At 48.4% G+C, this 57,671-nt stretch carries 53 protein-coding genes (2 of these 53 cut by a window edge); 17 read left to right on the forward strand and 36 right to left on the reverse strand.

Annotated elements, in window-relative coordinates; genetic code table 11:
- From IE094_RS12800 to IE094_RS12815, 4 genes are all read right to left on the reverse strand, one after another.
- Positions 1-835, reverse strand: the start of a protein-coding gene (locus IE094_RS12800) for an autotransporter assembly complex protein TamA (RefSeq protein ID WP_189641103.1). The gene continues 959 nt to the left of window position 1, outside the view; only the first 835 of its 1,794 coding nucleotides appear in the window; its start codon is at positions 833-835; its stop codon lies off the left edge, out of view.
- A 174-nt stretch (positions 836-1,009) separates the two neighbouring features.
- Complete coding sequence (locus tag IE094_RS12805) at positions 1,010-2,629, reverse strand: CRTAC1 family protein (RefSeq protein WP_189641104.1); 1,620 nt, start codon at positions 2,627-2,629, stop codon at positions 1,010-1,012.
- On the reverse strand, positions 2,626-4,044 hold the full coding sequence (locus tag IE094_RS12810) for a cytochrome c family protein (RefSeq protein WP_189641105.1): 1,419 nt from the start codon (positions 4,042-4,044) through the stop codon (positions 2,626-2,628). The genes IE094_RS12805 and IE094_RS12810 overlap by 4 nt, the downstream gene beginning before the upstream one ends.
- A complete protein-coding gene (locus IE094_RS12815) occupies positions 4,044-5,285 on the reverse strand; it encodes an ROK family transcriptional regulator (protein WP_189641106.1) in 1,242 nt (413 codons plus the stop codon). The genes IE094_RS12810 and IE094_RS12815 overlap by 1 nt, the downstream gene beginning before the upstream one ends.
- 202 nt (positions 5,286-5,487) lie before the next feature.
- Here IE094_RS12815 and IE094_RS12820 point away from each other — a divergent pair, with 202 nt between their 5' ends.
- The 3 genes from IE094_RS12820 to IE094_RS12830 all read left to right on the forward strand — a co-directional run bounded on the left by IE094_RS12820 (position 5,488) and on the right by IE094_RS12830 (position 8,728).
- A complete protein-coding gene (locus tag IE094_RS12820; RefSeq protein WP_189641107.1) occupies positions 5,488-6,519 on the forward strand; it encodes a substrate-binding domain-containing protein in 1,032 nt (343 codons plus the stop codon).
- Positions 6,520-6,603: 84 nt separating this feature from the next.
- The gene (locus IE094_RS12825; protein ID WP_373295880.1) at positions 6,604-7,926 is read left to right on the forward strand and encodes a sugar ABC transporter permease; all 1,323 of its coding nucleotides are present in this window, start codon (positions 6,604-6,606) and stop codon (positions 7,924-7,926) included.
- Between the two features lie 7 nt (positions 7,927-7,933).
- Entirely contained in the window at positions 7,934-8,728 is a 795-nt protein-coding gene (locus IE094_RS12830) for an ATP-binding cassette domain-containing protein (RefSeq protein ID WP_373295881.1), read from the forward strand.
- 23 nt (positions 8,729-8,751) lie between these two features.
- Here the strand turns inward: IE094_RS12830 and IE094_RS12835 are convergent, their stop codons facing one another.
- From IE094_RS12835 to xylB, 4 genes are read right to left on the reverse strand one after another with little or no spacing between them, the layout of a single operon-like run.
- Positions 8,752-9,720, reverse strand: coding sequence for a glucokinase (locus IE094_RS12835; protein ID WP_189641109.1), 969 nt, complete (start codon positions 9,718-9,720; stop codon positions 8,752-8,754).
- A 12-nt stretch (positions 9,721-9,732) separates the two neighbouring features.
- The gene (locus tag IE094_RS12840) at positions 9,733-10,659 is read right to left on the reverse strand and encodes an aldose epimerase family protein (protein WP_189641110.1); all 927 of its coding nucleotides are present in this window, start codon (positions 10,657-10,659) and stop codon (positions 9,733-9,735) included.
- On the reverse strand, positions 10,659-11,975 hold the full coding sequence (gene xylA, locus IE094_RS12845) for a xylose isomerase (protein WP_229802329.1): 1,317 nt from the start codon (positions 11,973-11,975) through the stop codon (positions 10,659-10,661). Before xylA ends, IE094_RS12840 begins: the two co-directional genes overlap by 1 nt.
- On the reverse strand, positions 11,972-13,420 hold the full coding sequence (xylB, locus tag IE094_RS12850; protein WP_189641111.1) for a xylulokinase: 1,449 nt from the start codon (positions 13,418-13,420) through the stop codon (positions 11,972-11,974). Before xylB ends, xylA begins: the two co-directional genes overlap by 4 nt.
- 113 nt (positions 13,421-13,533) lie before the next feature.
- Here xylB and IE094_RS12855 point away from each other — a divergent pair, with 113 nt between their 5' ends.
- On the forward strand, positions 13,534-14,520 hold the full coding sequence (locus IE094_RS12855) for a Gfo/Idh/MocA family protein (RefSeq protein ID WP_189641112.1): 987 nt from the start codon (positions 13,534-13,536) through the stop codon (positions 14,518-14,520).
- Here IE094_RS12855 and eda read toward each other — a convergent pair.
- The 4 genes from eda to gap are packed head-to-tail and all read right to left on the reverse strand — an operon-like array spanning position 14,517 to position 19,491.
- Positions 14,517-15,170, reverse strand: coding sequence for a bifunctional 4-hydroxy-2-oxoglutarate aldolase/2-dehydro-3-deoxy-phosphogluconate aldolase (gene eda / locus IE094_RS12860; RefSeq protein WP_189641113.1), 654 nt, complete (start codon positions 15,168-15,170; stop codon positions 14,517-14,519). The genes IE094_RS12855 and eda overlap by 4 nt on opposite strands.
- Before the next feature lie 11 nt (positions 15,171-15,181).
- Positions 15,182-16,990 carry a phosphogluconate dehydratase gene (gene edd, locus IE094_RS12865; protein ID WP_189641114.1) on the reverse strand — a complete coding sequence of 603 codons (1,809 nt, stop codon included), beginning with the start codon at positions 16,988-16,990 and terminating at the stop codon, positions 15,182-15,184.
- 29 nt (positions 16,991-17,019) lie between these two features.
- Positions 17,020-18,477: a glucose-6-phosphate dehydrogenase gene (zwf, locus tag IE094_RS12870; protein ID WP_189641115.1), complete on the reverse strand. Its 1,458-nt coding sequence runs from the start codon at positions 18,475-18,477 to the stop codon at positions 17,020-17,022.
- Between the two features lie 12 nt (positions 18,478-18,489).
- A complete protein-coding gene (gene gap / locus IE094_RS12875) occupies positions 18,490-19,491 on the reverse strand; it encodes a type I glyceraldehyde-3-phosphate dehydrogenase (RefSeq protein WP_189641116.1) in 1,002 nt (333 codons plus the stop codon).
- Between the two features lie 132 nt (positions 19,492-19,623).
- Between gap and IE094_RS12880 the strand changes: the two genes are divergently transcribed.
- Entirely contained in the window at positions 19,624-20,628 is a 1,005-nt protein-coding gene (locus IE094_RS12880; RefSeq protein WP_189641117.1) for a LacI family DNA-binding transcriptional regulator, read from the forward strand.
- Here IE094_RS12880 and IE094_RS12885 read toward each other — a convergent pair.
- The 5 genes from IE094_RS12885 to IE094_RS12905 form a co-directional block, all read right to left on the reverse strand.
- On the reverse strand, positions 20,625-21,323 hold the full coding sequence (locus IE094_RS12885; protein WP_189641118.1) for an alpha/beta fold hydrolase: 699 nt from the start codon (positions 21,321-21,323) through the stop codon (positions 20,625-20,627). The two genes, IE094_RS12880 and IE094_RS12885, sit on opposite strands and share 4 nt — an antisense overlap.
- A gap of 10 nt (positions 21,324-21,333) precedes the next feature.
- Positions 21,334-21,942 carry a trimeric intracellular cation channel family protein gene (locus IE094_RS12890; protein ID WP_189641119.1) on the reverse strand — a complete coding sequence of 203 codons (609 nt, stop codon included), beginning with the start codon at positions 21,940-21,942 and terminating at the stop codon, positions 21,334-21,336.
- A gap of 24 nt (positions 21,943-21,966) precedes the next feature.
- Positions 21,967-23,361 (reverse strand): TRAP transporter large permease, encoded by a 1,395-nt coding sequence (locus IE094_RS12895; protein WP_189641120.1) that lies wholly within the window; start codon positions 23,359-23,361, stop codon positions 21,967-21,969.
- Between the two features lie 2 nt (positions 23,362-23,363).
- Positions 23,364-24,038, reverse strand: coding sequence for a TRAP transporter small permease (locus IE094_RS12900; RefSeq protein ID WP_189641121.1), 675 nt, complete (start codon positions 24,036-24,038; stop codon positions 23,364-23,366).
- Between the two features lie 65 nt (positions 24,039-24,103).
- On the reverse strand, positions 24,104-25,108 hold the full coding sequence (locus IE094_RS12905; protein ID WP_189641122.1) for a DctP family TRAP transporter solute-binding subunit: 1,005 nt from the start codon (positions 25,106-25,108) through the stop codon (positions 24,104-24,106).
- 234 nt (positions 25,109-25,342) lie between these two features.
- Here IE094_RS12905 and IE094_RS12910 point away from each other — a divergent pair, with 234 nt between their 5' ends.
- The 4 genes from IE094_RS12910 to IE094_RS12925 are packed head-to-tail and all read left to right on the forward strand — an operon-like array spanning position 25,343 to position 30,515.
- Entirely contained in the window at positions 25,343-27,088 is a 1,746-nt protein-coding gene (locus IE094_RS12910; RefSeq protein WP_189641123.1) for a sensor histidine kinase, read from the forward strand.
- Positions 27,085-28,320 carry a sigma-54-dependent transcriptional regulator gene (locus IE094_RS12915; RefSeq protein ID WP_189641124.1) on the forward strand — a complete coding sequence of 412 codons (1,236 nt, stop codon included), beginning with the start codon at positions 27,085-27,087 and terminating at the stop codon, positions 28,318-28,320. The genes IE094_RS12910 and IE094_RS12915 overlap by 4 nt, the downstream gene beginning before the upstream one ends.
- Positions 28,321-28,380: 60 nt before the next feature.
- Positions 28,381-29,289, forward strand: coding sequence for a hypothetical protein (locus IE094_RS12920; protein WP_189641125.1), 909 nt, complete (start codon positions 28,381-28,383; stop codon positions 29,287-29,289).
- Positions 29,286-30,515, forward strand: a complete 1,230-nt coding sequence (locus IE094_RS12925; RefSeq protein WP_189641126.1) for a sugar-transfer associated ATP-grasp domain-containing protein — start codon at positions 29,286-29,288, stop codon at positions 30,513-30,515. Before IE094_RS12920 ends, IE094_RS12925 begins: the two co-directional genes overlap by 4 nt.
- On the opposite strand, the gene IE094_RS12930 is transcribed toward IE094_RS12925, so the two are convergent.
- Positions 30,512-32,389, reverse strand: a complete 1,878-nt coding sequence (locus IE094_RS12930; protein ID WP_189641127.1) for an asparagine synthase-related protein — start codon at positions 32,387-32,389, stop codon at positions 30,512-30,514. The two genes, IE094_RS12925 and IE094_RS12930, sit on opposite strands and share 4 nt — an antisense overlap.
- Positions 32,390-32,856: 467 nt before the next feature.
- Here IE094_RS12930 and IE094_RS12935 point away from each other — a divergent pair, with 467 nt between their 5' ends.
- From IE094_RS12935 to IE094_RS12950, 4 genes are read left to right on the forward strand one after another with little or no spacing between them, the layout of a single operon-like run.
- Positions 32,857-33,138, forward strand: a complete 282-nt coding sequence (locus IE094_RS12935; protein ID WP_189641128.1) for a PqqD family peptide modification chaperone — start codon at positions 32,857-32,859, stop codon at positions 33,136-33,138.
- A gap of 2 nt (positions 33,139-33,140) precedes the next feature.
- A complete protein-coding gene (locus tag IE094_RS12940) occupies positions 33,141-33,635 on the forward strand; it encodes a lasso peptide biosynthesis B2 protein (RefSeq protein WP_189641129.1) in 495 nt (164 codons plus the stop codon).
- Positions 33,596-35,395 carry an ABC transporter ATP-binding protein gene (locus tag IE094_RS12945; RefSeq protein ID WP_189641130.1) on the forward strand — a complete coding sequence of 600 codons (1,800 nt, stop codon included), beginning with the start codon at positions 33,596-33,598 and terminating at the stop codon, positions 35,393-35,395. The genes IE094_RS12940 and IE094_RS12945 overlap by 40 nt, the downstream gene beginning before the upstream one ends.
- Positions 35,392-36,795: a class I SAM-dependent methyltransferase gene (locus IE094_RS12950; RefSeq protein ID WP_189641131.1), complete on the forward strand. Its 1,404-nt coding sequence runs from the start codon at positions 35,392-35,394 to the stop codon at positions 36,793-36,795. Before IE094_RS12945 ends, IE094_RS12950 begins: the two co-directional genes overlap by 4 nt.
- Here IE094_RS12950 and IE094_RS12955 read toward each other — a convergent pair.
- Together IE094_RS12955 and IE094_RS12960 are read right to left on the reverse strand one after the other, a co-directional pair.
- Positions 36,792-37,547 (reverse strand): metallophosphoesterase family protein, encoded by a 756-nt coding sequence (locus tag IE094_RS12955; protein ID WP_189641132.1) that lies wholly within the window; start codon positions 37,545-37,547, stop codon positions 36,792-36,794. The two genes, IE094_RS12950 and IE094_RS12955, sit on opposite strands and share 4 nt — an antisense overlap.
- Before the next feature lie 18 nt (positions 37,548-37,565).
- Positions 37,566-39,737, reverse strand: coding sequence for a GumC family protein (locus IE094_RS12960; protein WP_189641133.1), 2,172 nt, complete (start codon positions 39,735-39,737; stop codon positions 37,566-37,568).
- A gap of 179 nt (positions 39,738-39,916) precedes the next feature.
- Between IE094_RS12960 and IE094_RS12965 the strand changes: the two genes are divergently transcribed.
- Positions 39,917-41,056 carry a nucleotidyltransferase family protein gene (locus IE094_RS12965; protein WP_189641134.1) on the forward strand — a complete coding sequence of 380 codons (1,140 nt, stop codon included), beginning with the start codon at positions 39,917-39,919 and terminating at the stop codon, positions 41,054-41,056.
- On the opposite strand, the gene IE094_RS12970 is transcribed toward IE094_RS12965, so the two are convergent.
- Positions 41,057-42,925 (reverse strand): polysaccharide biosynthesis protein, encoded by a 1,869-nt coding sequence (locus IE094_RS12970; RefSeq protein WP_189641135.1) that lies wholly within the window; start codon positions 42,923-42,925, stop codon positions 41,057-41,059.
- A gap of 124 nt (positions 42,926-43,049) precedes the next feature.
- Positions 43,050-44,384 carry a polysaccharide biosynthesis/export family protein gene (locus IE094_RS12975; RefSeq protein WP_189641136.1) on the reverse strand — a complete coding sequence of 445 codons (1,335 nt, stop codon included), beginning with the start codon at positions 44,382-44,384 and terminating at the stop codon, positions 43,050-43,052.
- A 274-nt stretch (positions 44,385-44,658) separates the two neighbouring features.
- Between IE094_RS12975 and IE094_RS12980 the strand changes: the two genes are divergently transcribed.
- Positions 44,659-44,940: a hypothetical protein gene (locus tag IE094_RS12980; RefSeq protein WP_189641137.1), complete on the forward strand. Its 282-nt coding sequence runs from the start codon at positions 44,659-44,661 to the stop codon at positions 44,938-44,940.
- 169 nt (positions 44,941-45,109) lie between these two features.
- Here IE094_RS12980 and IE094_RS12985 read toward each other — a convergent pair whose 3' ends face one another.
- The 8 genes from IE094_RS12985 to IE094_RS13020 form a co-directional block, all read right to left on the reverse strand.
- Positions 45,110-45,616, reverse strand: a complete 507-nt coding sequence (locus IE094_RS12985) for an SRPBCC family protein (RefSeq protein ID WP_189641138.1) — start codon at positions 45,614-45,616, stop codon at positions 45,110-45,112.
- Positions 45,617-45,651: 35 nt separating this feature from the next.
- Positions 45,652-46,119, reverse strand: a complete 468-nt coding sequence (locus IE094_RS12990) for an SRPBCC family protein (RefSeq protein ID WP_189641139.1) — start codon at positions 46,117-46,119, stop codon at positions 45,652-45,654.
- Complete coding sequence (locus IE094_RS12995; protein ID WP_189641140.1) at positions 46,109-46,456, reverse strand: ArsR/SmtB family transcription factor; 348 nt, start codon at positions 46,454-46,456, stop codon at positions 46,109-46,111. Before IE094_RS12995 ends, IE094_RS12990 begins: the two co-directional genes overlap by 11 nt.
- Before the next feature lie 181 nt (positions 46,457-46,637).
- Positions 46,638-47,015: a lipocalin-like domain-containing protein gene (locus tag IE094_RS13000; protein ID WP_189641141.1), complete on the reverse strand. Its 378-nt coding sequence runs from the start codon at positions 47,013-47,015 to the stop codon at positions 46,638-46,640.
- Between the two features lie 138 nt (positions 47,016-47,153).
- A complete protein-coding gene (locus IE094_RS13005) occupies positions 47,154-49,331 on the reverse strand; it encodes a TRAP transporter permease (RefSeq protein ID WP_229802332.1) in 2,178 nt (725 codons plus the stop codon).
- A gap of 72 nt (positions 49,332-49,403) precedes the next feature.
- Positions 49,404-50,411: a TAXI family TRAP transporter solute-binding subunit gene (locus tag IE094_RS13010; protein WP_189641142.1), complete on the reverse strand. Its 1,008-nt coding sequence runs from the start codon at positions 50,409-50,411 to the stop codon at positions 49,404-49,406.
- Positions 50,412-50,534: 123 nt separating this feature from the next.
- Positions 50,535-50,741, reverse strand: coding sequence for a LapA family protein (locus tag IE094_RS13015; RefSeq protein ID WP_189641143.1), 207 nt, complete (start codon positions 50,739-50,741; stop codon positions 50,535-50,537).
- Positions 50,734-51,168 (reverse strand): hypothetical protein, encoded by a 435-nt coding sequence (locus IE094_RS13020; protein WP_189641144.1) that lies wholly within the window; start codon positions 51,166-51,168, stop codon positions 50,734-50,736. Before IE094_RS13020 ends, IE094_RS13015 begins: the two co-directional genes overlap by 8 nt.
- A 177-nt stretch (positions 51,169-51,345) precedes the next feature.
- On the opposite strand from IE094_RS13020, the gene IE094_RS13025 reads away from it, so the two are divergent.
- Positions 51,346-52,518: a winged helix-turn-helix domain-containing protein gene (locus tag IE094_RS13025; protein WP_189641145.1), complete on the forward strand. Its 1,173-nt coding sequence runs from the start codon at positions 51,346-51,348 to the stop codon at positions 52,516-52,518.
- Positions 52,519-52,558: 40 nt separating this feature from the next.
- Here the strand turns inward: IE094_RS13025 and IE094_RS13030 are convergent, their stop codons facing one another.
- The 4 genes from IE094_RS13030 to IE094_RS13045 all read right to left on the reverse strand — a co-directional run bounded on the left by IE094_RS13030 (position 52,559) and on the right by IE094_RS13045 (position 55,718).
- Positions 52,559-52,843 carry a DUF6525 family protein gene (locus tag IE094_RS13030; protein WP_308429223.1) on the reverse strand — a complete coding sequence of 95 codons (285 nt, stop codon included), beginning with the start codon at positions 52,841-52,843 and terminating at the stop codon, positions 52,559-52,561.
- Positions 52,840-54,063: a zinc metallochaperone GTPase ZigA gene (zigA, locus tag IE094_RS13035; RefSeq protein ID WP_189641146.1), complete on the reverse strand. Its 1,224-nt coding sequence runs from the start codon at positions 54,061-54,063 to the stop codon at positions 52,840-52,842. The genes IE094_RS13030 and zigA overlap by 4 nt, the downstream gene beginning before the upstream one ends.
- Positions 54,064-54,131: 68 nt before the next feature.
- Positions 54,132-54,797, reverse strand: a complete 666-nt coding sequence (locus IE094_RS13040) for a ZinT family metal-binding protein (protein WP_189641147.1) — start codon at positions 54,795-54,797, stop codon at positions 54,132-54,134.
- 132 nt (positions 54,798-54,929) lie between these two features.
- Entirely contained in the window at positions 54,930-55,718 is a 789-nt protein-coding gene (locus IE094_RS13045; protein WP_189641148.1) for a class I SAM-dependent methyltransferase, read from the reverse strand.
- A 159-nt stretch (positions 55,719-55,877) separates the two neighbouring features.
- Between IE094_RS13045 and IE094_RS13050 the strand changes: the two genes are divergently transcribed.
- Positions 55,878-56,888 (forward strand): nucleotidyltransferase family protein, encoded by a 1,011-nt coding sequence (locus IE094_RS13050; RefSeq protein WP_189641149.1) that lies wholly within the window; start codon positions 55,878-55,880, stop codon positions 56,886-56,888.
- Between the two features lie 9 nt (positions 56,889-56,897).
- Here the strand turns inward: IE094_RS13050 and IE094_RS13055 are convergent, their stop codons facing one another.
- Positions 56,898-57,530 (reverse strand): YjbF family lipoprotein, encoded by a 633-nt coding sequence (locus tag IE094_RS13055; protein ID WP_189641150.1) that lies wholly within the window; start codon positions 57,528-57,530, stop codon positions 56,898-56,900.
- A protein-coding gene (locus IE094_RS13060; protein WP_189641151.1) for a YjbH domain-containing protein crosses the window boundary here: on the reverse strand, positions 57,527-57,671 show its 3' end. It continues 2,285 nt past the right edge of the window; the window shows 145 of its 2,430 coding nt (coding positions 2,286-2,430); the start codon falls outside the window, past its right edge; the stop codon is at positions 57,527-57,529. The genes IE094_RS13055 and IE094_RS13060 overlap by 4 nt, the downstream gene beginning before the upstream one ends.

Genomic DNA, 57,671 nt, shown 5'->3' on the forward strand with positions numbered 1-57,671 from the left:
CAATGCGGCGTGGTTTTGCCTCTGCCACGGTGGCGGTGATGGGGATGGTGCCGTCAGGGGAAACTTGATCCGCTTCTGTTATGGCGACGGTTGTGAATGCCCCGGTGTTGCGTAAACGACGGCCCGCTGCTTCTAACTCCAGCGGGTCAAAGTTTTCACCCGTTGGCAAACCCGCGATTTTACGAACGCGATTTTCGCGCATCCGTTGATTGCCACGGATTATCAAGCTACCAAATTTTGCGATGCGACCAGGCTGGATCGTAAATGATGCATCCAGTGTATTGCTGGTGTGATCGGCGGTGATGTTTTGATCGGTAACTTTCGCGGTGGGGCGGCTGGCATTTCGCCATGCATCAATTGAATCATCGACCGCTTCTTGGATCACGGATGATTTTGCGACTTCGCCTGTTGTGAATTCTGGTGCCAATTTTGTGTCAGAAGGCAGCGGGCGCACTTGGGCGGTGCCAAATTTAAATGCGTCACCCTGTTTGATCGACACAATAGCAGAAGTAATTTCACCAAGTGTTTCGAATGGCGAAAGGGTTGCAGCCTCTTTTCCGTTTAGGGTGATGCTGATTTCTGCGCCGTAATACCCATTTTCGTATAATACGCTTAAAAATCGCTGATAATCCGATTGCGCCGCTGCCAAAATTTCGGTGCTGGTTTTGTCTTGTTCCAACAAGGCTTGACGTAAAAGGGATGTAAAACGGATGCTTTTCGAAATTTCTTTGCTAACAACAAATTCCAACCGTTCGCTTTGGGCAACGCTAAATTGCGAATAACCAAATGAAAATAAGGCGATACCAGTGGTAATTAACGTCAATGACGCACGCATTTGTTGTCCCTTCCATTGTATCGTATCGCGCCTTGTCTATTGCAGACAATGATCTTTGGGATAGCTTGCCAAAATGGGCGGCATTGGGCAAATCACAATACAATACTGCTTATTTAGTTGGTCGCGAGACCACTGCAAGTATATTTATTGTGATCAGCGAAAAGAAGTGGGTTTTCAGCGCGCAGGATACCAATATTTGGCATCTGGATCATCGCGATCAAGCACCACAAAGTTATTGGCGAACACGCGATATGGTTGGCTCCAATCGCCATCCGGCCATTTTATGCGCACCTGCGCACGTTCGGCGACACCAAGTCCGAAATGGATAAAGCCCAAACGCCCTGATGCGTGACCCCCGCCAATTTGCACCGTGTGTGTTTGGGTCAAATTTCCTGTTTTCACGGAAATTTTTGCACCCACGGCATTTCGATTTACCCCAGTGTTGCGAAGCTCAACCGCGAGGAAATTTCCAAACGGGGCGTATCCCCACTCGGTTTTACGGCCAAGATTGCGAAACAGGCTCACGGGCTCTTCGCGGTTCACCACCAACAGATCCAGCATTCCATCCGCATTGAAATCCTCAATAACTGCCCCACGCCCACGCCGTGGTAATGCGATCCCAGCCGCCCCGCCTTGTTCGCTAAACTTTCCATTGGGCAATCCCATCAACATATTGTCGGGGTCTACTTCTGCAAAATCGGGCATACGTTCAACATTGCCCTTTGCAATGTATAAATCGGTGCGCGTGTCATTGTTGAAATCGGCAAATTCCGTGTGCCAACCCGTTGATGGTTTCAGATCATCACCTTGATAGGGGCGATGCGCAGTGGCCGCGCGTTCATATGCCATGTCGCGGTAAATTGGGCTGTCTTCCTCCGCGTCCTCGTCCAAGGTTTGAAGCATCGTATCGCCCATGGACGACAAAGCATAATCGGGGCGCCCATCGGCGTTTAGATCTGTTTGCGCTATGCCCATACCCCAGATAATTAACTTTTGCCAACCATCGCGCGCATCAAATTGTTCTGGACGCCCGCCATTGTTGAGATTCCACAGCTGTTCATAACCACCGCGATGATATTGGCGATCATTGGTGACGCGCAAATCAAACTGACCGCGGTTGTTCCAATCTGTGAACATAATCGACAAGGAACAAAAACTGGGTGAAAGCGATTGATTTTGATCGTATTCCCCGTTCGGATTTGGGCGCGCCAATACATTGTCCTCACAGGTGCCCCACGGTGAACCAGGTGCATCGCGATCAATGTAATTGGCAAATGCCAAGGTTGGGTTTGCCGCGTCTTGTTCCCAGATTGCCGAAAACCCGGTTGTCCAGGCATCGCCGCCATCAAAGACAAAATGATCGTTTGCTTTGGCAAAAGTGCAATCGCCAAGCCCGCGCAAGATCTGGTTTTGACCAACGCGCAAAACCATCAGATCCACATGCGCGTCATTGTCAAAATTGATTGGATATGCACCCGTTACTTTGGTAATTTCACCCGTTGCGGATATAGGTTGTTCTGAAAACGTGATGTCTTGGCCTGCCTTGGATGTATTGCGAAACAGCTTCGCCGGCATTTCGCCACCAGCGATAAACAAGTCATTCATACGGTCATTGTTGCAATCAAAACTGGCCGCACCACCGCCAACAAAATATTCGAACGGGCCGCGATATTGGTGATCGATGCCAGCGATTTCAGCTTGTTCAACAAATTGTGGAACATCGCCGAAAAATTCTGACTGGGCGAATGCTGGGTTTGTAATTGTCAATGAAACGAGCGCAACAATGGTTTTCATTCTGCCACCTCAATGCGCAGCGTTTTTAAAAATGCCACGATTTCACTTCGTTGTTTTTCGGGGGCATTTTCATAAGAATCTTTAGATGATTTTGCACTGCCACCATGTGCGCGTATTATGGCATCAAGCGTGGTGAAATCGTTGCGATGTCCATAGGGCGCGGTGGACCCAAGACCCCATAATTCTGCGGTCATGAAAATATCGCGCCCCACAAAGCGTTGCGAAAACAACTCGTTTCCAAGCAATTCATTTTCAGGGTCGGTGATTTTGTGCCGCTTCAAGTCACCAAACAATGGAACCATGACCTGCCCTTGTTCGTTACGTTCAAGTGACTTTACCCAATCCAGTTGCGACAAATCGTAGATTGCAGGCTTGGCGACATCATGTTGGTTTAATGTCCCAGCCGCATCAACGGGACCAGGGTCATAAAAGTGTAGTGAATTCAATGGCAGCGCTGTGCGGTGACAGGACGTACAGCCAAAATCATCAAAATGCTCTGCCCCTATTTGTGCAGCATCTTGCCATGCACCATCACTGGGTTGCCAAACGGTTGGCGCAGGCAGGCTTGCTTGCCAAGCGACAAGTGCGGATACATCTGCGGGCGAAAATTCATTCTCGTATCCATCCTCGTCAAAATCCTGTTCACCCGTCCAACGTACACCAAATCGTTCGCTGGCTTGCATCCCGTGATGATGGTTCGATGCATTTACGGTAAACTGTCGTAGTGATGTCATAACCCCTTTTTGGCTAAACGGACGAATGACCAAATCGGTATCGACACCATCTAATTCAGATAGATCAACCATGCCATCAGGCGTAGCGGTGATATGGCCAAATGATATGTCTTTGGTAATCAGCGCAACGCGGACAGCGCTGCCAGTATCGCGTGCGTTCGACAATGCCCGTGTGCGTTGTGACACCAAATCGACGGTCATTTCACGCGCTAATAATTCGATCAATCCCGACCCAAACAAATGGTTCGTACCCCGTTCGTTTGAAAATTCAGGGTCGGTGGTATCAAAATCGTGGTTGTTAAATCCCTCCGATAAAAACACATTGGCCACAAAATCACCTGCGCCACCGTCGAACGGTTGATTGTGGCATGATGAACAGGCGTTTGCATCCAATCCCGAAGTCCGCGCAAATGTTTGGCGTAATGCGCGCCGCGGTTTTGTTGGTATGATGGCCTGTGTCGCCATTGGACGACCTGCACCGTCTTTCTCTGTGAATTGTGCTGTGAACAACGCTTCGCCAATAGTACGAAGATGTTCCAATTGCGTTTTACTTTGCAATCCGTGTGGAATGTTTTCAATCGCGCCAATCGATGGTGTTTTCTCGGCCCAAGCGGTATCAGATTGCGCAACGCCTTGTTGCCCAAATAACATCAATATTAGTGAACAAATAACTGTTTTCATTATTTTTTACAGCGTTTGAATTTTCGTGTTGCGATTTCTGTTTTGTCAAATTCGCGCAATGTGACAAAGGAGTTACTTTCAAATGCCAGGCGATCTTCGTTTGGTTCAAAGCTTACATTCGGAGGCTGACCCATGCGGACAAGAAAGCTGTCTTGTAACTGTTCCTCTAATCCGGGTTTTAACAGGTCATAAAATTGTAACCCTGCACCAACAATTGTAAGTGGCATAGGCCCCAATACGTTAAACAAACGCGAAAGCGACAAGCCAAGCGCCGCGCCCGCTTGGCGAAATGCAAATTCTGTCATGCGATCCCCAGCGCGAGCCGATTGTGCCAATCTGTGCATCTGATCCAAGGGGATGAAATTCGCGGGGATAACATCGGTGGGTGCTTCGAATGCGGTGCGCAAAATACCGTAAAATCCCGCATAGGTTTCCAAACATCCATTTGCGCCACATCGGCACAATGGCCCCTGTGCGATATGGGGCATGTGCCCAAATGATGGCGCTGAAAGCTCTATTTCTTTGTGTTGGTTCACCCGCGCAACACCAAGCCCAATATTGTCAGACAGCCAAACAACCGCATGTCGATCGCCCGCCGTAACGGTATCGTTTTGCACCGCACGTCTCATGACATTATGTGCAACATAACAAATTTCGTTGTGTAGCTTAACCTCTGCGTGCCAGTCATCGTGCAACAATTCGCGAAAGTTTATTTTTTGATTGCCAAAAACAGGCGACCAAAGAAGCGATTGTTCTTGCGTGTCCACCTCGCCTTTGGTGGTAATGGAAATGACTTTTATTTGGCTTTGTTTGATCTCCGATCGTGCGACAAAATCAGCGAGCTGTTTTTTGATCATTTGGCCGAATTTGACCGCATCGGTTTGCGTGTTGTCGCGGCCAAAAACCTGTCGGTCTTTTAATGTGTTTTTGTAATCCAATAGCGAAAATTCGATGCGTTCCGCGGAAATGCGCAGCACTACAAAATACGCGAAATTGGCACATGGTGTGAATGAAATTCGTGGGCGTCCGCGTCCGCTGGCAGGTGATTGTTCGACCTTTTCCAACACGCCTTCTTCTAAAAATTCACCGGTGATTACCGATACGGTTCCCGATGCCAAACCTGTTTTTTCAGCGATGACCGTATGTGACAATGGTCCAAATTCACGCAATGAATTCAATACCATGGCACGATTGTTATGGCGCAAACCCTCGGTTGTTATCGCGGTTTGTATAAATGACATTTGCTTGCGCCCTTGCGGTTTTTCGGTGTGCATGTTCGACATCTTATTGCCGTTGAACGGCAAAGTTGCAATCTTTTTCTCGACTCACGAGTTGACCTGCTCACGCTTTCGTGTTTATTTTTCTCGACTATTGTGAAAAATAGAATCGCAGTAGAAAATCGGCGGACAGGTTCCGCAAATTTTAAGTTCTTGGGAGGAACATATGAAAAAGTTTATCACAGCGGCGCTTGCCGCGTCCGTTGCTGTATCTGCACTTGCGACAAGCGCAAACGCAGAAGGTAAAAAAATTGGCGTTTCTTGGTCTAACTTCCAAGAAGAACGCTGGAAAACCGACGAAGCCGCAATGAAAGCAGCGATTGAAGCAAACGGTGACGCCTATATTTCGGCGGATGCTCAGCTATCTGCCGCGAAACAACTTACAGATGTTGAAAGCCTGATCGCGCAAGGCGCGGATGCGTTGATTATCCTGTCAGTTGATTCAGGTTCCGTTGGTTCTGCCGTGGACAAAGCCGCAGCCGAAGGTATCCCTGTTTTGGGCTATGACCGATTGATCGAAGACCAGCGGGCATTTTACCTGACTTTCGACAACAAAGAAGTTGGCCGCGTGATTGCACGTTCCATCGTCGCTGCTGTGCCAGAAGGAAACTATGCCATCATCAAAGGTGACAAGGGCGATCCAAACGCATTGTTCCTGCTTGAGGGCATGATGGATGTAATTGGCGCCGATGTTGAAGCTGGCAAAATTAAAATTGTTGGTGAAGCATTCACGGATGGCTGGAAGCCTGACAATGCACAGAAAAACATGGAACAAATTCTGACGGCAAACGACAATAACGTTGATGCGGTTCTGTCTGAAAATGACGGCATGGCGGGTGGTGCAATTGCTGCACTTGCTGCGCAGGGTATGAACATTCCTGTATCTGGCCAAGACGGTGATCATGCTGCGTTGAACCGTGTTGCACGCGGTACGCAAAACACATCCGTCTGGAAAGACGCACGTGAATTGGGCAAGGCTGCGGGTTCAATCGCCGCGATGCTGGCCGATGGCAAAGCGGGTTCGGAAATTCCTGGTGCTGTAAAATGGTCTGGCGGTTCAAAGGGCGTTGAAATGGATGCGATTTTCCTTGCACCTACTCCGATCGACAAATCCAATATATCAGTTGTGATCGATGCAGGTCATATCGCCAAAGACAAAGTGTGCGAAGGCGCAATGGACGGCGTTGACGGCTGCTAATCACAGTGTAGAAAATTAAACCGCGTCTCGGATTTGGCGCGGTTTATTCACATCATCTGATAAAATTTGAAAGCGGAGCAGGTTTTGAACTCTCTAAATAATTCTGTCGGCGCAGATAAGGTCGAAAACGAAGGTATATTCACCCGTTTTCTCCGCGCCACCGAAATCGATGCGCGATTGTTGGGGATGATTGCTGCCCTGATTATGATCTGGGTTGGATTTCATTTATACGGCCTATTGGTGAATGGATTTGGCGCGTTTTTGACGCCGCGAAATCTGTGGAACCTGTCGGTGCAAACGGCTTCGGTTGCGGTGATGGCAACGGGTATGGTTTTGGTCATCGTCACGCGCCATATTGATCTGTCCGTGGGTTCGATCCTTGGCTTTTCGGCAACAGCAATGGCGATCATGCAGGTTTGGATTTTGCCCGAAATTTTGGGTCTTGGGCATCCTCTGATCTGGGTTATTACAGTGATTTTCGGCCTGATGGTTGGTTGCGCGATTGGTGCGATACATGGGTATCTGATCGCCTATCTGGGTATCCCTGCGTTTATCGTAACACTTGGCGGTTTGCTGGTGTGGCGTGGTGCAACGTTTTTATTGGCACGGGGTGAAACAATTGCACCTGTGGACGCAACATTCACCAAATTAGGTGGCGGGCCATATGGCGCAATCGGTGCAACCGGCAGTTGGATTGTTGGATTGCTCGCATGTTTGGCACTGCTTGGTCTTCTTTGGCAAGGGCGGCGCAAACGGGTTCAGTTTAACTTCCCTCAACGCCCGATTTGGGCCGAAACATTTTTGGCCATTGCGGGCTGTGCGATCATCGTTGGCATCGTTATGTTGGTCAACGCATATTACTGGCCCAAAGGCATCGTGCGCCAATATGCAGAGGCGAATAATATCGATACGCCTGTATCTGAAATTTTCATCAGCCATGGTTTCGCAATACCAGTTTTAATTATGTTGGCTGTGGGTGTCATGATGACATTCTTAACTACGCGCACACGATTTGGTCGTTACGTGTTTGCCATTGGTGGCAATCCAGAGGCGGCGGAATTGGCAGGGATCAAAACGCGCTGGGTCACGGTGAAAATCTTTGCTTTGATGGGCACATTATGTGGCCTTTCCGCGGTGATTGCATCGGCAAGACTTGGTTCAGCATCGATTAGCCTTGGCACCTTGGACGAGCTTTACGTGATTGCGGCGGCCGTGATTGGTGGCACATCCTTTGCCGGTGGTGTTGGCACGATTTACGGCGCAATTCTGGGTGCTTTGCTGATGCAATCATTGCAAGCGGGCATGGTGTTAATAGGGTTTGATGCGGCAATGCAGCAAATGGTCGTGGGTTCAGTTTTGGTTTTCGCCGTCTGGATCGACACAATGTATCGCCGTCGTGCGAAGTAAGGATTGAATGATGTCAAACTCTGAAAACCAAACACCACTTGTTGAAATCAAAGATCTGTCAATTGCATTTGGCGGGATCAAGGCGGTTGATCATGCATCACTTGATTTGTTTCCTGGCGAAGTTGTCGCGATTCTGGGTCATAACGGTGCGGGTAAATCGACGCTGATTAAGATCCTATCGGGAGCGTATAAACGCGATGGCGGCGAAATTTTTGTGAATGGTGAAAAGGCGGACATTAACAATCCGCGCGATGCGAAAAAATACGGCATTGAAACCATTTATCAAACGCTCGCGGTTGCCGATAATGTGGATGCGGCGGCGAACCTTTATCTGGGGCGGGAAATCCTCACCAGTTATGGCACGCTTGATGACACAGCAATGGAGGCCGAAGCACGCAAAGTTATGGGGCGTCTTAACCCCAACTTTCAACGGTTCAAAGAACCGGTATCAAAACTGTCTGGCGGGCAACGCCAATCGGTTGCGATTGCGCGCGCGATTTTGTTTAACGCCAAAATCCTGATCATGGATGAACCGACCGCCGCACTTGGCCCCCAAGAAACGGAACAAGTTGGGCAATTGATCCATCAGTTGAAAAAAGATGGTATTGGTATTTTCCTGATCAGCCACGACATCCACGATGTGTTTGATCTGGCTGATCGTGTTGCTGTCATGAAAAACGGTAAAATGGTTGGTTATGCCAAAACCACGGATGTCACCAAAGATGAAGTTTTAGGCATGATCATCCTTGGTAAATGCCCCGATGGTGCGATCCCAGGACCTGGTGCAATGCAAGAGGCATAATGGAGGGGGCGGGTTTTCCCGCCCTACCCTGTTTTTCCCAATGCGTTGGCTGCACCGATCAATCCAAACCGCGTGTTTTGATACAGGTAAATAGATGTATTTTCGCGTGCTTTACTGAACCGCCCACCATTGTTGAATGCATCAATAAACCCTTGATCCAATAACCAAGGGTTTGCGGCAATCACCCCACCCGCAATAAACACACCACCGGTTGCCGACATGGCAAGCGATAGATCCCCCGCAACAAACCCCAGGTGTTTTTGAAAAATCTTTGCGGTTTTTATCGCGGCTTCATCGGATTTATTCTGTGCGGCTTTCAAAATATCTTTGGGTGTATTTAATGCGGCCTCGCATTTCATCACCGCGCAAACCGCCTGATAAAGGTATGGTAATCCCGTGCCGCTTAAAAATGCCTCGGCCTCGAAATGCAAACCATCCTTAACCATTTGGGTTTCTGGCCAAATTGTTTTAAACGCGTCAAACACAGTTGTTTCAAATGCATCCGTGGGTGCAATGCGCACATGCCCGCCTTCGCCGGGGACGGCAAAATAACCTGATCCAGTTAATATCAACATGCCAACGCCCAACCCCGTGCCGGGTCCGATAATTAGTCGGTTACCCGTCGGAATTTCATCCTCGCCTTGGATTGTTGAAACGTCGTTTTGCGTCACAGTTGCCAGCGACCAAGCGGCGGCGGCAAAATCATTGATGAACGCAACATCTTTGGTTTTACAAAGATCCTGAACAGATGTGATTTTGATCTGTTGATCGGCATTGGTCAGCTTGACTTGTCCATTGGAAATCGTCCCAGCTGCGGCAAGCACGACACGATTTGGGGTGGAACCAATGTCATCCAGATACAAATTCATCGCATCCAACAGGCCGTGTTCTCCCTTGGTTGGAAATGTCCGCTCGCGCGTGATTTCATCATCGTCAACTTGTGCAAATCGCGCATTTGTGCCACCGATATCGGCGATTAAATCCCAGCTCATGTCATTTACCCATTATGTCGGCTTTGAAAAAGCCAGCGTTGTTTTTTGACTATAGGGCAAATCTGGTGAATGGATACAAGATTGAAATGTCGGTTGATTCAAACAATCAGGGAAATATTGCGGTTCCAAACACAGGGCATCATATGGTGAAAACGGTGGGCTTAACCCGTGGCCTGTGTAAACCTGTAATCCGGGTTGATCGGTGTAGATTTCCATTTTGCTATGTTCGCCAATAAAAACCGCACTGGGCTCGTCATTGTGTCGGAGAACAAAATTATGATCTATCTTCGAACGGGTTAATTCGTTGAAATAGGTATCTGACATTGGTGAAATGATACCCGTTGGGATCAATGTATCGTCAACCTCGCATCGCCCTGTAGCGTTAACCTGTAACGTATGATCGGATAATTTACCGCCAAGATTGTAATAATTATGTTGCGCCAAATTTATCGGTGTTTCACCACTTGGTAGCGCATCCAGTTCATAGGCAAGCGTGGAATCCTTCAATGTGATCTTAAGTGAAACATCGACAGTTTCGGGATATCCAGCATCCAAATGTGGCGAGTGCAGGCGCAGTTGTATTGCATTGTCGTGGCTGTCTTTTTCCAAATCCCAAACACGGCGTCCAAACCCAGTTGCACCACCATGCAAATGGTGCGCCCCGTTGTTGCATTCCAATTGATAGGGTTTTCCGTTTAGCGAAAAAGCGCCATATGCCGTGCGATTTGCCACCCGCCCCGCAATAACACCCATGTGGTTTTGATCCGCGACATAGCCTTGTAAATCGGCGTACCCTAAAATCAGGTTTTGCCCCTGTCGTTGCAACGATTTTGTCGTGGCGCCAAAACTTAGAACCTGAACCATCATCGTGTCGGATTTTAATGTGGCGCACCAAACAGGCGCGCCATCTATGTCACCAAATTTATCGACCTGCACCATTACACGAAACGGTTAACGACGTTTTCCAGATATTCTTGGCGGCCAGATTTTGGCGATGGGTTGATATCGCTGTCGCGCACCAATTTTTCGATTTGATCAAGGGATAATTTACCCGCTTTCAAATCTTGGCCTTGGGGTGTGTTCCACCCCGCATAGCGCGACTGAAGCTCGCGATCCAACGTGCCATCCTCGATCATTGCAGCGGCCGCTTTTAACCCACGCGCACAAACATCCATGCCACCAATATGACCCATCAACAGATCATCCGCATCAATGGATTGGCGGCGCAGTTTTGCATCAAAATTTGTGCCACCTGATGTGAAACCACCGCCCTGAAGGATATGGTAATATGCCAGTGCAACCTCTGGCACGTTGTTTGGGAATTGATCCGTATCCCAGCCCGATTGGTAATCATTGCGGTTCATGTCGATGGATCCAAAAATCCCCAGTGATTGTGCCAGTGCGATTTCATGTTCGAAACTATGCCCTGCCAAAATCGCATGACCTTGTTCAAGGTTCATCTGAACTTCGCCTTCCAACCCATGTTTTTTCAAGAAACCATAAACTGTGCCAACGTCGTAATCGTATTGATGCTTGGTTGGTTCTTGTGGTTTTGGTTCCACCAAAATCGCGCCTTTGAAACCGATCTTGTGTTTGTATTCGACAACCAGATTCAGCATCCGCCCCAATTGATCCAGCTCGCGTGTCAAATCGGTATTGAGCAAGGTTTCATACCCCTCGCGCCCCCCCCAAAGAACGTAGTTTTCACCATTCAAACGTTGCGTTGCATCCATACAGGTTTTGATGGTCGCCGCCGAAAATGCGAACACATCTGGGTCTGGATTGGTGGCTGCACCGCCCATGAAACGGCGATCAGAAAACAAATTTGCTGTTCCCCACAACAATTTCATTCCTGTTTCATCCATCTTTTGTTCGAACACATCGACGATGGCATTTAGATTGTCGGTATTCTCGGCGAAATTACGACCCTCTGGGCGTACATCCGCATCGTGAAAACAATAATATGGCGCGCCAAGTGCGGTAAACATTTCAAATGCAATGTCGGCCTTAACCTTGGCGGCATCCATGGCGTTTGAAATGCGATCAGGAAACCATGGGCGATCAAAAGTTTGTCCGCCAAACGGATCACCACCTGGCCATGCAAAGCTGTGCCAATATGCGATGGCAAAACGCAGATGATCCTCCATGCGTTTTCCCATAACGATTTCGTTTGGGTCATAATGGCTAAATGCCAATGGATCGGTATTATCGCTTCCCTTAAATGGGATTTTATCGATGCTGAAAAATGATGTCATGATGCTTCCTTGATAAGAGGGTATAGTTTTTTGAACCGCTGATACGCGGCTTCGTATTCTGATTGTAATTTTTTATTGGGTGAAACGTGTTTGGCGATTGCAGGGGGGACAAGTGTTGTTTCAACATCGGCTCCATCGCCAATCATTGCCAAACGTGCCGCGCCGAGCGCTGCACCGAAATCACCCTTGTCTGGCAATGCCAAGCGAAGGTTTAAAATCGTGGCCAGTGTTTCTATCCAAAACTCAGATTTTGAGCCCCCGCCAATGGCCAATATTTCGTGCAATTCTGTGCCCGTTGATTTCAACGCCTCTAAACAATCTCGCAATGCGAATGATACGCCTTCCATCACGGACTGACATAAATCGGCGGGTGTGGTGTTTGATTTCAACCCGATGAAAGCACCGCCAATATCCGCATCATTGTGGGGCGTCCGTTCACCGGTGAGGTATGGCAAAAACGTAATTTTGCTGGGCCCTGAAATCGGCCCCGCGCAAAGTTTTGACAATTGAGCGGGTGTTGTATTCAATGTATTCGCGAGCCAGTTCAAACTGTTGGTGGCAGATAACATTACCGCCATTTGATACCAACGCTCAGGGACAGCATGACAAAACGTATGAACCGCGGTTTCGGGCGCTGGATGGTATCCGTTTTTGGCTGCGAGCAATACGCCAGATGTTCCCAAGGATACGAAACCTTGTCCCTCTTGCGCGGCGCCCACACCACAGGCGGCAACGGCATTATCGGCGCCTCCTGCAATGACTTTCACATCCTGATTAAACCCACATTCGTGGGCAATCGTTGGATCAATAATACCTGCGATTTGTGACCCTTCGATCAGATCGGGCATTTGATCCATGCGCATTCCGCTGGCGTTTAATAACGTTTCAGACCAATCCCGAGCACCCACATCAAGCCAGCTTGAGCCCGCGGCATCAGACATATCGGTGACGTATCGTTTTGTTAGCCAGTGTAACAAGAAGTCCTTTGGTAATATCACCTTGTGAATGCGATCATACAAATCTGGTTCATGCTTTTGCATCCACATCAATTTTGGTGCGGTAAACCCTGGGAACACGATATTGCCCGAAATTTTGCGAAAGTTTGGATCGGCGTCCAATTGTTTTGCCTCTGCTTCGCTGCGCATATCATTCCACAAAATACATGGGCGCAAAGGTTTGCCAGATGTATCAACAACAACCGCGCCATGCATGTGACCTGACATGCTGATCGCGCGAATGTTTTGAAATGCTGCACCATGATTGTTGTCTAACTCAGTGAATACTTTTAGACAGGCAATGACCCACTCGTTTGGGTCTTGCTCAGACCAATTGGGATGTGGTTGGCTGACGTCATATTGGGCATGGGCAGTCGCAACAGCCGCACCATTTTCATCGACAATAAGTGCCTTTAGCCCCGACGTGCCTAAATCCAATCCAAGATACATTTTAATTCCTCCCCCACTTCAATCACAGAAAAATTCGGCCGTTTCAAGAATTTTCTTTTGTCTCGAAATAAAAAGCGTTAGATTTGCATTTATACTGTTGGGAGGATCATAAAATGTTTCGTTGGGGCGTGTTATCAACCGCAAAAATCGCACGGGAACATTTGATTCCTGCCATGCAAGAATCGACAAATGGAATTGTTGCTGGCATTGCCAGCCGTTCGGTTGATCGTGCACAAGAAATCGCATCGCGTTTTGCAATTCCCACTGTGTTTGAAAATTATGACGATCTGATTGCCAGTTCAGATATTGATGGTGTGTATATTCCATTGCCCACATCACAACACAGCGAATGGGCCATCAAAGCAGCGCGTGCAGGTAAACATGTTTTGTGTGAAAAACCGATCGTGCTAAATGCCAAAGAAATTGATGATATTATCCAAGCCCGTGATCAATCTGGTGTATTGGTTTCCGAAGCATTCATGGTGACATACCATCCACAATGGCTAAAAGTACGCGCATTATTGAACGATGGTGCAATTGGTAAACTGCGCCATGTTCAAGGGGCGTTTTCATATTTCAACATTGACCCAAACAACATGCGCAATGTCGCAAACTTGGGTGGCGGTGCCCTGCCCGATATTGGTGTTTATCCAACTGTGACCACGCGATTTGTAACGGAACAAGAACCTGTGCGATTGCGCGCAGAAATTGATTTTTCAAAAGAATTCGGTACAGATACTTTTGCAAATGTAACGGCGGAGTTTCCTGATTTTTCCATGTCATTTTATGTGTCAACGCAACTGGCGATGCGCCAAGAAATGACATTTCACGGTGACAAGGGGCGCATTCATTTGCAGGCACCGTTTAATGCGGGGCTATATGATTTGGCGCGGGTCAATGTGTTTGATAACGCAACAGATTCCGAAACCAGTTTCAAATTTTCTGCCGTTCGCCAATACGTCACCGAAGTAGAAGCATTCGTGAATGCCGTGCATGATCGCACCCTGCCTCATTTCACGCTGGAAAACAGCCGTAAAAACCAAGCATTCATTGACGCGATTTATCGCGCGGGTAAATCAGGGGACTGGGAAACGGTTTAAGCGTGCAATTTTGTTGCCGCGGCTGATGCCAGTTCTTGCACCTTGGCCCAATCTTTTGCTTTGATCGCATCACTTGGGGCAACCCATGATCCACCAACACAGCGTACATTTGGCAAATCAAGATAGGTTTGCGCATTGCTTAATGATACGCCACCAGTTGGGCAAAATGAAATTTGGGGCAATGGTGACGCAAGGGATTTTAATAACGGTGCGCCCCCTGCGGCCTCTGCAGGGAAAAACTTTTGCATGGTGTAACCACGTTCCAACAACCGCATTGCTTCTGTTGCGGATGCGGCACCTGCCAATAATGGCAAGCCTTCTGCTTCGCAAGCATCAATAAGGATATCGGTGGCGCCCGGGGATACGCCAAATTTTGCGCCCGCGGCAACCGCATTTTTCACATCTTGGGGTGTGATCAATGTGCCAGCGCCAACAACACCGCAGTCTAATTCGGACATTGCCTTGATTGCATCAAGTGCGCACTCGCTGCGCAATGTGACCTCTAACACAGGTAATCCACCCGCGATCAGCGCATTGCCCAGATCGGCGGCGGTTGTGATGTCTTCGACGATCAGAACAGGAACCACAGGAGCCAGTTCGCAAATCTCAACCGTGCGTTTGCTTGCGTCTTGTGCGGAAATACGTGCCATTGGGATGTCCTTTAGAAATTGAAGATTGTGGCACCCGTTTGCGCAGGGCCAACATTTTTACGGAATATATCAAACAGTTCGCGTCCCAATCCAGCATTATTATCCGATAAATCGGGGTGACTGATTTCGCGCTTAAATATGTCGGTGTCTTGGGCATCAAGCGTGCCATTGACTGCATCCACCGTCACGATATCGCCATCGTTAAGATAGGCCAGTGGACCGTTATCTATTGCCTCTGGGCTGACGTGAATTGCGGCGGGCACTTTGCCAGATGCACCAGACATACGCCCATCGGATACCAACGCGACCTTAATTCCACGATCTTGTAGAACTGTCAGACATGGCGTTAATCCGTGCAGCTCTGGCATGCCGTTAGCCTTTGGCCCTTGGTAGCGCACGACCACGATCAAATCACTGGTGAATTCGTTGTTGCGAAACGCGTTCAGTACAGAGTGCTGATCATGAAACACGCGCACAGGTGCGGTGATCTGGCGGCGATCTTCGGAAACGGCGGATACTTTCATCACGCCACTGCCAAGGTTGCCCTTAATATCCGAGAGGCCACCCGTTGCTTGGAACGGTTTTTCCATCGACGCGACGATCTTATCATTAAGCGAGGTTTTGATGCCATCGGCCCAGATCAATTCATCATTAATCAATTTGGGATCTTTGGTGTATTCCTCTAATCCCTTGCCCATGATGGTTGTTGTATCGTCATGTAACAATCCACTATTTAACAACTCGGACATGACCAAGCCCAAACCACCCGCAGCGTGGAAATGATTCACATCCGCCAACCCGTTTGGATAAACGCGGGTCAATAATGGGATTGTGTGCGAAATTTCTGCGAAATCTGACCAATCAAGAATGATGCCAGATGCACGCGCCATCGCCAGCAGATGAATCAACAGATTGGTTGAACCACCCGTGGCCATCAATCCTATAATCCCGTTTACATAAGCGCGTTCGTCCAACACCTGTGAAACGGGGGTATATTGATTGCCAAGTGCGCTGATTGACATGGCTTGGCGTGTGCCCGCCTTGGTCAATGCATCGCGAAGCGGCGTGTTTGGATTAACGAAACTGGAACCAGGCAGATGAAGCCCCATAAATTCCATCAACATCTGATTGGTGTTAGCAGTGCCATAAAATGTACACGTTCCCGGCCCATGATAGCTGGCCATTTCGGCCTTCATCAATGCGGCGCGATCAACTTTGCCCTCGGCAAAATCTTTGCGCACTTTGGTTTTGTCATCGTTTGACATGCCCGTGGTCATTGGACCTGCAGGCAAGAATACCGCTGGCAAATGCCCAAACGTGGCCGCCGCGATCACCAATCCTGGTACGATTTTATCGCAAACACCCAGATAAACAGTTGAATCGAATACGTTATGCGACAGGCCAATGCCCGTAGACATGGCAATTGCATCGCGTGAAAACAGCGACAATTCCATGCCCGTTTGGCCCTGTGTAATTCCATCACACATCGCAGGAACACCTGCTGCCACCTGAGCGGTGCCACCCGCCGCACGTGCGGTTTCTTTGATAATATCGGGGTAAAATTGGAATGGCTGATGCGCCGATAGCATATCGTTATACGCTGTAATGATCCCAAGGTTACCATTTGTTCCTTCGGCCAATGCGGCTTTATCATCGCCCATTGGTGCGTATGCATGGGCTTGGTTGCCGCAGGACAGATGCGCGCGTTGCGGGCCGTCTTTGCGCATGTTTTCCATCCGCTCAAGATAGGCGCGACGGGTTGTTTCAGATCGTTTTACGATACGATCGGTAACTTTTGCGAGTACAGAATTCAGTGCCATTTTGGGTCCTTATTCCTTTGTTTCTCGGATTAAACCGCGTCCAGCCGCTGCCAACGGCGATTATCACGCGCCATCAATGCAATTGCATCTTCAGGGCCTGTGCTGCCTTGGTCATAGGCGACGGGTTTGCTTGAACTTGCGTTCCATTGTTCAATGATATGATCGGTCCAGCCCCACGCGGCCTCAACCTCGTCACCGCGCATAAACAGGGTTTGGTTGCCACGAATGGCATCCATGATCAGGCGCTCATATGCATCAATCGCCACATTATCGGGGATAATTTCGGCAAAGCTCATATCAAGCGGTACTTCGGTCAAACGCATTCCGCCAGGGCCTGGTTCCTTGACCGTCATGTGCAATGTTATCCCCTCTTCTGGTTGCAGGCGAATAACCAATTTGTTTTGGTAATCATCTGCCAGATCAGGGAAGATTGAATGCGGCACTTGTTTGAAAATCAACGTGATTTCTGACACGCGTTTTTTCAACGCCTTACCTGTGCGCAAGTAAAACGGCACACCTGCCCAACGCCAATTTGACACTTCGGTTTTTATCGCGACATAGCTTTCAGTGCGCGACTGTGGATCGTTGACATGATCAAGATATGAACCCGTTTTATCCGATGCACGATATTGGGCGCGAACGGTATCGCGCATATCAACAGGTGCCAGCGCGTGAATAACCTTGAGCTTTTCGTTGCGAACAGAATCCGCTTCGAAATGTGCGGGAGGTTCCATTGCCACCAGACACAGCAATTGCATCAGATGGTTTTGGATCATGTCACGCATCGCACCGGATGTATCGTAATATTCACCTCGCCCCTCAACGGTGACAGATTCCGCAACCGTGATTTGCACGTGGTCCACATATTTTGCGTTCCACAGCGGTTCCAAAAATATATTTGCAAAGCGCAGCGCCATTAGGTTTTGTACGGTTTCTTTGCCCAGATAATGATCAATGCGATAAATTTGGCTTTCGTCGAACGCATCGCGCAGCGTTTCATTCAACGCCTTCGCGCTTGCCAAATCGGTGCCCAATGGTTTTTCGACAACCACGCGCGTTTCTGGCGTGATCAGATCAAACGCTTTCATATGTTGCGTGGTCGGTGTGATTAATGATGGGCTCACCGACAGGTAAAACGCACGCACAGGGTTTGCGTGATCTTTCAGCGATGTCGCTAATTCATCCCACCCTGCATCCGAAAATGCGTCAATGGTTTTATACGATAACATCGCCAAAAACCCGTCCAGATCCGCGGATTTGTAATCCGATTTAGGAACAAATTCTTGAATGGCTTCTTTGGTTAGCTTTTGAAACGCGCTGTCATCGAGATCACTGCGCGACGCACCAATGATGCGCGAACCCATCGGCGCCTGCCCCGCCATAACACGGCGAAACAAAGCAGGCAGGATTTTACGACGCGCCAGATCACCCGTCGCACCAAAAATCACCAGATCAAAGGGATCAACAGGGATGATGGAGGAAACCATTCCCGTTGCCCCCTACAGCAATTTCGACATGGCACGCGCCGTGTCGATCATGCGGTTGGAAAAACCCCATTCGTTGTCATACCAAGACACCACACGCACCAAACCATCAGCAGTCACGGATGTTTGCGGTGCGGCATAGTTGGATGAAGTCGTTGTTGTGTTGTAGTCGATCGAAACCTTGGGCTGCGTTTCGTATGAAAGAATGCCTTTCATCGAACCCTCTGACGCTGCTTTCATTGCCGCATCGATTTGTTCGGCGGTGACGTCATTATTTGGAACGAAAGCCAAATCAACCAGTGATACATTTGGTGTTGGCACGCGAATGGCGCTACCTTCCAATTTTCCTGCAAGTTCTGGCAACACCAATGAAATTGCCTTGGCAGCACCCGTTGATGTTGGGATCATGGAAACGCTGGCGGCGCGTGCACGATAAAGATCCTTGTGATCTGTGTCATGGGTTGGTTGATCGCCAGTGAATGCGTGAACAGTTGTCATATAACCGGTTTTAATACCGCAAAGATCGTTCAAAACCTTGGCGATAGGTGCCAAACAGTTGGTCGTACAAGACGCGTTTGAAACAATCACATCGTCTGCGGTCAATGTGTCGTCGTTCACACCAAATACGATGGTTTTGTCGGCGTCTTTACCAGGTGCGGAAATCAATACGCGTTTTGCACCCGTTTTCAGAATTTCAGCGGCCTTGTCACGCGCGGTGAAAATGCCCGTACATTCCATGGCGATATCCACATCACCCCATGGCAATTCGGCAGGGTTGCGAATTTCGGTCACGCGAATGAACTGACCATCAACCTTGATGCCGCCATCAACGACTTCGACGTCGAAACCAAAACGACCGTGTACAGAATCAAAACGCAACAAATGCGCCATTGTTTCATTTGGCGACAGATCGTTGATCGCAACGATTTGCATGTCTTTCATACCTGATTCAAAGGCTGAACGCAGTACTGATCGTCCAATACGACCAAAACCATTTATAGCAATTTTCACTGTCATTTTTCTATCCACCATATTTTAAAGGCACAAAGCCGTTAGCGCTAACGGTTTTGGAAATAAAACGAAACCAATTCAAAATCAACCTTTATCTTCGCTGGTGACAAAGATGACAAAACTGATAATGTTTGCGCGATGACACACAAACTTACACTCAAAGACATTGCTGCCGCTGCTGGTGTCAGCGAAATGACCGCGTCACGTGCGCTGCGCAATGCAGCGGATGTATCCCAAAAAACCCGTGAACGGGTAGAAGCGGCTGCGGCTGAACTCGGCTATGTGCGTAATAAAATTGCGGGTGCTTTGGCATCGAACAAGGTTGACTTGGTGGGTGTCGTCATCCCATCCGTCAAAAGCTATGTTTTTTCGGAAGTGCTGGACGGTATTTCGTCCGCGCTCGCCCCAACAAAATTACGTCCTGTGTTTGGATTATCCAATTATGATTTAAAATCCGAACAAGAAGTGATCAGCGAAATGTTGTCTTGGCGCCCCAGTGGTTTGATTGTTGCAGGATTAGAACATAACGATACTGCACGCAAAATTTTGGAAAACACCAAAACGCCGATTGTGGAAATCATGGATGTTGATGGCGATGCCATTGATATGTGCGTAGGTATTTCACATTACAAAGCGGGATATCAAATGGCGCAAACCATTGTTGAACGTGGTCACAAAAATATCGGCTTTATCGGCACCAAAATGGAATCCGATTTTCGCGCAGAAAAGCGGTTGAATGGATTCGTGACATGTTTGGCTGAAAACAATATCAGCTTGATGGATCAAGAACTTTATCGTTCTGGGTCGTCAGTGCAAAAGGGCAAAGAATTCACCAAGGCTTTGTTGGAACGCAGCCCTGCATTGGATTGCATATATTGTTCAACAGATGTTACCGCTGTGGGTGCGTTCATGCATTGTTGGGAAAACAATATTTCAATTCCGGATCAATTATCCCTGGCAGGGTTCAACGATCTGACACTTGCGCATGGTCTGCCGCAACGCCTTGCCACAACCAATTCCATGCGGTTCGAAATTGGGCAAAAAGCGGCAGAAATGATTTTGGAATGCAATGCGCCTGATGGTTACGCAGGCCCCAAGATCGTTGAATTATCGCCACAGGTACAATTGGGCGACAGCCTCTAATTCGCGAATTCCAGAATTTTTTGAATAACCAGTTCTGGCCGTTCTACCATTGCGTCATGCAAACAATCGAACACGTCCGTATCCCAGCCATCTTGCCCGTTGTAAATTTCATAAAATCCATGAAATGCAGATGGTGTATTTTGTTTGCACAATAAATACATTTTGCGCGCGGTAGTTGGATTTTCAGACAATGTAATCCCGTCTGCGAAACAGCGAATGGGATGGGGCGTGGTCATTTTCTTTAACCACGCGATGTCATTCGCATCCTTTGACCATTTCGCAAATGCTGTTGGCGCAATGGTGAAATTTTCGTGCGTCGCTGCGGTAACGTCCTGTGTGCGTACCTTTGATCCCAATTCAATTGGAGATTGCCCGTTCTTCGTTGGTACGAAAGCATCAAGATAAATCATGGATGCTATTTGATCGCCCAATTGGTCGGCAACGCCAGTGATGACAAATCCGCCGTATGAATGCCCAACAAGCATGATGTTATCCATTTCCGCGTAATGGATTTCTTGAATGATATCTGTAACATGCGTATCAACATTAATGTTGTCGCTCGCCAAATGTTGCCGCGCACCCAACCCTGTAAGGGTGGGTGTAATCACGCGATGACCAGCGGCACGCAGTTGTGGCGCAACACGTTGCCAACACCAACCGCCATGCCATGCGCCATGAACCAAAACGATATCCATTTTGTGATCCTTAGGTTGCGTTTCGTGCAACAATCGCAATACGCACTACCGTAATCAATGCAAAAGCACTGGCAAGGCTGATTTCTTCGCCCAGATGGGGAACGCTAAACAAATAAAGTGCGGCACCAATGAGTGACAAGGTCGCGTAAAAATCTGATTTCAAAATCGTTGGCGTGACACCGCATAATACATCGCGCAACATCCCGCCACCAACACCTGTAATCCCACCCAAGATCGCCGCCATAATGGGATTGATCCCCGCATTGAGCGCAACTTTGACACCAACGAGAGTAAATAGCGCTAGCCCAACCGCATCGAAATAGGACAACAGGCGAAACCGCTGCCCTTGCCCGCCCTGCATGCGCGCCACCATAAGGTATGTGATAATACCAACAGGAACCGCTGTGCAAAGGTAAGTAATATCGCGAAGCCAAAATACTGGGGTAGCCCCAATCAGAATGTCGCGAATTGTACCGCCACCCACGGCGGTGATCACGGCCAAAAACGTGGCACCGAACAGATCAAAATCAAATCGAACGGCCTGTGTCGCGGCAGATGCGGCCATGACTGCCGTGGCGGGAATCGTCAAAATGACAATGATTGAATTGAGATCAAACATAATTTTCGCGCCACGGCCTGTCAGTTAGTTATTGATCACCTCTGGCCCCATAACGGCGTTTGGCAATACGGTTGATATCCACGGGATATAGGTGATCATGATCAAGAACAAGAACATGATGGCCAAGAATGGCAGTGCGGCGCGAACCACACCCATCATTGACATCCCCGCAACACCCGCGGTCACAAACAGGTTCAAACCAACGGGGGGCGTTATCATTCCGATTTCCATATTCACAACCATGATGATACCCAAATGGATCGGGTCAATGCCCAGTTCCATCGCGATGGGAAATACCAACGGTGCGACGATAACCAGCAAACCCGATGGTTCCATAAACTGTCCACCGATCAGCAAAATTACATTCACCACGATTAAGAACATCACAGGTCCAAATCCATATGCTAACATGGTGCTGGTGATTTGTTGTGGGATTTGTTCATCCGTGATGACGTGCTTTAGGATCAACGCATTGGCAATCACGAACATCAATGTCACCACCAAACGACCCGCATCAAACAATGTTCTGCGTGTGTCTTCGTGCCAGAACGCAGTGATCAAACTTTGCGGTTTCTGAAAAATATTACGGCGTTCTTGTCCATCGCGCGCGGCCAATGGCCCCATGTCGCGATAGATAAAACAGGCCACGATGAATGCATAAACCGATGCGACGGCTGCGGCCTCGGTCGGGGTGAAAATCGCAGATGTCACACCGGGGATACCGTAAATTCCGATCATGATAATCGCGATCAACATCAAGCCCCAGAATGCTTCGCGTAGGGATTGGAACACTTCGCCCCAACCTGCCCATTCACCCGATGGCATGTTTTTTATGCGCGCCATCACATAAATGCCGATCATCAACATTGTACCTGCCAATAATCCAGGGATCACACCAGCCAAGAACATGCGGCCAACTGAAACTTCAACGGCGGCGGCGTAAACCACCATCACGATGGATGGTGGGATCAAAATGCCAAGCGTGCCCGCATTACAAATAACGCCAGCGGCGAATTCTTTGGTGTAACCCACTTGGCGCATGGCGGCGATCACGATGGAACCAATGGCCACCACAGTTGCAGGGGATGAACCCGAAAGGGCAGCGAAAATCATACAGGCCAGAACAGATGCAATCGCCAGACCACCACGAAAATGGCCAACGAGAGCGATTGAAAAACGGATGATCCGTTTGGCAACACCACCCGTGGACATAAAGGACGATGCCAATATGAAAAACGGAATGGCGAGCAATGTTGAATGGCCCTCGAATGCCTCGAACAAGGTTTGCGCGATGGATGCGGTGGAACTATCCGAAAAGGTTAACAAAAACAAAATGGACGACAGGCCAAGCGATACCGCAATCGGCACACCAATCAACATCAGGCCGATCACCATCACAAAGAGAATAAGGATTTCCATGATTACATCGCCTCTTCTTGTTCTTTAAGGCGTTTTGCCGCCTCTTCTACGTCGTCTTCGGCCTCGTGGCTGACGATCATCATGTCGATTTTACCCGTCCATACGGCCCATCCCGCTTGTAAAAAGCGAAACAGTAACAAAGCCATGGACACCGGTAGCACCAGATACGGCACGACCTTTGGCAATTTTTCATAAGCGTCCCCGTCGTTAAAAACGTCAGACAACCAATTTAGAAAAAACGGCACGGGGATATCTTGGGTTTCATACCAACCCCGTCCACGCGTGGTTTCATCAAACCCTAGTGGGAACCAGCGCCCTTCGGTTGGATACAGATTTGCAAACGGCGCCCAATAATCCCAAGCACCTTTCAACAAGAAAAAAGCATAGGCGATACATGCCACGGCTGAAATCAACGCCAAAATGCGTCTTATGCGTGACCCTGCCATATTGATAATGGCATCCACACCCAAATGCGCTGATTTTTTAACTGCATATGATGCGCCCAGCAATACCAGCCAAGCGAACATGAATACGGTCAACTCGAGCGCGTAAAATATATTGGAATTGAAAACATAACGGGCGACAACATTGGCAAATGTCATCAACGTCATCATGCCCAATAAAAACGCAATTAGGTTTTCTTCCAGACGATCCGTCCAGCGTTTGGCAAATGTCATTGCCGCCTCCCCAATTTTGGATAAAGAAATGCCGCTGCCCCGATGGGACAGCGGCGATATGATGTTTAGTTAGACATCATGTTGATTTTTTGCGCGGCTTCAATGTTGTCTGTGCCAACGTCGCCTTCGAATTTCGCCCAAACGGGTTTCATCGCATCAACCCATGCTTGGCGTTGTTCTGCTGTCAATTCGCGCACAACACCACCCGCAGCAATAACAGATTCTTTTGCTGCTTGGTTTACCGCAGTGGATTCTTTGTTACGTGTTTCGGTCACTTCGTGAACGATTGTCAGGAATTGATCGCGCACATCAGCGTCCAAACCATTCAACCAGTCTATATTTGTCACCAACAGGTAATCCAAAATACCGTGATCCGTTTCGGTTGTGCCGTCCTGAACCTCGAAGAATTTTTTACCATAGATGTTTGACCATGTATTTTCTTGGCCATCTACAACACCCTGTTGCAAGCCGCCGTATACTTCGGAAAATGCCATTTTCTGTGGGCTTGCACCCATGGCTTCCATTTGGGCAACCAATACATCAGATGATTGCACGCGGAATTTCAAACCGTTTGCATCTGTTGGAACCAACAATGGTTTGTTTGCTGACATTTGCTTCATGCCGTTGTGCCAGTAACCCAAACCTTGCAGACCGCGTTTTTGCATGCTGTCCAACATGGCTTGGCCCGCGTCGGAGGCTTGGAATGCTTCTACTGCGGTGATGTCTTTGAACATGAATGGCAGGTCGAAAATGCGGAATTGTTTGGTGAATTTTTCAAATTTTGACAATGAAGGCGCGGCCAGTTGTACGTCACCTTGTAGCATTGCTTCCAAAACTTTGTCATCGTTATACAATGTTGAATTTGGGAAAACCTCCATACAGGCTTTGCCATTCATTTCATCGTTCACGCGCTGTTCCAACAAAGACGCTGCAATCCCTTTTGGGTGTTTGTCTGTGTTTGTTACGTGGCTGAATTTGATTACCACTTCGCCTTCGTCACATGCTGCAAATGCAACACCTGGAACCAAAGCAACCGCTGCAACACATGCAGCTTTCAAAAAAGTTTTCATAATAGCCTCCCAAAGCTTACGGATGATCCGTGTAGGGTTAAAACTAAAGTGTTGTTTAAATCTTTAGGCAAACAAAAAATTGATATTTATTATTTTCGTTATTTTTCAATATCTTGGTATATATGATTTTGGTAAATTTCAAAAATGTGCGAACAACCGCACATTTTTAATATCTGTTTGAAACCGTTTGTCATATGGTTGGAACATATAAATTTAGCGAGATTCGCCCCGCCAATGTTCCACATTTTGCATCGAAAATATTTAATACTCTATGCGGTGCTGGCCGTGGCGATTGTGTTGGCAACATTTTGGTTTGAAACGCGCAGCGGGCTTAACCAATTGGCAAAAACGGGTGGGGTGCGGTTGGAACAATCACGGGATCGATTATTGGGACAACTGACCAGTTTTCGCCAGCTTCCAAATGTATTGGCACGTCATCCACAAATTATTGCCACTGTGAAAACCCGCGCAAACCTGCCAGAGGCGCGTTCGTTTTTGTTAAACACCAGCCTGTCCACGGGGGTGGAGGACATTTATCTGTTGGATGATACAGGCCAGATTATAATCACGTCAAACATCACCGAGCCAGATCATTATGATACGGCCATGTTTCATAACCGCGCCGATATACGTGCCGCGTTTAATGGTCGGCTTGGGTTTTTTCATGCGATTGATCCGATTGATCAATCCCGCGATTTCTTTTTCGCGCGGCGCATTGATTTTGATGGTGTTTATGGGCGCGGTGTGGTTGTGGTGCAGGTGGATATCGCCAGCTTGGAATTTGACTGGCAGATCGACGAAGATGTAATTGCATTCTTTGATGAAAACGAGGTCGCATTTGTGACCAATCGACAAAACGTATCAATGCGACGATTGTCACCTGTAACGTCTCCGCTCTTGCGTGCGGAATACTACCCGCAATCGGCAACACGGCCGTTTTTTGATTATTCGGTGCGTCAAAAATTTGGACATGATTTGTGGTGGTTTGATGATGATAGCGGATCTGCATCAGAAAAATTGATGGTGTCACGTTTTGTGCCCCAAATTGATCTTACCTTGCGAGTGTTCATGAAAACCCAAAACACCAAGGCCGCGGCGTTGTTACAAACACAACTGGTTGCCGCCATGTTGGCGATGATCGGGTTGGGCTTTTGGGCATTATCCCAACGCCGCAAACGGCTGGCGGATCGTTTGGCAATCGAAGAGGCTGCAAATGCTCGATTGGAGGCACGCGTTGAGGATCGCACAAAACAATTGCGCGAAACCCAAGCGCAGTTGATCCAAGCGGGTAAGCTCACAGCACTTGGCCAGATGTCCGCAAGTATCAGCCACGAGTTGAACCAACCAATGGCGGCCATTCAAAATTTTGCGCAAAACGGAACCAAACTTTTGAAAATGGATCGCGCCACGGATGCTGCACAAAACTTTGATCATATCAAAGGACAGGTTGATCGGATGAGCCGCATTATCAAAAGCTTGCGTGCATTTGCGCGCAAAGAAAAGGAAACCATCGCACCCGTCGATGTCCAATCTGTGATCCGTGACACCGTGGATTTGTTGTCGCAACGTTGTGACGATGAAAATGTCACGCTGCATTTTCAATCGTACCCATCGCCGATCATGGTGATGGGGGGGCATGTGCGTTTGCAACAGGTGTTTATTAACCTGCTGAACAACGCATTTGATGCGGTGCTTGATCAATCTGACAAACAGGTGTGGATCACGATTAATACCTTACCTGAAATTGTCCAAATTATCGTTGCGGATTCTGGCAAAGGTTTTGCTGATGAAACGCGCGTGTTTGAACCGTTTTATTCCACCAAAGATGTCGGCGCGAGCAAGGGAATGGGGCTGGGTTTGTCGATATCATATGGCATCATTGGAAGCTTTGGTGGCGAGCTAACCTGTCAAAATGGGGCGAATGGTGGTGCAGAATTTTGTGTAAAATTGAAAAGCGCAGCGCAAGGATCAACACCATGAAGCCCCAAGTGATATTGATCGAAGACGATGATGCCTTGCGCATGTCGCTGGCGCAAACGCTGGATATCGAAGGGATCACGGTTATTCAGGCCGATGGTTTGGCCCAGGCAAAACGTGCAATTCGTGCAAATTTTGCGGGTGTGATTTTGTCCGATATTCGAATGCCTCATTATGACGGGTTTGATGTGTTGGCGCATGTCAAAGACACCGATCCAGATTTGCCCGTGGTGTTATTGACGGGCGAGGCTGACGTGCCCATGGCGCTGCGCGCGATGAAAGAGGGTGCATATGATTTCTTGGAAAAACCCTGTGCCACAGAAACTTTGTTAAAGGTTTTGTATCGTGCAATTTCGCATCGCAGTTTGATCACACAAACGCGCAGCTTGGAACAAAAAATCCGCCACAGCGACGCGGCATCGGTTCATTTTCCAGGGAAAACACCTGCGTCAAGGAACCTGCGATCCAACCTGCGCCGCGTAGCCCCCCTACCCGTTCATGTGCATCTATACGGGCCGCGCGGGGTTGGCAAAAAGCTGGCGGCCTATACCATTCATAATCTTTCGCAAGACAGAGACGTCAATCTGGCAATCAATCTGCAAGATGCCCAAGCGGACGAAATCGCAACACTGAACGTGCCCGATGCTCCTTGTGATTTGTCACTGAAAAATGTCGAATTGGCCAGTCCTGCACAACAGGCAGATTTGCTTGCATTGATCCATGCACATCCCAATTTGCGTGTGATTTTATCCAGTATCCATTCAATGGACTATCTGATGAAACGTGGGTTTAGCGAAGATCTATTTTCTGCCTTGAATCTGGTTGAAATCAACGTTCCCACCTTGAAACGGCGCCGCGATGATTTGCCAGTGTTGTTTGAGGGTTTTGCCCGCCACACGGCGCGCGCATTAAACACCGACATGCCCCAAGTTCCCCAAAGCGTATATGCAAATGTGATGGCAAAGGAATGGAATGGTAATTTGCCGGAATTACGTAATTATGCCCGCACGATTGTGCTGGGATTAAGTGTTCGCAAACACACGCCTCAGGAATTGACACTTGCCCAACAAATGGATGCGTTTGAAAAATTGGTGCTGTCTGAAACGCTAAAACGTAACAAAGGCAAGGCGGTTGATACCGCCAAATCGTTGGGACTACCCCGCAAAACGTTTTACGATCGCTTGGCGCGTTACGATTTGCGGCCAAAAGATTTCAAACAAACGGATCCACAATAGACTTGCGTCTGTTGGGGGGATTCTTAAACTGTTTTAAACCGTCCAAGCAAAGCAGAGACCATGCATCAATACGTTTTTTCTGGCTTACGGGTGTCCTCTGAATTTAAGTTCACGATCGCTGATTGCGAACCATTTGATGGTTCGCCAGATGTTACAATTCGTTTTGTCCAATATCTGGAAAAACCATTACATCCGATTTTTGCCGATGAAATCGTGACGGCCGCGCCAAATGATGTCTGGTTTTGTGCATCAGGCGACTTGGCTTATCGCGTAAAAGATGGGAGCGAGATTTTGATCCAACGGGGCGAAAACGTGCCCGATGCTGATGTGAATTTATATCTGGTAGGTACGGGTTTTGGGGTATTGTGCTTGCAACGTGATCTGATCCCATTTCATTGCTCTGCGGTGGAATACAATGGTCACGCGGTGGCGTTCAGCGGTGAATCTGGCGTTGGGAAATCAACGCTTGCGGCGGCGTTGTCACAACTTGGTTATGGGCACGTATGCGATGATGTGTGCATCGCAAATTCCGCGCAAACACCGATGCGTGTTCAACCGATGCCAAAGGGATTAAAGCTTTGGGATGATGCGGCGGCACAGCTTAATATTGCACAGGGTGCGCGTGTGTCCGCCGACCTAGATTTTCACAAATCCTATGTCAACGTGGATCGCGCGGATCAAACGGGTGGATTGATGTTCAATCGCATCTATATTTTGGACAATGATATTGCGCCCGAATTTTCAATTCATGAATTGAAAGGTGCGGAAAAACACGCCGAGTTGCGCCGCGCAATTTATCGCGAAGAATGGCTTCATTTTTTGCAAGAACCGCGCAAAACATTTGATCTGGTCTCAACCCTTGCGAGCAAGGTAGCGGTGTTTGCATTCAAACGTCCCGATGATTTGTCGCGTATCAAAGAAAGCGCAAAATTTCTGGCGCTGCATTTTGATGATGGGGATGCTGAATGAACCGATCACGGGTTCAAAAACGCTGGCGACAATTGCGCAAAAAACTGGTGCAAAACCACCCCGATGGATTGATTGATTTTTCAAGAGTATTGCGCTGGTCAGCGAGCGAAAAATTTTATCCCCACGTCGAGATTTCGCAGATGTTTCGGGCACGATTTTCAATGATCACTACCTTTGCAATGTGGGTTTTACAGATTTGGTATGGCCTGCGTTGGGTGTTATTTGATGCATGGTTCAGCATTTTTCGCGCGATAAATGATTATGCAGATCATAGCGACATGGCGCGATCTGCACAATTTTGGCGTTTGGTGAAATATACATTCAGTTACGCGATCCCCGCGTCGGATTTGTATGAAAATGGCCTGATGACGCCTAACGCACCCGTGTTGGATTATGTATTTAGCACCGAAACCCAAGGATATCATTTGCAGCAAAATCGCAATCATTTTGATGCGCAAAGTGCCCGTGATTTACTTGCAGATAAATCGCGATTTGGCGATGAGATGGGCAAAATGGGCGTTCCCGTACCCAATACAATGTCTGTTGAACAAGCGACGCAACAAACCTTGGCAAATATGTTCCCCGCTCAAATAGATCGCATTTTTGTAAAACTGCGCAGCGCTAACGCAGGTTTTGCCGCGTTCAGTGCAACGAAAACTGCAAACGGTTTAACAGGGCAGAATTATCGGGGTGCTCCTTTGCTCCGGGCCGAGGATGTGGAACTGGCGTGGAAACACATTTTATCATTTGGTGATGTGATTATTCAGCCATTCATTTCAAATCATGCAACCCTTGCGTCACTGTCCAATACCAACACCGCTGTCACGCTGCGCCTTGTGACTAAGTTTAATGTTAATTCCCCCCTGCCCGTTGCCGCACGGCTGGAAATCCCCGTTTGGGATTTGGAACTTGATGGCCAAATTAGCTATGTATTGTTCCCGATCAACTTGAAAACGGGTGCGTTGGAACCATCACCTAAACGTGGAATATATGGCCATGCCTTTGATACATTGATTGATGATATTTTCGCAAAATGTCCGCCGATCGTACCGTGTTGGGATGAAATTGCATCCTATTCGATACGTGCCCATCATCGCAAATTCGATCTCTATGCCATCGCGTGGGATTGGGTTATCACCGACGATGGCCCGTTGTTATTAGAGGGCAACTCTGGGTTTGGGTTGGATACTCAACAAATGCAAAACGGTGGGTTATTGGCAGATTAATCCTGATGGCACCAAAGATTTAGACTGTACAGGTTATGCACCCGTTCCCAATAAAATGTATCCTCTTCGTCAACCTCACCATTCATGCGTTTACTTGCGGCATCGATTTGTTGGGACAGGCGTTTAACATTTACCAATTTCACCAGATCAGGGTGCAAATCATCCAATAATTCACGCGCCATTTCATTGTAACACTGTGTTTTTGCATTGCGAATATCACGGGTCATGATGGGTTTTCCCATATGTTTGGAATTTTGCCAAACAATGGAAGCGGGTAAAATATCATCGACCGCGCGGCGATGCAGATAACGCCAAACGCGTTTTGGCCCCACCTTTTCAATGCTGGGTGTGCGCAAATAGTTTTCAACGATCCTTACATCCCAAAGAGGCCAGCGATATTCAATCCCATAGGCATTTCCAAAAAGTGTATGGTCATGCATCCGTGCATCAATAAAAGGTTGGGTTAATGTGCCATTCACAATCTCGCTGTTGATTGAATGATGGTTCAACACATCAAACCATTCCGCCCGTTGTGTGGCTTCTAAATCGTATTGATCAACGATATCTTGATCGAGCAAATGAGTATCTATTTCATATTGCGCATCCGCCTCGATATTCGTTTGCTGATTTTTGTCGCGCCCATTGAGTAATATTTGCGCGATAAAACGAAACGGCTTTTTCAAAAAATGCCCCGGAATGAATTGCCATAATCCGCGATAATCGCGCCGTTGAATATATTCGACACTGATAAGCTCGCCATAGTTGGTGGCAACCTCGTCCCCTCCAAATCCAGTGAACATGGTTTTAATATTGTATTTTTGCGCGGCGGTTGCGAGCAAAGACAATGAAATTTCGCAGCCATAACATGCGGGAAACCCAAGCACGGCTAAATCCTGTGTGATGGTTTCAATTGGATCATCGTTTGTGGGCGATTCCATATGGGCGTTTTTGATACCCACCAATGCGTTCATGTCTTGAATGCATTGTTCTTCGCGACTGGCGGATATTCTGCTGAAACTGATCATTCCGTCGGGAACGGGTTTGGTCATCTGTTTTGCCAACAGCGCGATAATACTGGTTGAATCCAACCCGCCGCTGTTTTCAACGCCCATCGGATGGGTGTTGTCGATGCGGCTGGCGATTGCGGCCTCTAATGCATTGCGATGTGCTGTGACATTTTTTGGATCGCGTTGTGTGACCACCGTGGTCGCTTCATCCCAATCACTCAGGTCTATTTTTGCGATTGTTTTATCGGCATTAATGACAACAACATGCCCAGGTGCCACTTTGATAACTGTTTCAAAGGCGGTTTTTTCGTGATGCATTGGGGCGAACGGGCTTAGGATAAATTTGGCCATCCATTCGTGGCTGCGTTGCAATTGAAATGGCACCAGTTTGCGCAGGGTTGGAATACTGTTGGCAAAACAAATGCCATCATCATGGGGCGCGTAATAAATTGGTTTTGCACCAAATATATCTCTTGCAAAGATCAGATGATTTTCGCGCGGATCATAAATGGCGATGGCAAAATCGCCTTGAAAATTTTCCGCAAATTTTACGCCCCATTTTTGATAGGCCGCTAAAACAATCGCAGCATTATGTGGGTTCGCTTTGATGGCAAGTTTTTGTAACACCGTATCGCGATTATCAATGCGCCCCCAAAAACAAACAACGATGCCGGTGGTGGAACACACAAATGGCAAGGTTTCGCGCCCATCGGGCAGATGGGTTTGTTCAACCACGAAACCATTTGTAAATTGGGTGATCCCAGAATTGGCAGGGTCTGCAAATGGCGACAACGTTGCGATGATTGCGTCAAGGTTTGATAAATCTTGTGCCACTGGTGTGTGAAATGAAATGTGACCAGCGAACATTGTTATTCCTTTGACAAGCCTTCAAAACCAAACACCACAAACAAAAACAGAGCCATGATGGCTCTGTCAATTCATTCACAGTGGAATGTGATATTAGCTGGCAATCGCATTGTTTTGCATGCCCATGTTTTCCATCATCGCGCTACCTTTGTCTTGCGCCGTTTTCTGCGCTGACAGGTTGGTCAAAACGGGTTTTGTATATGTTGTCTTCATTGTAATTCTCCAATACATGCGACGCGGTATCGCGTAATAATTTATTAAAATTTGGTTAAAGATATATGGGGTACAATGGTTCATTGTCAACATGCCAAGCCGCCAAACAAGCGCTATCCCGCGCTTTCAACCACAGGTAGAACCGTTATTTTTAAGGCGTTTTGCGAATTGACGAGGCGATCACAGTTTAATAGTCGAACCTGATAGTATAGCGTGAAGCAAAGACATTTAATTTGAATAACGGATTAAGGGTAATGACGATTGAAAACAAACGATTTTTCCGCAATCAAGACATCCTCGCAACCACAATGGATGGCGAGGTCGTGATGATGAGCGTTGATGATGGAACTTATTATAGCCTCTCAAGCGGTGTTGGGGCGATGGTATGGGAATTGTTGGAAACGCCCAAATCAATTGGCGAACTGGTTGCAGGAATACAACAGGAGTTCGAAGTCAGCACCAAAGAGTGCGAATCAGACGTGCGCGACCTGTTGAAATCGCTGCAAAAACAAAAACTCGTGGACCAAGAGGCATAGCCGTGAAACCCCTTCGAAATGCAGCGCGAAAATTGCGGTCTGTGTTTCGGCTGACACCATTCGTGGTGATCTGGTTTCCGTTTTCATGGATCATGATGGGGCTGTGTCGGTTGGCAATTATTACGGTTACATTTCGCAGCCTCTCGCGGTTTTTCGGAGCGTTGCATGGCGTTGAACCTGTGGTTCCAATGTTAAACAAAAAACAGAAACATCGCGCATTTCAAATTGCCAAATTGATATCCATCACCGCGCGAAATACCCCGTGGGAATCCAATTGTTTCCCACAAGCCTTGGTCGCGCGAATTATGCTGGGAATTTACCGTATTCCATATGCGCTTTATTTTGGGGTGAAACGTGATGGCACATCGCGCGAATTATTGGCGCATGCTTGGGTTTGTTCGGGGATATGCGCGGTATCTGGGGGTGATGATTCATTTGATGAATACACGGTTGTGGGATGTTATGGCGCACAATCTTGGCACGCGGTGACGCCATGAAACAAATGCGCGAATTTCTTCAATTGATCTGGCGTCATTCACGCGCGAAAACGGTTTTGTTATTCGCGCTCAATCTGATGTCCAGCGTGACCGAGGGCATCGGGCTTCTCCTGTTGGTTCCGCTTTTGGCGCATCTACAAACCGACCAACCTATATTGGGTGGGGTGTCGCGCTGGATTGAAAAACTTGGTTTGCCGCAATCATTATCTGGTTTGCTGGGTTTGTTTTTCGCATTGGTCGTTTTGCGCAGTGTGATCAGTTATGCACGCACGATGGTGTGGCAGGATTTCCAATTGAACCTCATCGATACCATTCGTGTAAACAGCTTTAACGCCCTACTCCATGCCAATTGGAATTGGATTTCGAATTTGAAAAAGTCCGATCATTCGAATTTTTTGATAAACGAAGTTGATCGCATTGACGACGGCGTCACCTATACGATGGATTTTTGCACTGGGTTGGCGGCGGTGCTGGCCTATATTGTTGTTGCGGCGAGCCTGTCATTTCAGATGGCCATTGTTGCCCTGTTGGTCGGCGCAAGCGTGATGTTTTTCATGCGTGCCCAGCACCGCCGTGCACGCGATCTGGGCGAAAACTTGGGTGATGCCTACGAGGATATGCAACAGGTCGTCGAAGAAGGGTTATCCAGTATCAAATTAACCAAGATTTTGGGGAACGAAGATCGCCACCGCAATATGATGGCAGATATTTTGGCACGCCTGCGCACGCAACAACTCGCCTTTTCCAAAACCAATGCGGCCGCGGGTGCGGTTTTTCAAATTGTCATCGCGCTCGTGCTGGTTGGGTTTTTGTGGGTTGGGGTGAAAATATTGGAACTCCCGTTGCCCAACCTGTTGATCTTGGTGTTGATCTTGGCGCGGCTTGCGCCAATGTTGCGCAGCATGCAAAATCAATTGAACCAGATCTTGCACGCATGGCCTGCCTTGCGAAATTTGGATGAAATCACGCAAATGGCAGCAACGCACCGTGATGTTTTGCCAGAAACAATTCAAAAAATTGATTTACAAGATTGCATCACGCTCAACGGTGTTGGGTTTACTTACCAATCGCGAAAATCAGCGTCACTCAATGACATCACGCTGCAGTTTCCTGCGCGAAAAACCACCGCTATCATTGGTGCGTCGGGTGCGGGTAAATCAACACTTGCGGATATTTTGATGGGATTATTGGCACCTGATCACGGGGAAATGCGAGTGGACGGGGAATTGATCACAGACCAACATCGCGTAAACTGGCGCCATTCACTCGCCTATGTCCCACAAGAGGTATTCTTGTTCCACGACACCATTCGCAACAATTTGCTATGGGCGAACGTGGGGGCAGATGACGCCGCCCTGAAACAGGCCTTGCAACGTTCAGCGGCGCAATTTGTGTTTGATCTTGATGATGGATTGGATACGGTTGTGGGGGATGCAGGGCTACGTCTTTCGGGTGGTGAACGCCAGCGTATCGCACTTGCGCGGGCCATGTTGCAAAACCCATCTGTGTTGATCTTGGACGAAGCCACAAGTGCCTTGGACACCAAAAACGAAATGCTAATCCGCCAATCGTTGGATCAAATTCATGGCGATATGACGGTGATTGTCATTGGGCATCGTTTGCCCACCTTGGAAAACGCAGATCAGGTGGTCGTGCTACATGATGGGCAGGTAAATGCGGTGGGCACTTGGGCCGCACTGTCACAAAATCCCGATGCTCAAATTCCAAATGAATTCAAAAGGGACGATGCGAAAAAATGATCGAAAATTCCCAAGGCTATTTTACCAGCGACATTTATGTCCCAACATTTAGCGCCAGCGTTGATCCGCGCCTGATTTCATCCAAGGCACGGTTTTTTGGATATGAATGCGCATCGAGCGTGGCACCCTTTACATATGGCGATTTTGGCTGTGGTTTGGGCACAGATATCATCATGTTGGCCTATGCCCTGCCCCATGGACAGTTTTTTGGGTTTGATATGAATGGTGATCATATCAAGGTGGCGCGCCAATTGGCCAACGAATTGGGTTTAACCAATATCACATTTATCAACAAACCGTTCGATCAGATTACTGGTGATGACGTCCCCCCCCTTGATTTCGCGATTTCGCGCGGGGTGATTAGCTGGATATCCCACAGCGTTCGCGGCGAATTGATCGCTGCGATTTCGCGTTGTTTGTGTGATACGGGCATCGTTTCAATTGAATATCAAACCAAGCCAGGCGCGTTACAAGAAACTGGATTTCGCAAAGTTTTGGGCGAAATGTTGGCACGTGGTGATAGCCCAAAAACCGCATTTCACTTGATATCAGAAAACTTTAAAGACGCACCGCATTATGATCCAAGCGAGGATAACAAAAACCAAGACCGTTTGCGTTATCTCTGTCATGAATTTGTATCGGCGCATTGGACCCCCGTTTATCCATCAGAAATGGCCGATGATTTTGGCAAGATGGGTATGGGGCTTTGCGGTCCGTTTGAGGGGCAGCAAGTTTTAATCAACAAATTGCAATCCTCAAATGCGCATCGCGATCATTTATTCATAGAGGATTTTGTCACCTGCCGTGATGGCACAGGTGGGCGTACAGATCTGTTTTCAAAAATGGCGGCCAAGGTGAATGCCCCGCGTCCATCCATTGACCAAGAAGTCGGTATTTTTCGCCTCCCCTTTCCGATCTCCATCGGTGAAAAGAATAAATCGCGCATCGCACAAAATGCGTTTTCACCAAGCTTGGCCAGCAAACCATTGAATCGTCTGCTTCCTGCGGGATTGGACGGCGATGCCAAGGGGCTGTTTTTCATGGCCTTTAACAAGTCGGGAAATTTGCTGACCAGTACGAATGTCGCGCCAATCACTTGCGATGGGGAATTTCGCGTGATCCATCCAAGCGTGAAACGACAATTTACATTGGATGAAAATATCGCGTGGCATAAATGCGCGATTGTGGTTCCGGAAACCGCTTTGTTATTAATCGCGCCGCGTTCAATTTACGCAATCCTGTCGCATTTTGATGGAGTGCCCCAAACCGAATGGCCGGATCGATTGAAAAAACTGATCCCAAAATTAAAGAAAAAGAAGGCCAAGCGTATCGTCAAAATTTGGCGAGAACACTGGGCGCCTGTGCTGGCTGCACATGGTGTGATTGCACCGCTGGATTAATATTTGACGCTGAAAAACTGTGCCTGATCATCACGGATTAAAACGGCGGTTAACGTGCCTGTGGCATAGGCACCCGTATCAATGCCGATCCGCCCGTTTTCGATTTTTGGGTCGTTCAAGATCGTATGACCATAAATAAACCATTGCCCATCGCGGCGGGTTTTTTGATGAAACTCGTCCAGCCCCCACAATAAAATCCGTGCGTTTTGATCATCTGGCGCGCGATTGGGATCGGCGGCGGCATGAACAACATGAACATTGCCAGAATGGTGAATTGTAGGCAGATCACGTATCCAGCTTTCTTGGCCAGCGGGCATGGCCGATGCCAACTTATCGCGTGCGGCTAACAATTCTTGTTCAGATGCGCGCTCGCTTATGCCGCGAATGCCAAAACTTTCCATTGTTTGCAGCCCTCCGAACGTTAACCATCGCGGCCCACGTTCGGTGGGGCGGTCCAAAAAATCGAGCATCATTTTTTCATGATTACCCATCAAACATATCGCACCATTTTGGCATTCGCTTTGCACAATATCCAAAACGGCGGCGCTGTTGGGGCCACGATCCACCAGGTCACCAACGAAAATAAGCTGGGCATCGTCAGGGCGCTTGGCCAACAGTTGGTTCAACAATACATCACATCCATGCACATCACCGATCACGAACAAGGGTTCATCAGATTGGATAGCCGCATCAAACGCAGGCTGAACGCTGGGCGCCGATTTTTGCCCGAAAAGTTTTTTCAAGAATGACATATAGTTCGCAGGTTCTGTTTAATTGGAATGATATGAATCGCCATATCCATATGCGTAACCATATCCGCCAGCATATCCATATTGCCGGATTTTTTTCAAATCCAACATGGTCATAACCAAACCGTCCACTTCCAACCCCACGCTGCCAAACATGGACAGGCCAGTTTTCACCTCGGTCTTGGACGTTTTGTCCCAACGTACAGAATAAATAATTGAATCTGCATGTTGGCCGATCACACGTGCATCTGGCACGGCTAAAACGGGTGGTGTATCGATGATGATATAGTCGTATTCGTCGCGCAGCATTTTCAACAGATCAATGAACTTTTGCGACGAAAAAATATCGGCAGCGTTGGCGGTGGATCGTTCCCCCAACAAAATATCAACGCCCATGCCTTCGGGGCGAATAACCGCGTCTTGTAACGTTGCCTCGCCCGTCATCACAGCGATAAACCCAACGGATTTTTCGATGTCAAAATATTCCGCGAATACGCGTTTGCGAATATCGCCTTCTAACACCAACACGCGTTTGCCAAGCCCGGCCATATTTTGAGCAAGTGTCAGCGAAACTGTTGTTTTACCCTCTGCAGGTGTGGAGGATGTGGTCATGATCACTTGCGGTGGGTTGTCGATGTCAGACAACAAAATCGAGGTTCGCAAATTGCGCACCGCTTCGGCAAAATTCGATGTTGGGTTTGTCGCGGCGTAGTTTAATACCTTGCGCCGAGTATTTGCCTTGATCTGTGGTAATGTTCCAAGCACGTTATGGGCGGTAAAGCTTTCCAAAACTTCTGGTGAACGGAATGTGTTGTTCATCAGTTCGCGCAACAACATTGCACCAACGCCAGCCAAGCCGCCAAGGATCAGTGCCATCATCATGATCGAGGCTTTGCGCGGGGCAGATGCGCGTTGGGGTGTTGCTGGTGACAACAAGCGCGCTGTTGGGGACAACAATCCTTGTTGAACCGTGATCTCTTTGAGACGTGATAAAAAGCTTTCGTAAAGCAGGCTGTTGGCCTCTGCCTCGCGGCGCAATTGCTGTAATTGCACTAAATCATCAGATTGTTCTTCGACTTGCAATTTGAATGTGTTTTCGGAATTGGACAGCGCACTCATTTGCTGTGTCAGCCGCGCCATATCGGTTTTCGCCTGCGCCATGACTTGATCAAGGCGGGTTTGGAAGGCATCGGGCGTAACCTGATTATTGCTGATCATATCAGCCAAGCGGGTTAGGCGTGAATCGCCCGCAACATCTGCGATGGAGGTGTAATCGTTGGAACCTGCCAGCAATTCGATGCTTTGAACCTTGGCGCGTGTTGCGTCATGTGTTTCTTGCAAATCTGTGATCCGCTGACGCATATCCTTTAATTGTCGGGTCAAAAGCGCGAGGTTTTCAGGGCTTACAAATTGTGTGCCATCGTTGAATTCTTTGATCCGCACCTCTGATGATTCAAGCTCTACTTTTAATTCAGCGGCTTTTTGGCTTAACCATTTGCTGGCTTTTTCGGTGACTTCGAATTTTTCATCAACGGCATCTTGGATATAGATATCGGCCAAGGCATTGGCCATGCGCACGGATTCAGCAGGATTATCCGTGTCCGCGCCGATTTCAAAAATATAGGTTTCGGAAATGTTGGACACACGAAACACATCAAGTGCATTGTCGATGACTTTGTTTAGAACTTCGGCTTCGCTAATGGGTTCATCATCACCGCCTTCTTCGTCATCGTTAGAAACAAAGATTGATCGGATCATACCGCGGATATTAATTTGCGGTAGCCATGATTCATCTGGTTCCATTTCGGCCAATTCCTCGGCCAGATACGAATTGTAATTTGGATCTTCCAGAAGGTTTAATTTAGCAACCAGTTTGGCAATCATATTGCGCGATTGGATAACTTCCATTTCGGTATTGATCTGGCTTTCATCGCCCCACCCACCAGACAAAATACTGTCTGCAACCACGCTTTGAATATCAACAATGTTTTCTTGTGATGTTTCCATCTTGAGCGTGGCGGTTGCGGGATAGATCGGTTCGGCCACACGAAACGCGTACCAGCCGCCTATGAAAAATCCGATTGTCGCAGCCAATCCAATCCAAAATTTGCCGCGCCAGAGCACTGAAAAAATCGCAAAAAGATCAATTTCATCGTCTTGCGATGCATCAGGAATATTTACTGCTCTTTGCATAATTGATCGTCACTCTTCAATTTATCGCTTGGTGGGCGAATAATACTTGGGGTCATTAATAAATAGCTATAGAACCTATCCATCGGCTTACTATACATATTCAAACGATTTTAAAAGGTTTATGACACGCGTAGTACCGGAATTGGCGCGGTTAGCTTGGAAACATTAAACGGCGTAAAATGAATAAATTTAATTTACTTCTCCAGCTGGCACAGGTGTTAATCGAAGGGTATCGCCAACACCCAGATACTGCCACGCAACGCGCAGCACTTGATGTCATCATCGCACATTGGGATGATGTGTATGACCTTGCCATCCAAAATCGCGTGTGGACAAATTTGATTTCCGTTTTGGTCGAAAACCCATCGTTATTTGCCGCCCTGCCTGACATCCAAAAGCAAGACATCAAGCTCGCTTATTTCGACAACTGGGCGCAAAACAAACGCATTGTTATGCAAATCAAACAGATCGCGGATCGTTTTAACGCGCCTGCCAAACCCACACTTTTCATGATCAAAGGTGGGGTGCGATTGTTTGATGACCTGTACCCGACATTGGCGCATCGTTTTATGGCCGATATTGATCTTTATTTCGAAGATAACGCCGCAGTGTTGGAATTTGCCGCACTTGATTATTTTTCACCCGATGAACAGCGGTTTGATTTGGCGGCGAATGACGATGAATATTTGGCCACGCATAAGGTGCGCAATCACCATCTGCCCCCTGTAATTTCACCATCACAGCCTGTGCATGTCGAACTGCATCAATCGTGGGTGCATCTGCGTGCGGTTCAATATTGTCGGGCGACAACGGCATTGGATGCGGTTGCGATCAACGGCTTGGATGCCATACGCACCCCCGCCCCCGTGGATCAGCTGATACTCAATATTTTGCATAGCCAATATGGTGATCTATATACCGATTACAGCAGCTTTCGGTTGCGCAATGTCCTGGAAGGTTATTTGTTATATCAACGTCTTAACTCCGTTGATCGCGCCACGCTGGTTGCGCATTTTGAAAATATCGGTCGTAAGCGTGATTGGATTTTCTGGACATATCTGTGCCAAGTTTATTTCCAAGCACCAGAATTTCAAACGGCACCCCCAATGAGCGAGCGGGTGAAATATTTTTTCCATAGACAATTTAATCAAAGTGCCACGTATAACGCGCTGGTGTATTCTGGGCATTTCTTATGGCGGTTCTTGCGCCACGGCATTTGGCGCAAAGAAGAACGCGCACGTTTGATGCGCAATTTGTTTGATGGCGAAAAACGTGGGCGTCTTATGTCCAAATTGAAACGTTCGATTGGGTGGGAATAATCAGTTATTGCTCGCGATGGGTGCTTGATACCCATCCACCCAGCGCGTCACTAATTCACGCGCGGCAACGCGGTCTTCTGTTTCAAATGCAGTGTTCAGATCTTTGACCATATTGGCGACTTCAATTTCAGAAAGCTGACCCTCTTGCGCGCGCAAAATTTTAGGATGCGGCGTGGTCAACATGTCATTGCCGATCAACAACTCTTCGTACAGCTTTTCACCGGGGCGCAGACCCACAACTGCGATTTCGATATCGCCAGTTGGGGTATCTTCGTCGCGCACCGTTCGTCCTGACAGTTCGATCATCATGCGCGCCATATCGATGATTTTCATTGGCTTGCCCATGTCCAAAACGAATACATCGCCGCCACGCGCGAAACACCCGCACAGTAACACCAATCGTGCGGCTTCGCTGATTGTCATGAAAAACCGTGTAACGTCGTTGTGGGTAACGGTTACGGGGCCGCCTGCCTCGATTTGTTTTCGAAACAGTGGGATCACTGATCCCGATGATCCTAAAACATTGCCAAACCGTACCATTGAAAACAGTGTTGTTTTGCTGCGCAGCGCGATGTCTTGAACAACCAATTCAGCCATGCGTTTCGATGCACCCATGATATTGGTTGGCCGCACGGCCTTGTCCGTAGAAATCAAAACAAAACGGTCAATTTTGGCACGTAGCGCGGCGGTGGCCATAACGCGCGTACCCATAACATTGTTCATCAGGCCTGAAATTTCATTCGCTTCGACCATTGGTACGTGTTTATAGGCAGCGGCATGCATTACGATATTCACATCATGCGATTTCAATGTGCTGATTGCTTGGTTTTCGTCCAGCACCGAACCCAATACGGGGATTAACGGGATACCTTTTTCACGCGCAATTGCATTTAGTTCGGCCTCAATCGCATAAAGATTGTATTCGGCGTGATCCATCAAGATCAAAGATTTGATGTCACAGGCGATCAATTGGCGGCAAAGTTCGGAGCCAATCGATCCCCCCGCCCCCGTGATTAAAACGTTTTTATCTGCGTAAGTTTCCGCAACAACGGGTAAATTCAAATCAACCTTTTCGCGGCCCAGCAAGTCATTGGGCGACACGGGGCGTAATTTTTCCAACAATCCATCACCGTCAATCATTTCGTCAAATGACGGCAGAACGCGCACCTCGCAATCCAGTGTGTTCAACGATGTTAACAGATCACTTCGCAGTTTGCCCTGAACCGATGGCAGGGCCACAACAATACGATCGACGCGTAATTTTTTTAACAATCCAGGCATGTCATTTGTGGGATAGACGTATTGCCCAGCAATAATGATGCCATGAATCGCCGCATTGTCATCGGCAAAGCCAACAATGCGATGTTTGTTTTGTTGGCGCATTGCAAACGCAAGCTGTGTGCCCGCGCTGCCTGCACCATAAATCAACACGCGCTTGCTATCAGTGTCGCGATCATTCGCAAAAGAAAGATAGTTTTGCGCAAAGATGCGTGTGCCAACACTGCCAACAAAGAACAAAATGCCAAACAAAATTGGGATTGTGCGCGGCATAGTATTATCGGTCATCATATTTAGCGCAGTACACACAGCGGCCAAATATAATGTGCATTTAGCAGTGCGGATAATCGCACTACTTTCAAATGTGCCTAGTTTAAATCGGTGTAGCCGATTGGCGATAATAACCACGGGGGCCACGCAAATAAAGGCCGCCAATGTGGGGCCGGCCTCTATCAATTTTTCAAACGGGGTAAAATCGCTCAGGCGCAATGCATACGCAACATAAAGCGCAATCGGAACAATGGCGGTATCAACCAACAGCAAAATGAGCGTTTTTTGAAATCGCGGTAAATTGGTAAGGGTCTTATACATATGGTTTTAAACCACCTTCACAAAATTTAACCATCGTCGCCACGCGGTCTATGGTTAAAGAGTAACAAATTTATTCAATATTTAGTTAAAATTGAGACATTAAGAAAATTTAGGCGAACAAACGCTAATTGCTATTTGCGCCCAATGTTGCGGTGATGAGCGATGGCGTGATCTGTGTGACAACGCGGTTCCACACGGTCACAGGTTGTTCGGAAACGAATATCATATCGTTTGGGCGCAGCTCAAAAACTGTGGCCGTCAACATATCAGCGGCGTTTTTCGCATTCAAATGATACGCAGTACGTGCGCCAAATTCGCGTGGATCATTGGATCGACGCAAGACGTAAATCTCGCTCAGGTCGGCTTCTCTCGTGACCAGACCATCCTTGTGATACAGCGCATCTGCAAGGCTTGCAGTTTGTTCGAACGGCAGGGCAAACCGCACCTGCGTTTTCACTTCGCCAAGCAAATATGCGTATTGGCGTTTAACCGCACCCAATTCCAAACGATCTTTGAAATTGTTTTGCTGTTCATCGATTTGACGTTGGCGGATGTTAAATTGTGTGTTCAGCTCTGCCAGCGCCTGTGCGCGATCTGCGCGTCGTTGGCTGGTCAACTGAATTTGTTCTTCGAAATATGTGCGCGCTTGGGTCAATTCGTATTCGGTATCGACAAATACGCTGTCTTTGTCATCCAAACGCACCCGCCCTGCGTTGGTGTAAACATCACGAGCGGGGATTTGATATAAACGCCCATCGCGATAAATTCGGATGGTTGTGTAATCCAAATCTGGCGCGTTTATGCCACCAGCCATTTGCAATGCTTCTTCTAAATACAACGGTTTTGGCGTGATCGGCGCGATGGTGGGGTTGCGAACCGCCCCGCCAATGGAGGCGCGTTGCGAATTGAATTCTGCGACTTCCAGCGAAAATGCAGGTTCGATATTTTTGGTGACAAGGATGTCAAATACGGCGGCTTCTGCCTCTTCCAAGGTGAGACCCGCCAATTGTATGCGCCCCACATCGGGGATCGCAATCGAACCATCGCCTTGCACCGTGTAACCTTGGCGGCGGTTTGTGGCGGCCAACAAGCCTGACAATTCTTCCACGGTGGAACCACCCGCGCGTGTTGCCAATAAAATAACATCGGCAACGCCAATGCGATATGGGCCGCTGTCTTGGCTTGGTGGCAGTAATGCTTGTGATTGTGCAGGGCGCACACTGTTATCCGCACTTGGAATTGGCAAACGGCTATTTACATTCGGGCGCGAAGCACCTGCAACGCTGTTGAATGCCGCTGGTAAACGTGACGGGGTGTATGGGCTTAAATTTGCCTCGTATGCCGACTGTTCGGTCATTCGGACGACGCGAACATTGTCATCCTTTGCAACCTTGGGTGAAGTGTAAATTGAACCACATGCCGACAGAACCAACGTTCCTACCAAAGCGAGATATTTCATAACTGCGGTTCCCAACAAAATGCCTGTCACTAATTTTGCTTCTTCTACTGATTATCAAAAATTTTACAAGAAAATAACCCTGTGGAGCGACTTTGGGCAATGTCAGTCGTGTTTGATACCAATTCGTGTGGTATTTATAAATCGTTGGTGTGTTAAATGCTCGATAACCCGCTTTTTATGTATTGCTGGGGTGCCCCAAGATTGACTCTGAATCACAATTTGGCCTAAACAATAGAAAATTGATTGTAGTTACTAAATTATTCGGAGTTTCGATATGTTCTCTCGCACTGTATCTTTGACATGTGCCGCTGTTTTAATCAGCGCGACGTCAACTTTTGCCCAAGGTAAACCCGTTTGTGATGATGTTGCCAACGCTGAACCTGGTGTAAACTGTGTTCTTGTAAATAACGCAAGCAGTGGTGATTTAACAACGGCTGGTGGGCCAATTCTGGGCATTCTGCTTCTGTTGGGTTTAACTGGCGGCGGTGGTGGCGGCACAACTGGAACAACTGGAACCACAGGCACGACTGGTACGTCTGGCACTGGCGGCACCTAATCCAATCAAAATTATATCAAGGTTCAGCAATGTGTAGCTGAATAATCTTGTGTATCTATCAAAATGGCTTTGACCAACTGGTCAGAGCCATTTTTTATGCGATACAGTGGTCTCGAATATATTGTAGATCTGGCTCTATGAACAATTCAAACCAAGCGATCAAACCGCGTTAAGAGCTGACATTGTGATGCGCGATATGATTGGCCAATTTGCAAAGCGTTTGCCCGCCATATTCAACTGCGCCAAACCCGATAACCGTTGATCGGCGTTGTGGCGTGGGATGCATCTGGCGCAACGTGACAACCGTTTTTCCGTTGTCCTGTTCATCAAACGTAACAAGCAATCTATAACAATCTGGATCGTCATCAATGTCCGCCCCGTGTTTCGCCTCGATCAAACTCGGGGCTTCTATGCGTAAAAACTCCATTCGATTGGTAAAGCGAGTGCCATCCGATGCGACCATGTCAAATCGCCAGAACCCGCCTGGTTGGATATCAATTTCATGGGTTTCGATACGCAATCCATCGGGTCCGAACCATTGCACGATTTGTGTTGGATCGGCCCATGCGCCAAATACCGTATTGCGATCTGCATTGATGACACGCGCGATAACCACTTCACGATCCAAGGGCCAAGATGCCCAATCCGAGGTGTCTTTCTTGATTTGATCATTCATTTGATCTCTCTTTCTTCACCAATTTGCATACATGATTAACCAAGCGATTTTGCGTATTCTTCCAACTGGCTTGCGACCGTTCCCCAACCGTCAAAAAAACCCATATCTTCGTGGGATTGCCGAGCTTTAGGTGAGCGATGGCGTGCGGTGGCGGTATATGTGGTTGCACCCTTTCCATAATCTTCAAATTCAATAATTGCGGTCATGAACGGGTCGGCTGCGGGTTTCCATCCTTCGCTGTATGTGTCGGTGAAAACCAGTCGTTTTTTATCGACAACCTCTAAAAATACGCCATCGTTTTCCATGATATTCCCATCAACATTGAAAGTGGTGTTGAATTTGCCACCCACGCGCAGATCAATTTCACATTTATCAATCGCGTGCGGTTTGGGGATGAAAAAATTCTTGATGTGAAGCGGGGTTGTCCAACATTCCCACAAAATGGATCGTGGCGCATTGATGGTGCGGGTGAACGTTAGGTCGGTTTCTGGGTCAAGGATCATTTTTGCGTTCCTTCACAAGTTTCGTAACATAGTCATCAAGCTGATCAAGCCGCCCTTCCCAAATTTCGCTTTGTTCAGATAACCAATCTCTGGCCGGCATGAACGCATCTGGACTGAGCGCGCAAATCCGCGTGCGGCCCTGTTTTTCTGATGTAATCAGATGCGCCGCTTCCAGCTTTTTGAGGTGCTCCATAAACGACGGCAGCGCCATATCATGGGGTGCCGCCAATTCGCTGACGGATGCCGCACCACGTGCCAGACGTTGCAAGATCATGCGGCGCGTTGGATCACCAAGTGCCGCAAAAGAAAGGTCGAGGGTTGAATCAAACTTAGCCATATCCCTAACTATCACGCGCTTTGGTGCGAGTCAATAACATTAAGGTTATGACCTAACTATACTCAAGCTCTCCCCCGCATCCAATGTTTCAACATGCGCCTTCGGGCCAAACCTCGATCAAATCGTCATAATCAAAATGCGCCGTTGTCACCCAGTTGTAGTAATGAAAACTGGATCGGAATTATTTCTGTAGCGGCATTGGCAACTGACGGGTAAGCCATTCGGTTGCTTGGTATTGTGGAACGATCCCCAATGTGCTGGCGGCATGGGGCGAAAACACTGCGTTTATAGTGTAACACGCATTTGGCATGCTAAACGCGGCAAAGGCATCTGCCGATATCATATTGCCATCAATAACAATGCGCTTTCCTTCGGCGCGCCATTGATTGTATCGCAGAAATGTTTGGTTCACCGAACCACCATCCCCGCCCTTTAGTAACACCACATCGCGCCCCACATCGGCGCGGGTTGTGGCGCATCCTGAAATTGCTGCCATCAAACAGACAGCCGTCATTATTCGAAGACCTGAACGCAGGCCCCCATTATCATAGGTTTGCATAATTTTACCCTCACTTTTCACCCAAGATCAGGATGGCAACGGGTGGTTAGTGAGCGGTAAACGATATGCAAAAAGCCAACCGAAATGGCTGGCTTAATGATTAAGATTTAGTTTTGTTTTATCTGAAATCGTGCAGGGTTACGCGGTTTCTGCCCCCTGCCTTGCACGGCGATGCGACAGAACACCCACGGCCATAACCAAGGCCGCACCGATGATGTTATAGATCAGGTGGAGCGGATAAAACGCCCCCACCGCCCCCACAATCAACATGATGATGAACAGAATATTCAATGGCCCTTCGGCGTAATTTTGGATCAATGCGTTAAACGCATAAATGCCAAACAGCGCAAAAATACCGATCTGCATCACCTGCATGAAATCACCCGAAATAAGAGGTGTATATGCGAACATCAACGGAACGATATATAACCCCTTGGCGATTTTCCAAGATTGGAAACCAGTCGCCATTGGTTTTGATCCTGCAATGCCCGCGGCAGTGAATGCCGCCAAACACACGGGCGGGGTGACGTTGCTGTCTTGGCTGAGCCAGAAAATGATCAGATGCGCGGTTAACAGAAACACGGTCTGAACCTCTGGTGCGATCATCAATGGGCGCAATGTTATGGCGACCTCAAACGGGATGGCATCCATCAATTCGCCCGCGGCCTGTGGCGTTAACCCGGTGGCCAGATCGGCAACATGGGGGCTATCGACCAGCGCAAACATCGCCAGCTTCATCGGGTCGCTGACCCCTGCCACCAATTGTTCGGTGATTAAACCGTCGGCCATGATCCCCGCCAATGCAGGTGCTGTCAGGATGGCCAAAATGATATAGGCCGCCGTCACAGGCAACCCCATGCCCAACACCAATGACGCCAGTGCGATCAACAGAATGGCAATCACCAATGATCCTTGTGACCATTGCGCGATCATCAATGAAAATCCGTTGCCCACACCGCTGGTGACAATCGCGTTATTCATGATGCCAATTGCAACCAACAAAATACCCGTCATGATTGATGACTTAATCCCGATCAAAAACGCATCGGTAATGCGGCGATGATCCATCAGGATGGGTTGAAAATTTGCACGGTTCAAGATCTTGGCAACAATCCATGTCCCCCATGAAACAATCACCAATGCGGCAATCGCCCATGATGCGGCGTAACTGGGCGTAACGCCCGACATCAACAGCCAGATCATGACTGTTAATGGCAGAATAAATGTTAACCCACCTGATACTAGTTTGCCGTAATCAATCGCCAAATCTTGGCCATCGCCCACGTTGTATTTCACCGCCTCGATGCGCACGATAAATGCAACCGACAGGAAATATAAAACTGCCGGCATGATCGATACGGTGACAATGGTGGAATAGGGAATGGATGTATAACTGGCCATCACAAACGCCCCTGCCCCCATGATCGGTGGCATCAATTGCCCACCGGTGGATGATGCGGCCTCAACCCCAGCAGCAAAACGGGCGCGAAATCCGTTTGATTTCATCAAGGGAATGGTGATCACCCCTGTGGAAGCGGTATTGGCAATGGCGGACCCGCTGATAGTACCAGTAAGCGCGGATGATAAAACGGCGACAAATGCCGCGCCACCACGAATGCGCCCTGCCACCATCTTGGACAGTTCGATCACAAAGTCAGACGCACCCGATGCAACCAAAAAACCACCAAAAATCATGAATAACGTAATGTTGGTCGATGAAATGCTGGCCAAGATGCCAAACATGCCCTCGTCGTTAAACATGGTGCGAAACATCACATCGTTTAACGGCAGGCTGGCCGCGCGAAATACACCGGGCAGATAACCACCCAGAAACAGAATGTAGGACAGCGACAGGATCACCAAAATCGGAATGACCCAGCCCGAAACACGTCGCGATAAATCAAGCGCTGCGAAAATCAGGATAAACCCGGCAATCCAATCCAATGCTTGGAATTGCCATGCCTGCCCCGTCACCGCCAAGGTGCGTTCATAAAGCGCATCCTCTATCCCCGCCATCCAAAGCGCGGATGCAGCAACAATCAGGCCGTAAACAATATCAATTGCCAATGTTGTTGGCGTGTTTTTATACCCCGAAAACGGGCTGTGAATGACAGATGCTAAAAACGCAAAGCCTGCGAAATGGATTGCGTTTTGCCACAACCCTGGTTCGATCAGCCAGATATTGGTTAGGATATGCCAGACGCCGAACATGACAGCAAAGGCGGCAATAACAATGCTTGTTTTGCTTTCAAATGCGCCATCAATGGATAGCCAATGACCCCGCCCAATAATCTCGTGTTCGTTTTCTTCCATCATGTCCCCCTGCAAAATTGCGAAAAAGGGCAGCAAAGCGATGCCTTGCTACCCCTATAACGTCTCTGATTGGATTTAGTTTGCTGGCATCAAATGCGCAGGGATTTCCAAACCAACTTCTTGGTAATATTTTGCAGCACCCGCATGTAGTGGTACTGGCAAACCTGCCAGTGCTTTTTCCACGGCCATTGCCTTGGTTGCTGGGTGGATTGCTTGCAAAAAGCCAAGGTTTTCATACATGGTTTTGGTCAACAAATAAACGTGGTTTTCATCCACGGATGCGTTCACCGCCAAGAAGTTTGGCTGTGCGATTGTGTTCACGTCCTCTGCTTGGCCAGGGTATGTGCCCGCTGGAATGTTAAATGGAACCCACAATTTACGATCACCATCCATCGCCGCCAATTGTTCTTCGGTGACGTCCAAGATTTTGAACTTACCTTCATTGGATGCCATCAATTTTGTAATAGCACCTGTTGGCACACCCGATGGAATACCCGCAGCAACCGCTTGGCCATTGGACATTGCATCCGCGGTTGGGCCGTAACCTTGATAAATCAGCTCGTAATCGCTTTCGATATCAATGCCCAAGCCCGCCATTAAAACACCGTTTGACCCGATCGTGCCAGAGTTTTTGCTGCCCATGCCAACGGTCATACCTTTGATCGCCATCATATCGTCCATCGTACCCGATGCGGCCTTGTCAGCGGCAATTACAAACTGTTCCACATTTTGCCACAACATCGTTACCGAACGCACATTTGCCTGTGGCTCCGTAATCGGGCCTGTACCCGTTGCAGCGTATGATCCATACAGCCCTTGCAAAATTGCAAAATCAGCGGTGCCAGAACCCATTGCTTGCACGTTGGCTGCAGAGCCCGCAGAGTTAACCGCCGTGAGGCTAAACCCTTCGCTTGGCAACAATTTGATTTTTGATAATGTTGAAATAGCTGTGCCAACAGGGTGGTACGTGCCACCAGTTGATGCGGTGTTAAGTACGTAATCTTTGCTTTGCGCAAAAACGCTTGTGGCGCTGATCGCCAGTGTCACCACTGCGCCTGCAGCAAGTTTTGAAAACTTCGCCATAATTTCCTCCAGAAATATTATTCTCCCAATACCTGCGCGTGCAGGTTCGGATACCTTGGAACAATTGCAGCCAGATTCCAAACTTTTATTTGTTTTCAGATGGCATTGCCTATTATTTAGCCACTATCGCCGCGCGGTATAGCCAAACATCCAGCCGATAAACCCGCCCAAAACCGCACTGATGGCAACAATGCCAGAGCGGCGAAATTCAAACACATAGGACATGAATTTCAGTTCCACCACAGCGGCATTTTGCACGCCAAATGTGATAGCCCCAAGGATCACAATTGCCAGTGAAATCCATCTGATTTGTTTGATCAAACTACGCATTTTTATCCCCCATTTCGGTTGGCATTTTCACACCGCGCCCCGCAATCATGCCAAGCTTGGTACACAGGCGCAGCACATTCCAATAACTATCCTGAACGGCCGACTGCATCGGTTCATAGGGGTGAATATGGGGCAAAAACAAAATTTCGTCCAACGGTTGTTGTGGCGCATAATTCAACATGCCCGCCCCGTTGTTATCATCCAAACGGTCAAGCAAGATTAAATATAACGTCCCCCACATCCACGGTAGCGTGTTTAACTGCATCAACTGATTGTACACAGGTGTGCCAAGCGGGCTGTGTGCGGCAACCAAAACACTTGGTCCCACCTTGGCCCCGCCTAGTTTATATCCACAGATCTGGCCTGTGGTTGGCGATATGATATCCTGAACAAAACACGGTGCAGCATTGATTGGGCGCTGTATCATGTTTTTCTCCTTTGCAATTTGATGCTTTTGCATTGGAAAAATACCGCAGATAGATCTATATCTATAACTTTAAATAATTATGCTTGATGTGAGTATTGCTTATGTAATTGGGCTGGCGCATGAAACGGGTTTACCAAACATTTGGTTACGCTAAGCTATCCAAAACGTTGGGGGCATATGACACCGTTTCAGATTAATAACCGCGATGCGCGTTGGCTTTGGCTGACGGCCCAAGGGTTGGCCACGCCGCCCACGGGTGTGCTTGATGTGATGGGGATTATTCGCCAGCTTGGATTTGTGCAGCTTGATACAATTCGCGTGGTTGCGCGTGCGCATGATCATATCATTTGGTCGCGCAATCATAATTACCGTGAAGTGATGCTCAATAAATACCTTCAAAAACACCGCACGATTTTTGAACATTTCACCCATGATGCATCCGTTATCCCGATGGAATACCTGCCCTATTGGCAACGCCAGTTTCGCCGCCACAAGGAACGCATTGAATCGCGCAACTATTTTGCAAATATGCTGGATGCTGATGGCCGCGATGCGATCAAAGCACGTATCGCATCCGAAGGTCCCTTGTCCACCCACGCCTTTGATACCAAGGTTAAAGATAGATCCGTGATGTGGTCGCGCCCACCCCATAAACAGGCGTTGGATTATATGTGGTATTGCGGGGAACTGTCGACATCTCACCGTGAAAATTTCGCCAAATTCTATGATTTGGCGGAGAATATTTTTCCGCCTGATTTGTATGGTGCAAATCATTCCGATGATTATCAACTTGATTGGTTGCTGCGCAATGCACTGGATCGTTTGGGCTTTGCATCTTTTGGCGAAATTCAACGGTTTTGGGATGCCAGTAGCGCGGTTGAAACCCGCGCTTGGGCCAATGGTTCTGATTGCCACATGCCCGTCACGGTGCAATGCGCTGATGGATCCTGTGTTAATGCCATCGCGCCCTTGGATATTGAACAGCGCATCGCAACCCTATCAAAACCTACATCGCGTTTGCGTATCCTCAATCCGTTCGATCCCGTCATCCGTGATCGTGATCGCCTGAAACGATTGTTTGGGTTGGATTACCGCATTGAAATTTTTGTACCCGCCGCCAAACGCAAATGGGGCTATTACGTTTACCCCATCCTTGAATCAGATCGCTTTGTCGGGCGCATTGAATTAAAGGCAGATCGCAACGCGGGCTGTATCAATGTGATAAATTTTTGGCCAGAACCGCAGGTCAAATGGACAGATGCGCGTTGGCAAAAACTCCATAATGAATTGGCGCGCTTGGCGCGATTTATTGGGGTGGATGATGTGCATTGGCAACCGGGGCTGAATTAATCGGGTATGCAATTCTGACCCTCGCCGCATTGTCCAAAAATCAATACTGTTCCCAAATTGCAATGCGATCTGATTTTAACCGTTCAAATTCACGTATCGTCATGATTTGTTTTGCCGCACTTAAATCACCATCACAAGCGCGCAAACTGCGATGCCAAACCCGCAACGCCGATCGCGGCGACCACGGCAACGCCGCCTGAGCAAGCCATGATCGCAACGGTGCGGGCAATTGATCATAATCCGCCATTGGGTCGCCTTGTCTTTTGCGCCGCTTTAAACTTGTGCGGGTGTTGCCCCACCCCTGAACGCGGTTCATTGCGCTCATTCTGCGGCCTCGTTTGCACGACGCCACATTGGGAAAGGATCTGGGAACCTACCCCAATTTTGTGGTGCGTGGATTTGTGCATCATCAATCAATGCACTGTCCAATGTGCGGGTGATCCAATCTTGATCCATCCCCGTGCCGATAAAGACCAACTCTTGGCGACGATCACCAAAGGGTTCTTGCCAATGGCGCGCCATATACGCCACAGCATCGGAATGGGTGGGGTGCTTGTCTTTTGGTACGCTTGCCCACCATTGCCCCAATGGGCGCACGGTGCTTAACGCCCCTGCGAGCGAAAATTCTGCCAACCAATCGGGACGTGTCGCAATCCAAAAATGGCCTTTGGCGCGAATAACCCCCGCCAGTGGCCCGTTCAAAACATCGTGGATTTTTTGCGGGTGAAACGGTTTTCGCGCGCGATACACAAATGATGCCACACCGTATTCTTCGGTTTCGGGAATATGATCGGCAAAACCATACAGCTCTTTGGCCCATAATGGGTGATCCTGTGCGGTATCAAAATCAAACAGCCCTGTGTTGAAAATTTGATCTTGGGGCACCGCGCCAAAATCGGTTTCGATCAATTTCGCATCGGGGTTTAACGCGGTGATAATTTTGCGTGCAGCATCCAGTTTATGCCCCCCTGCCTCTGTGATTTTATTGAGGATAACCACATCGGCAAATTCGATTTGATCAACCAGCAAATCGACCAATGTGCGGTTGTCCTCATCACCCAAAACCTCGCCGCGATCGCGCAGGAAATCATGGCTGGAATAATCGTTCAACAGATTGACCGTATCAACAACCGTCACCATTGTATCAAGGCGCGCCACATCCGACAGGCTCACGCCATTTTCATCGCGAAAATCAAAGGTCGCGGCCACGGGCAGTGGCTCGGAAATGCCGGTGGATTCGATCAACAGATAATCAAACCGTCCCTGTGCCGCCAAACGTTTTACCTCTTGCAACAGATCATCGCGCAGGGTGCAACAAATACAACCATTAGTCATTTCCACCAGCTTTTCATCTGTGTGGCTCAGGTCGGCACCACCGTCGCGGATGATATCCGCGTCGATGTTAACCTCTGACATGTCATTCACAATAACCGCAACACGCCGTCCATCGCGATTATTCAGCACAGCATTCAAAAGCGTTGTTTTCCCTGCCCCAAGGAAACCAGACAACACGGTCACAGGCAGGCGTTGATCATTGGAATTCATAATTTTTTGACCTTATAAAAGTGGGTTATCGCGGCGCCAATTTGATGTAGACGCCGCGACGGGTGTGATTAATGCATCTGTTCGACAATTTGATCTGGCGATAAATCGGCGGGATAATACGTAGGCCAATTTGTCAATTCGCTGAGCAATGCGGTGCGATCATCGCCCCAATACAGATGGTAGTGATCGGAAATCGCAGGGGCGATGCGATGGTCGCTAAATTGGAAAAACGCTGGGGCATCGGCATCGCCAGCCACCTTTTTGAACACATACCGCACACCGCGGCTTCCAGAGTCATATGTCAGAACCTCGTACCCGTCGTTTTCATATTGGCCTTGCACAGGACCTGTCGCGCGAAAAAATGTTGCGGTGTCGCCTTCAAACAAAATTCGGTTCACATCGGTTTCATAACCCGTGGTGTAATACGCTTTGTATTCATCGAATGTCTTGTCGCCATTTTCGGCCTTGTGGCGCATCACTTCATCCAATGACCCATCGCGCAACAGCGGGTAAACCGATTGCCAATCCCCTGCCCAATCGGACAGTTCGCGTGGCTTGATCTGATCGTCGTTAAAGAGACCTTTGTAGATGTCTTCATCATTGTGATCATGGCTGTGCTTATGATCATGTGTTTTCGTTTTTTCGGCTTTTTCTTGCGCAACAAGCGGCATGTTCACCGCAATAAGTGCACCCAGAGCAAGGGCGCAGATGTGTTTCACGCGTGTCGATTGCATTTGAATTCTCCATTGAATGGTTCGAACTATTTTTGATTCGTTATGTTATATCATAACAAAAATAGCAAGTAACCCAATCATGGAAAAACAACAACGGCTGTTTTGAAATACTGCGACAATGCGCAACGTCTGTTATTTTACCCCTGCCACCACATTCACCACATCCACATACACCAACTGATCACCTTGAACGAACGCGGCAAGGCGTTGCTCAACATCTTCGATCAGTGCTTCTTGTTGCGATGTGGCAAGGCTTTGAAACGCGCCTGCAATTGGCATTGATCCCAGATGAAGTGGCACAAATTCGCGCGCCAATGGCACTTTGATTGCCAATTCTTGGCGTATGACTTCAACATCCCGAAACCCTGCATCACGCAAATGCGCAATCAATTCATCCGCTGATGGCGTTTCGCGTTGGCTGCGTTGTTTGGCGGCGATTTGAGGCGAAATATGGGTTTCGACAGCGGCGCATAACGCTTGGGTATAAGGGCTATGCCCATCCCAAATTGACATCGCAATGCGCCCCGATGGGGCAAGCAGGCGATGAAATTCAGCCAATGCTGCGGGCTGATCTGGGAAATAATGATATCCATGTTGGGATATAATCGCATCAAAATCATTTGATCTGAACGCGGTGCCAACAACATCGCTCTCTATCCATTCAATATCCATATCAGGGGCAAGGGTGCGCGCCTTTTCAATCATGCCCGCGTTGATATCCAACCCAACAAAGCGCCCATCACCAACATCACGTTTGGCAATGCGTGTGGTCACACCTGTGCCACAGGCAACATCCAAAACACGTTCACCAGATTGCAGCGCAACCTGCGCTAACAATGCTTTGGCCCAGCGTTCAAACCACAATGGCACCATCGTATTTTCATAAATTTCTGGGCCGCTCCCAGTAAGCTGAAATGACATGCGTGATCCCCTATATGTGATCAACAATTCCAAAAACCTACGTTAACTGTATCATTTCCGTCAAGTTAACGCCAATTTCACCCGTATTTTCACTTGTGCCTATCAATTTAATCTTTTGATAGGTATAAGTGTGCCAAGCAAAAACAGAAAGTGATAGGCATGACCCCCCTCAGCAGCATCGCAACCAGTGCATATACCGATCTTGTGCGCCTGTTAAAAGACGATGCAATGTCGGGTGTCAAAGGCAAGCCAACCTTGAAAAAACGTGGCGACAAGGCATATTGGTACGCCGCGCGCCGCGTTGGGGTGGATATGCGATTTTTCTATATCGGCGAAGACAATGACGAAATCCGCGCCCGCATTGATAGCATTGAAGAGCTGCGCAAAACCGCAAAGGAACGACAGGCAAAACGTGCGCGTCTGGTGCGATTGCTACGGGCTGAGGGCATGACACCAACTGATCGCGCCACGGGGTCGATCCTGTCCGCGATGGCGGATGCGGGAACATTCCGTCTTGGGGGTACAATCGTTGGCACAAATGCATTTCGCCTGTACGAGGGCGAACTTGGCATTCGTCTGCCTTTGGGGGGGATGGCGAACACCGGCGATATCGACATCGCCCAATTCGAAAAGCTGAGCGTTGCATTGCAAGATCAGGTTGAACCAGCGCTGGCCGAAACATTCTCGGCCTTGAAATTCACACCGTTGCCTGGGATGGATGCCCGCCGCACGTGGCGTTGGGAACAGGGGGGCAGCGGACAGTTGGTTGAATTCCTGACCCCGGCATTTGGTGATGAAACGGTGCGTGAATTGCCCGCATTGGGTGTGGATGCACAGGCGTTGAACTACCTCAATTTCTTGATCGCCGAACCGATCCATGCGGCGGCGATATATCGCGCGGGTATCTTGGTACAGGTGCCCCGCCCCGAACGCTATGCCATCCACAAATTGATTGTCGCGGATCGCCGCCGCGATGGTGATGGGAGCCTAAAATCAGCCAAGGATCGCGAACAGGCCGCGTTTTTGATCGCAACAATGGCGCAGGATCGCCCAGATGATTTGGCCCATGCTTATGCGCAGGCCACAGAGGTTGGCCCACGATGGCGCGACCATATCGCAAATTCGCTCAACCGAATGCCAGAGACGAAAAAAATCTTGGACAATCTGTGATCGGATGGTTCAGCCACCAACCCGCAGATATTCAATTTCGGGCGATATCCATTGTTTTGATCGCGCCACGCTATTGGTGCCTGGGATGATGAAATACAGATTGTCATAGCTATATTTTTCATTGCGGCAATTTTCATCAATCGCTATCAAACGTTGTTTTTGCGCCCCTGCCCCATATTCATCAACACCGCGATTGATGCGGATACAGCGAAACACCATGGTTTCAATTTCACGTTCACCGTTCAGGAATTTATGCACGCGTGTATGGGCATCAATGTCGCTCAATAAATTGAATGTGGTTTGGGTGAACGCCGCCAAATCTTGACCAAAGCCTTGGGTTTGCACAATTACACCAGAACGCAATGTAATCGTTTGGCGCGTGGTGGTGGTATAGCTGCGATAACCGTTGTTATCGGCAATCGCCACCATGTCGCTCTGCCCATCGGTATTGGGGCGGCGCACACGGATCACATCGCGGTTTTTCCCGGCCAGTTGATCAATGGATTGCATGGTGTCGGGCGCTAATACTACGGGTGCAGGGCGCAATGCATCGAACCCCGTTGCCTTGGCAATTTTTTCGCCAGTGGGGCCAGAACAGGCGGTGATGAATATCAGAGCAATGATCGCAAATATCTGTTTCATCGCGCAAACCTTCCCCAGCTATTGCGCAGCTCTGTGCGATCAACGCCGCTGACAATAGGATATAATCGGTTTGGCACATTCACCCGCGCCCCGCCATCACGTACGATGGGTTGGATCAACAGGTTATATTTGTTGCGATGG

The sequence above is a fragment of the Paramylibacter ulvae genome (assembly GCF_014652655.1).
Classification (GTDB): Bacteria; Pseudomonadota; Alphaproteobacteria; order Rhodobacterales; family Rhodobacteraceae; genus Amylibacter; species Amylibacter ulvae.

What these genes read in the sequence shown, in the direction of transcription:
- IE094_RS13050 (WP_189641149.1), top strand. Translation starts at nt 55,878, where the DNA reads ATGACCCCCCTCAGCAGCATCGCAACCAGTGCATATACCGATCTTGTG.
- IE094_RS12880 (WP_189641117.1), top strand. Translation starts at nt 19,624, where the DNA reads ATGACACACAAACTTACACTCAAAGACATTGCTGCCGCTGCTGGTGTC.
- IE094_RS12995 (WP_189641140.1), bottom strand. Translation starts at nt 46,456, where the DNA reads ATGGCTAAGTTTGATTCAACCCTCGACCTTTCTTTTGCGGCACTTGGT.
- IE094_RS12920 (WP_189641125.1), top strand. Translation starts at nt 28,381, where the DNA reads ATGCATCAATACGTTTTTTCTGGCTTACGGGTGTCCTCTGAATTTAAG.
- eda (WP_189641113.1), bottom strand. Translation starts at nt 15,170, where the DNA reads ATGGCACGTATTTCCGCACAAGACGCAAGCAAACGCACGGTTGAGATT.
- IE094_RS12890 (WP_189641119.1), bottom strand. Translation starts at nt 21,942, where the DNA reads ATGTTTGATCTCAATTCAATCATTGTCATTTTGACGATTCCCGCCACG.
- IE094_RS12980 (WP_189641137.1), top strand. Translation starts at nt 44,659, where the DNA reads ATGTTCTCTCGCACTGTATCTTTGACATGTGCCGCTGTTTTAATCAGC.
- IE094_RS12930 (WP_189641127.1), bottom strand. Translation starts at nt 32,389, where the DNA reads ATGTTCGCTGGTCACATTTCATTTCACACACCAGTGGCACAAGATTTA.
- zigA (WP_189641146.1), bottom strand. Translation starts at nt 54,063, where the DNA reads ATGAATTCCAATGATCAACGCCTGCCTGTGACCGTGTTGTCTGGTTTC.
- xylA (WP_229802329.1), bottom strand. Translation starts at nt 11,975, where the DNA reads ATGACATCATTTTTCAGCATCGATAAAATCCCATTTAAGGGAAGCGAT.
- IE094_RS12885 (WP_189641118.1), bottom strand. Translation starts at nt 21,323, where the DNA reads ATGGATATCGTTTTGGTTCATGGCGCATGGCATGGCGGTTGGTGTTGG.
- IE094_RS12895 (WP_189641120.1), bottom strand. Translation starts at nt 23,361, where the DNA reads ATGGAAATCCTTATTCTCTTTGTGATGGTGATCGGCCTGATGTTGATT.
- IE094_RS12945 (WP_189641130.1), top strand. Translation starts at nt 33,596, where the DNA reads ATGTTATGGCGCACAATCTTGGCACGCGGTGACGCCATGAAACAAATG.
- IE094_RS12820 (WP_189641107.1), top strand. Translation starts at nt 5,488, where the DNA reads ATGAAAAAGTTTATCACAGCGGCGCTTGCCGCGTCCGTTGCTGTATCT.
- IE094_RS12925 (WP_189641126.1), top strand. Translation starts at nt 29,286, where the DNA reads ATGAACCGATCACGGGTTCAAAAACGCTGGCGACAATTGCGCAAAAAA.
- IE094_RS12955 (WP_189641132.1), bottom strand. Translation starts at nt 37,547, where the DNA reads ATGTCATTCTTGAAAAAACTTTTCGGGCAAAAATCGGCGCCCAGCGTT.
- IE094_RS12910 (WP_189641123.1), top strand. Translation starts at nt 25,343, where the DNA reads ATGTTCCACATTTTGCATCGAAAATATTTAATACTCTATGCGGTGCTG.
- IE094_RS12950 (WP_189641131.1), top strand. Translation starts at nt 35,392, where the DNA reads ATGATCGAAAATTCCCAAGGCTATTTTACCAGCGACATTTATGTCCCA.
- IE094_RS12970 (WP_189641135.1), bottom strand. Translation starts at nt 42,925, where the DNA reads ATGTATAAGACCCTTACCAATTTACCGCGATTTCAAAAAACGCTCATT.
- zwf (WP_189641115.1), bottom strand. Translation starts at nt 18,477, where the DNA reads ATGGTTTCCTCCATCATCCCTGTTGATCCCTTTGATCTGGTGATTTTT.
- IE094_RS13040 (WP_189641147.1), bottom strand. Translation starts at nt 54,797, where the DNA reads ATGCAATCGACACGCGTGAAACACATCTGCGCCCTTGCTCTGGGTGCA.
- IE094_RS12915 (WP_189641124.1), top strand. Translation starts at nt 27,085, where the DNA reads ATGAAGCCCCAAGTGATATTGATCGAAGACGATGATGCCTTGCGCATG.
- IE094_RS12990 (WP_189641139.1), bottom strand. Translation starts at nt 46,119, where the DNA reads ATGATCCTTGACCCAGAAACCGACCTAACGTTCACCCGCACCATCAAT.
- IE094_RS13010 (WP_189641142.1), bottom strand. Translation starts at nt 50,411, where the DNA reads ATGGCGAAGTTTTCAAAACTTGCTGCAGGCGCAGTGGTGACACTGGCG.
- gap (WP_189641116.1), bottom strand. Translation starts at nt 19,491, where the DNA reads ATGACAGTGAAAATTGCTATAAATGGTTTTGGTCGTATTGGACGATCA.
- IE094_RS13030 (WP_308429223.1), bottom strand. Translation starts at nt 52,843, where the DNA reads ATGAGCGCAATGAACCGCGTTCAGGGGTGGGGCAACACCCGCACAAGT.
- IE094_RS12815 (WP_189641106.1), bottom strand. Translation starts at nt 5,285, where the DNA reads ATGTCATTTATACAAACCGCGATAACAACCGAGGGTTTGCGCCATAAC.
- IE094_RS12905 (WP_189641122.1), bottom strand. Translation starts at nt 25,108, where the DNA reads ATGAAAACTTTTTTGAAAGCTGCATGTGTTGCAGCGGTTGCTTTGGTT.
- edd (WP_189641114.1), bottom strand. Translation starts at nt 16,990, where the DNA reads ATGGCACTGAATTCTGTACTCGCAAAAGTTACCGATCGTATCGTAAAA.
- IE094_RS12900 (WP_189641121.1), bottom strand. Translation starts at nt 24,038, where the DNA reads ATGACATTTGCCAAACGCTGGACGGATCGTCTGGAAGAAAACCTAATT.
- IE094_RS13020 (WP_189641144.1), bottom strand. Translation starts at nt 51,168, where the DNA reads ATGATACAGCGCCCAATCAATGCTGCACCGTGTTTTGTTCAGGATATC.
- IE094_RS12835 (WP_189641109.1), bottom strand. Translation starts at nt 9,720, where the DNA reads ATGAGCTGGGATTTAATCGCCGATATCGGTGGCACAAATGCGCGATTT.
- IE094_RS12985 (WP_189641138.1), bottom strand. Translation starts at nt 45,616, where the DNA reads ATGAATGATCAAATCAAGAAAGACACCTCGGATTGGGCATCTTGGCCC.
- IE094_RS12855 (WP_189641112.1), top strand. Translation starts at nt 13,534, where the DNA reads ATGTTTCGTTGGGGCGTGTTATCAACCGCAAAAATCGCACGGGAACAT.
- IE094_RS12975 (WP_189641136.1), bottom strand. Translation starts at nt 44,384, where the DNA reads ATGAAATATCTCGCTTTGGTAGGAACGTTGGTTCTGTCGGCATGTGGT.
- IE094_RS12935 (WP_189641128.1), top strand. Translation starts at nt 32,857, where the DNA reads ATGACGATTGAAAACAAACGATTTTTCCGCAATCAAGACATCCTCGCA.
- IE094_RS13025 (WP_189641145.1), top strand. Translation starts at nt 51,346, where the DNA reads ATGACACCGTTTCAGATTAATAACCGCGATGCGCGTTGGCTTTGGCTG.
- IE094_RS13055 (WP_189641150.1), bottom strand. Translation starts at nt 57,530, where the DNA reads ATGAAACAGATATTTGCGATCATTGCTCTGATATTCATCACCGCCTGT.
- IE094_RS12960 (WP_189641133.1), bottom strand. Translation starts at nt 39,737, where the DNA reads ATGCAAAGAGCAGTAAATATTCCTGATGCATCGCAAGACGATGAAATT.
- IE094_RS12805 (WP_189641104.1), bottom strand. Translation starts at nt 2,629, where the DNA reads ATGAAAACCATTGTTGCGCTCGTTTCATTGACAATTACAAACCCAGCA.
- IE094_RS13015 (WP_189641143.1), bottom strand. Translation starts at nt 50,741, where the DNA reads ATGCGTAGTTTGATCAAACAAATCAGATGGATTTCACTGGCAATTGTG.
- xylB (WP_189641111.1), bottom strand. Translation starts at nt 13,420, where the DNA reads ATGTATCTTGGATTGGATTTAGGCACGTCGGGGCTAAAGGCACTTATT.
- IE094_RS12965 (WP_189641134.1), top strand. Translation starts at nt 39,917, where the DNA reads ATGAATAAATTTAATTTACTTCTCCAGCTGGCACAGGTGTTAATCGAA.
- IE094_RS12830 (WP_373295881.1), top strand. Translation starts at nt 7,934, where the DNA reads ATGATGTCAAACTCTGAAAACCAAACACCACTTGTTGAAATCAAAGAT.
- IE094_RS13005 (WP_229802332.1), bottom strand. Translation starts at nt 49,331, where the DNA reads ATGATGGAAGAAAACGAACACGAGATTATTGGGCGGGGTCATTGGCTA.
- IE094_RS12840 (WP_189641110.1), bottom strand. Translation starts at nt 10,659, where the DNA reads ATGGTGCAGGTCGATAAATTTGGTGACATAGATGGCGCGCCTGTTTGG.
- IE094_RS13045 (WP_189641148.1), bottom strand. Translation starts at nt 55,718, where the DNA reads ATGTCATTTCAGCTTACTGGGAGCGGCCCAGAAATTTATGAAAATACG.
- IE094_RS13000 (WP_189641141.1), bottom strand. Translation starts at nt 47,015, where the DNA reads ATGCAAACCTATGATAATGGGGGCCTGCGTTCAGGTCTTCGAATAATG.
- IE094_RS12810 (WP_189641105.1), bottom strand. Translation starts at nt 4,044, where the DNA reads ATGAAAACAGTTATTTGTTCACTAATATTGATGTTATTTGGGCAACAA.